Source organism: Bosea sp. 685, assembly GCF_031884435.1.
GTDB lineage: Bacteria > Pseudomonadota > Alphaproteobacteria > Rhizobiales > Beijerinckiaceae > Allobosea.
The window spans coordinates 4,795,877-4,852,814 of sequence record NZ_CP134779.1; the positions used below are offsets into that span (position 1 = coordinate 4,795,877).

Genomic DNA, 56,938 nt, shown 5'->3' on the forward strand with positions numbered 1-56,938 from the left:
AAGCGATTCCGCCGCGCGGTCGTTGCGCGTCGCGGTGCCGCCGACGAGCATGGCGCTCTCGCGCAGGGGCAGCAGGCTGGAGGAAACGCCATAGGCGAGGCCGCGCTTCTCGCGCACCTCGAGGAAGAGGCGGGAGGTGAAGGCCGAGCCACCGAGGATATGATTCAGCACGCTGCCCGCGATGAAATCGGGATCGTTGCGCATCAATCCCGGCCCGACGAAGCGCAGCACGGTCTGGGGCACGTCGAGATCGATGACATGGGTCTGGCCCAGCCCCTGGATCGGCAGCGGCGTGCCCGGCAGAGCACGCGGCCTGCCTTCCGGCAAGGCGCCGAAGATCTGGTCGAGACGCTGCGCCAGCTCGTCGGCGGTGATGTCACCGACCACGACGATCTTGAGGCCACCGCGGCTGAGCAGATCGCGGGTGAGCGTCTTGAGCCCTGCCGCCTGCAGTTTCGAGACGCTGTCGATATCGCCCTTCTCGGGCCGGCCATAGGGGTGGCCGGGATAGGCCGCCGCATAAAGCGCATTGCGGCAGAGCGTCTCGGGGTTCTGCGCCTGGCGCTGCAGTCCGGCAACGATCTGCGACTTCACCCGCGTGACCGCGTCGACATCGAAGCGCGGCGCGTTGAGCGCCAGCGCCAGCAATTCGAAAGCAGTATCGCGATGGCGCGACAGGGTCTGGAGCTGGCCGTGGAAATCGTCTCGGCGCGCATCGAAGCCGAGGCTGATGGCGTGGTCGGCCATCTTGCCCTGGAAGGCCTCGGCATCGAGATCGCCGGCGCCCTCATCGAGCAGGCCGGAGATCATATAAGCGCTGCCGGCCCCGTTCTCGGGGTCGCGGGTCGCGCCGCCGTCGAAGGCGAAGTCGATCGCGATCAGGGGCAGGCTATGCTCTTCGACCAGCCAGGCCTCGACGCCGGCAGTGGAGCGGACCTTCTGCACAGCGACGGAGGGGCCAGCGATCGCGGAATGGGCAACGGGGATGGGCGCGTTCATGTCGCTTCCTGAAAGCGGGACATGACGCCCCGCCCGGTTGAAAGGAGGGCAGACGGTCAGGCGACCGGCAGCAAAAGGCCGGTGACCGAGCGGTCGGGCCGGAGATAACGGCGCGCGGCCTCGACGACCGCCTCGCGCGGAACCGCCTCGATGCGCTCGGGCCAGGTCAACACATCCTCGACGGTCTCACCGACGGCAAGCGAGGCCCCGAAGATGCGGGCGAGCGAAGACTGGCTGTCGCGGGCGAAGATGGTCTCGGCAACGAGCCGGGTGCGGGCGCGCGTCAGTTCGATCTCGCTGGGCCCCTCCGCCAGGAAGGTCGCGAGTGCGGCATCGAGGCCGGCTTCGAGCACGGCCATCTCCACGCCCGGGCGCGGGCTGGTCGAGACCTGGAAAGCCGAGCGATCAACCATCGAGCCCATGAAATAGGCGCTGGCGCCGGCGGCGAGCTCCTGCTCGACGCAGAGGCTGCGATAGAGCCGCGACGTGGTGCCACCGCCAAGGATTTCCGCAGCGATCTCCAGAGCGAAGACCTCGGTCCGATCGCCGCTGAGATAGGTCGGTGTCAGCCAGCCCCGGCGCAACGAAGGCTGGTGCACGCGCGGATCGCTCAGCGTGACGCGCCGCGCCGCGCGCGGATCGGGCTCGGCTGGACGCTTGCGGGAAGGGGTCTCGCCGCGCGCAGCAATCTGGCCATAGGTTGCCTCGGCGAGCTCGCGCACTTCCTTCGCCTCGACATCGCCGGCAACGACCAGGATCGCATTCTCGGGCGTGTAGAAGCGCTGGTAGTAGGCGAAGGCGTCGTCGCGGTTCAGCTCCTCGATCTCGTGCTCCCAGCCGATGATCGGCGTGCCATAGGGATGATGCACGAACATCGCCGCGGAGAACTCCTCGCTGAGCTGAGCCGCCGGGTCGGAATCGACGCGCATGCGGCGCTCCTCGAGCACAACGTCGCGCTCTGGTCCGACAACGCTCTCGTCGAAGGCGAGCCCGGTCATCCGGTCGGCCTCGTAATCCATCATGGCGCGCAGGTGCTGCTTCGGCACGCGCTGGAAATAGGCGGTGTAGTCGTAGGAGGTGAAGGCGTTCTCCTGCCCGCCGAAGCCGGCGACGATCTTGGAGAATTCGCCTGCCGGCCAGCGGGCCGTGCCTTTGAACATCAGATGTTCGAGGAAATGGGCGATGCCGGACTTGCCCGCCGGATCATCGGCCGAACCGTTGCGGTACCAGACCATATGGGTGACGACCGGGGCGCGATGGTCGGGTACCACGACGACCTCCAGGCCGTTGCCGAGCCGAAACGACTCGACAGGCACGCTCATGCGGGTCGGTGGGATATGGATCGTCATCGCGGGACCGTGGTGGGTTGGCGGCGGGGCATGAAGAGCCTCTAACAAAACCTGGAGGGGCCTCGACGCCGGCAATTCGTTCGTTCCGCCAGAAGCGGCACGAAGCCGATGCCAATGGCATAGGCAAGCGACGCGACGCCGCGGACGATCGAATTCCCGGCGCCGAAAGTGGGCTTTGGAGGGGCGCCTGCTGCGTCGAAACGACTTGCCGATACCAAAGGGTATCGGCTGCGCGCTTCTCCTAGCATCCACCTCCTCCAAAACCCATCGAGACCCCTCCAGGTTTTGTTAGAGGCTCTCAACCCATATAGGCCGCCATCCCTCGGAGAACCAGACGCGACGCCCGTCTCAGTTGATCGCCGGCAGGGTCGGCATGGGCGTACCCTGAACGAATTCCTTCTGTCCCACGGCCTGCGTGTCCTCGCGCGGGGCATTCCTGCCAGGTCCGACAGGCGCCGTTCCGGCCGGGCGACGATAGCCGACCGGCGGCTCGTAGAGATATTTCCGGTCCGGCTCGCCACCATAGGTCAGGCTCGCCAAATCCTCGGCGTTCTTGCCCGCGGCGATGTCGCGACCGGTCCGGATCGGGCCGATGTTTTCCTCATAGGTCTTCGACTGCTGCGGCTGGAACGGCCGGCTGTCGCGGCCTGCGACACGGCCCTTTTGCAGCTCTTCCTGGCTTAGCAGCGGGCGCTGATTGTCCTTGTACTTCTCGCGTTCGGTGGCGGGCACCAGCGCGCGTGCATCCTCGGCGCGACGCTTGACGATTTCGGGATCATTCGGCCAGGCGGCATTGCGCGCGCTCGCCGGCTCCTGCGGCCGCGGCAGGGTCGAACCGGGAGGCACCACGAGCGGCGGCCGCTGCCGGTATTCGATGTCGCTATTGGCCTTGCCGCCGATGACGCCCTCCATCAGATTCTTGAAGAGCATGCCCTCCTGCGCGAAGGCGGGCGAGGCCGCAAGCAGCAGCCCACCGGCCAGGAGCCAATGCGTCACGCGGATGCGATGAGCCATCTCAAACCTCCCTCGGGATTTTTTCATCCCCACTTCAACCTCAGGCGCGCGGCAAAACGATGGCGAAGCGCGCATCATGCCGGCTTATCCGGGCTGGAACGGAAGGACTCATATAGCAGAGCGGCCACGCCGACAACGATCGCCGCATCGGCGATGTTGAAGATGTACCAGCTGAAGCTGCCGTGATGCAGGTGCACGAAATCGACGACAGCGCCATAGGCCGCGCGATCGAGGCCATTGCCCAGCGCTCCGCCGACGATCAGCGCCAGGCTGATAACGGTCAATCGCCGCGTCTCGCGCCACATCCAGCGCCCGAGCCAGATCGCGGCAACGAACGAGATCACCACCAGGAGCCAGCGGCCGAGGTCGCCATCCTGCTGGAACAGGCCATAGGAAATGCCGCGATTCCAGGCGAGCACGATCTCCATGAAGGGCGCGACCTCGAAGGGACCGTTCTCGGCCAGCCGAACCCCGAAGAGCAGCCAGAGCTTGAGCGCCTGATCAAGCCCAAAGACCAGAGCGACGATGAAGACGCCGAGGCGGCGCGCGGGCATCATCGCGCGCGCTGCCCAAGCTCGCGCAAAGCCTTGGCGTCGCGCGGCGTCACCTCCGGATAGGCCGGATCGGCCAGCGCGGGGTCGAAATACTTCCAGGAGCGGACGCATTTGACGCCCGGCGCCCGCACGGAGACGACCGCGACGCCCGGCACATCGGCCAGGCGGAAGGCGTCCTGCGGCCCCTCGCCCGCGCTGATCGCGATGCCCGAGGTGATGCTGATCTCGGCGAGATCGACGCCCGAAAGCGCGGCCCTCAGATCGGGATCGTCGATATAGACCTTGGGCGCGGCCTCCAGCGAAGAGCCGATGCGCTTGCCCGCCCGCTCCAGCTCCAGCGCGCCAGTAACGACGCGGCGGACGCGGCGGATCTTGCTCCAGCGCTCGGCAAGCTCGGGATCGAGCCAGCCTTCAGGCGCTTGCGCGAAGAGTTCGAGATGCACCGAGCCGTCCATCGCCTTCTGCTCGGGATAGCGCTCCAGCCAGGCCTCTTCCGCGGTGAAGACCAGGATCGGCGCGAGCCAGGTGGCCAGGCAACGGAAGAGATGATCGACCACCGTCAATGCGCTCTTGCGGACATGGCTCGACAAGGGGTCGCAATAGAGTGCGTCCTTGCGGATGTCGAAATAGAAGGCCGAAAGCTCGGTGTTCATGAACTGCGAGAGCAGGTTCACCACCTTCTTATAGTCGTAGGTGCGATAGGCCTCCTCGACCTGCGGCCCGAGCTCGGCGAGCCGATGCAGCATCAACCGCTCCAGCTCCGGCATGGTCTGCGGCTCGTTGACCCGGATATCCTCGCTGAAATGGGCAAGCGTGCCGAGCATCCAGCGCGTGGTGTTGCGCAGCTTGCGATAGGTCTCGACGAAGGTCTTGAGGATCTCCTTGCCGATGCGCAGATCGTCGGAATAATCGGCCGCCGCGACCCAGAGGCGCAGGATGTCGGCGCCCGAATCCTTGATGATGTCCTGCGGGGCGGTGACGTTGCCCTTCGACTTCGACATCTTCTCGCCCTTCTCGTCGAGGCAGAAGCCGTGGGTCAGGACGACGTCGAAGGGCGCCCGGCCGCGCGTGCCGCAGCTTTCGAGCAGGCTTGAATGGAACCAGCCGCGATGCTGGTCGGAGCCTTCGAGATACATCACCCGGTCATTGCCGCCATCGCCGCGCCGGCGGGCGCGCAGATCGGAGCGCTTCTCCAGCGTGAAGGCGTGGGTCGAGCCTGAATCGAACCAGACGTCGAGCACGTCGGTGACGCGCTCGTAAGCCGCCGGGTCATAGCCGAAGGGCTTCAGGAAGCGCGCGCCGTCCAGATCGGTAAACCAGGCGTCGGCGCCTTCCAGCTCGAAGGCATCGGCGATCGCGGCGTTGACCTTGGCGTCGACCAGGATTGCGCCCGTCTCCTTCTCGACGAAGACGGTGATCGGAACGCCCCAGGCGCGCTGGCGCGAGACTACCCAGTCGGGGCGGTTGGCGATCATGCCGTTGATGCGGTTCTCACCGGCGGCGGGCACCCATTGCGTGTCCTTGATCGCGCCGAGCGCAACCTCGCGCAAAGTGCGATTGCCCAGGCTCTCGACCGCCTTGTCCATGGCGATGAACCATTGCGGCGTGTTGCGGAAGATGACCGGCTTCTTCGAGCGCCAGCTATGCGGATACTGGTGCTTCAACCGACCGCGCGCGACGAGATGGCCGCTCGCGGCAAGGGCCTTGATCACGGCTTCGTTGGCGTCGCCCTTCTCGCCCTTGTCGGTGATGACCTGCTTGCCCTCAAAACCGGGCGCATCCTTGGTGAAGCGGCCATCGGCATCGACGGTGTAGGGGATGTGGGTGTCGATGCCGCGCTCGGCCAGCATTCGGCCATTGGCCATCCAGACGTCGAAGTCCTCGCGACCATGGCCGGGTGCGGTGTGGACGAAGCCCGTACCGGCATCGTCGGTGACATGGTCGCCGTCGAGCAGCGGTACGTCGAAATCATAGCCCTGGCCGCGCAGCGGGTGAGCGCAGGTCAGGCCGGCCAGCTCATGGGCAGATACATCCGAAACCAGCTCGAAAGCCTCCACCTTCGCCGCCTTGAAGACGCCTTCGGCGAGGTTCTTGGCGAGCACATAGCTCGCACCGACCTTGGCCCAATTGCCTTCGGGCGACGCAGTGATGCGGTAAAGCCCATAGGCGATCTTGTTGTGGAAGGAGATCGCGCGGTTGCCGGGGATCGTCCAGGGCGTGGTCGTCCAGATCAGGATCGAGGCATCAGCGAGACCGCCGGCAGGCGCGACGACCGGGAACGCCACGAACACCGTGTCGCTGACATGCTCCTCATACTCGACCTCGGCCTCCGCCAGCGCGGTCTTCTCGACCACCGACCACATCACCGGCTTGGAGCCGCGATAGAGCTGGCCGGTCTCGGCGAACTTCATGATCTCGCGGGAGATCTGTGCCTCGGCGGGATAGGCCATGGTGAGATAAGGGTCGGCCCAATCGCCCTCGACGCCCAGGCGCTTGAACTCCTCGCGCTGGATATCGACCCATTTCTCGGCGAAGGCGCGGCATTCCTTGCGGAATTCGACGACCGGCACATCGTCCTTGTTCAGGCCCTTGGCGCGATACTGCTCCTCGATCTTCCATTCGATCGGCAGGCCGTGGCAGTCCCAGCCCGGCACATAGTTCGAATCGAAGCCGAGCATCTGCTGCGAGCGTGCGACGAGATCCTTCAGCACCTTGTTGAGCACATGGCCGATATGGATGTTGCCATTGGCGTAGGGCGGGCCGTCATGCAGCACGAAGCGGTCGCGCCCCTTCGCGGTGGCGCGCAGCTTCTTATAGAGGTCGATCCTGGCCCAGCGGGCGAGCAGTTCCGGCTCGCGCTGCGGCAACCCCGCGCGCATCGGGAACTCGGTCTGGGGCAGGAACAGCGTCTGGGAGTAGTCGACGGTTTCGGTCTTGTCGGCGGCTTTGTCGGTCATGTCGGGTCCGGCTCGGGCAATGCGGACAAGCGGGCCATTCGAGGCTGGCGCGGCGCTGGTCCATCGTGAAACTGGGAAGCGATGGTCACCCCGGCTTGCGCAAGCGCCCGCGCGTCAGCGCAGGGCGGCAGCCGGGCCCGTAATTCGCCGGAGGTCTATGAGCGTGGCGCGATCAGCAAGCATCTGCGGCTTCTAGCAAACGCGGTCTACGGAAGGAAGGGCGGCGTTTTCGCCAAGATGTCGCGCGCCGCCACGCTATCGGCGTCCATCTGCACGATCAGCGCTTCGAGCGTATCGAACTTCGCCTCGCCGCGCAGCCAGGAGACGAGCGCGACATCGACCTGCTTGCCATAGATATCGCCGGAGAAATCGAAGACGAAGGTCTCCAATCGCGGCGCACCGTCGTCGAAGGTCGGGCGGCGGCCGAAGCTGGCGACGCCGTCATGCCAGACACCGTCGATCTTCATCCTGACCGCATAGATACCGTAACGCAGCTTGCAATCGCGGGCGAGGTGCATGTTGGCGGTCGGGTAGCCGAGATCGCGGCCGCGCTTGTCGCCATGGGCAACGACGCCGCGCACGAACCAGGGCCGCCCCAGGAAATCCGCCGCGCGGGCGACATCACCGGCCTCGAGCGCGATACGGATCAATGTCGAGGAGACCGGCTCGCCAGCCCAGGCATAGGGCGGCACGACCGCGACGGGCACGCCCTGCACGCCTGCGCGCGCCTGCAGCATCTCGGGCGAGCCGGCGCGGCCCTGGCCGAAATGGAAGTCATAGCCGCAGACGAGCCCGGTCGCCCCCAGCTTGCCGAGCAGCAGATCATCGACAAAGGCCTCGGCGCTGATCGTCGCGACGCCGCGGTCGAAAGGCAGGACGAAGGTCAATGGCAGGCCGGCCTGGCCGAGCAGCTCCAGCTTCACGGCCGGCGGCGTCAGCCGGAACACCGGCTGGTCGGGGCGGAAGACGCTGCGCGGATGCGGCTCGAAGGTCAGTGCGGCGGCCTTCGCCCCACGCTCGGCCGCCATCGCAACCGCGACGCGGGCAAGCTCGGCATGGCCGCGATGGACCCCATCAAAATTGCCGAGCGCCAGGACCGCGCCGCGCAAGGCGTCGGGAACCGGTTTCTCGATGTCGAGAACGAAAGCGGCATGCGCGTCGAAAGGATGCGCGTCGAAAGGCTGCAGGTCAGGAGGCTGCAGGTCAGGAGGCTGCGCGTCGGCAGGCGGCGCATCGGCGGGAAAGGTCATCGATCGCAAGCGTCCGGGCGCCCGAGGAGCCCGGGCGGAGCAGTGTTTGGCCTCAAGGCCGCAGAGGCGTCAAGGCCAAGAGCGAGACCGTCATTCTCGGGCGAAGCAAAGCGAAGACCCGAGAACCTCGTTCAAGAAGGGGCTTTCCTGCTTGAGATGGCCGGGTCAAGCCCGACCATGACGCTAAAGCATGCTCAGAGCTTCCGCGCAGGCGGCAGCGCGACCCAGGCCTCGCCCTCCAGCACGGCCTTGCCGTCGACCAGGCATTCGCAGAACAGCCGAGCCCGCCTGCGCTCGGCCACCAGCTCCACCACCTCGACGCGGGCCGTGACGACATCGCCGATCTTGACCGGCGCAAGGAAGGTCAGGGTCTGCGAGAGATAGACCGCGCCCGGCCCCGGCAGGCGTGTGCCGAGCAGCGCCGAGACGAGGCTTGCGGTCAGCATGCCATGGGCGATGCGCTGGCCGAACTTGGTGCTGGCGGCATAGCGGTCGCAGAGATGGATCGGGTTCGCATCGCCCGAGAGATCCGCGAAAAGCGAGATGTCGCGCTCCATCACGGTACGCATCAGGCTCTCATTCTGCCCGATCGACAGATCCTCGAAGGCATGAACCTGATAAAGAGAGCTGGTCATCGTCCTGGCGGTCCCGGTGCTCCAGGCCAGCAGCTCGGCGCGGCCCGTTCTATCTCGCATCTGCGAAAGCCTGTCACAGCCGCCCGGTTTCGACCATTGAACTTTGGTGATCGCCGGCCATTGCAGCCGGCGGAACGGCAAATGCCGTTGGGTCACTTCGGCATTGGATTAACCGCTTTGAAACGCCGCAGGCCTAAGACAGTCGATCCATGGCCGCCCGCTAGAGACGGCACGCGGCCTGGGTATCGCCCCGCCCTGCGAATTTGATGCTTGGAGCACCATAATGGCTCTCGACCCCTCCATGCCGATCCTGGTGGTCGATGATTATCAGACCATGGTCCGAATCATCCGCAATCTCCTGAAGCAGCTCGGCTTTGAGAATGTCGACGATGCGTCCGACGGCTCCGCGGCGATCGCCAAGATGCGCGACAAGAAATACGGGCTGGTGATCTCGGACTGGAACATGGAGCCGATGACCGGGTTCGAATTGCTGCGCCGCGTGCGCGAGGAAGATGCGCTGTCGCAGACGCCGTTCATCATCGTGACCGCCGAATCCAAGACCGAAAACGTCATCGCCGCCAAGAAGGCCGGCGTGAACAACTACATCGTCAAGCCGTTCAACGCTCAGACGCTGAAGACCAAGATCGAATCGGTCTGCGCCGCCTGAGCGCGCTCCACCCCTGAGCCCTCATCCTGAGGAGCCACGAAGTGGCGTCTCGAAGGATGCTCCAGGAGGTTCCGGAAACAACGGGAACACCCCTTCGGGACTAAGCCTGCGGCGCTCCTCAGGATGAGGGCTGCATAGAGGCCGCCTTCTGGCTCCGCCCTCTCACCACACCAGATGCGGCAATGCGTAGTCCGGCCGGTGGCTCTGCTCGGCGAACCAATCATGCCTGTGCTCCCAGGACGCTTCGAGCAGGTCCTGCGCATGGATCCCGGCCAGCACCATGACGCTCGTCGCGCCAAAGCCGTTGGCTCCGGCGATGTCGGTACGGATCGCATCGCCGATGCCGCAGATGCGTGATCGCTCGACGGCTGCGCCACGCTCCCGCTCCATGATCGCGACCGCCATCTCGTAGATCGGCTGGTGCGGCTTGCCGGCATAGATGACCTTGCCGCCGGCCTCTTCATAGGCGAGCGCGATCGAGCCCGCGCAAGGCACGATGCGCCCTCCCCGGTCGACCACCAGATCGGGATTGGCACAGATCAGGGTGAGGTCGCGCCGGGCGAAGTCGGCCAGCATGCCGGCATAGCTCCCGGCCGTCTCGGTCTCGTCGTCGAACAGGCCGGTGCAGAGCACGTAATTCGCCTCCGCCGGCCCGACGCGCGGAGCATCAAGCCCCGCGACCAGCGGCAGGTCGCGGTCGGGGCCGAGCATGAAGACAGGCTCGCCGGCGCGCTCCTGGATCAAGGCACGGCAGACATCGCCGGAGGTCACGATCGCGTCCCAGGCGTCCTTGGGCACGTTGAACCCGGCGAGCTGGCGCTCGATCTCGGCGCGCGGGCGCGGCGCATTGGTGACGAGGACGACGAAGACGCCGCGCTGCCTTGCAGCAACCAGCGCCTCGACGGCGCCGCGATGCGCCACGACGCCGTTATGAACCACGCCCCAGACATCGCAGAGGCAGAGATCGAACTGGTCGGCGATCTCGGAAAAGCCGGTCAGGGCCGTGGTGGCTTCGCTCTTCGGTGGTGGCAAGTCGTGGTCACTCCGGATGGCATCGGGCAGATTCTACCGCCCGAAGGAAAAGCATGATGCCGGAAAATGACAACCACTTCTCGGCGTTGAGCGCTCATGCGCCGATGAAACTTGCACCCATGAGACTTGCACCGATGAGACTTGCACCGATGAGGTTCGCAGGGCCAGGGCCCATGCCGGCGATCAGGCGCTGGCGCGGCGCAGCACGGAACGGAACGACTGACGCTCGGGTTTGGCTTCGTCCTGCGCCGGGCTTGCAGGCGGCGGATAGCCAAGCACCTCGGCGGTCGGGCGCGGCAGTGCGGCTTCGCTTGCGGCAGCGGGCGGTGCCGCCTCCGGCTCGGCGAAGACCTCTGGCTTCACCGGGCGCGGCGGCGAGAAGATCAGGCCCTGCGCATAGGTGATGCCGAGCTCGATCATGTCCGCGACGGTCGGGTTGTCGGCGATCTCGTCCGCGACCAGCGCGATCGAGGCCCGCGCCATCATCGAGGCCAAATCACCCGCCGCGATGTCGAGCGAACCCTCACCAGCCATCTCGGCCTGGAACAGCGTCGCGGGCGCCTTGACGAAGCGAATGCCGCGATCAAACAGCGCGATGGGATCGAGCCGCAGATCGGCGACCTGATCGAGCGCGAAACGCACGCCATTGGCCGACATCGCGCCGAGCAATCCCAGACTCGCCGGGTCCAGCGCGCGGAAGACGCGCTGCGGCATCTCCACCACGAGATGGCCATTGTGCTCGCGATATCGATCGAGAATGCGCGACAGCGTCGCCAGTGCCTTGGACGAACTCCAGGTCGCCTCGCTGAAATTGCAGGAGACGAAGAGCCCGCCCTCCTTCGTGCCGAGATGGCGCGCGATCGCCAAAGCACGCGTCAGCACCAGCGCATCGAGCGTCGGACCGAAGCCGCGCTGCTCGACGATCGACAGGAAATCCTCGGGCAGGAGCAGCGTGTTCTCGTCGACCCGCAGGCGCACCAACGCCTCATAGCCGCGTGTGCGCCGCTGCGGTAATTGCACGATCGGCTGCAGATGCACCTCGACCTTGCCCTCGGACAGGGCCGTGCTGATCACGGCGGCGCGCTTGTCGGCGGCGCGGCGTTCGGCGGCGCGCTCGGCCTCCTCGCGCTCGGCCGCGATCGCGTCGAGCCGCGCCTGACGCGCGGCCTCCGGATCGATCACCGGAACCGGCGCCGGCTTGGCGGGCGGCGGCGCCTGCCGCGCTTGCGCCACGGTCAATTGGGCATCGTGGTCGGCGAGCGTGGTCGCGACCTGATGGATGAGATCGCCGAGCAGACCGACCTCGGCCGTCAATTCATTGATCGCGGCGCGCGCCGGCGCCGCATCGGCCTCGCGCATCGGCATCTGCTCGACGCGCTGCGACAGGTTGTCCAGCCTGATCGCATTTGTCGCGAGCCTGACCTTGACCTCGCCGAGGCCGGCGAAGATCTGCTCGCGCTGCGCCAGCAGGCGGCGCTCATAGAGCCGGGCCGTGCCGATCAACCCGCCGCCGCAGATCAGCAATCCCGCAGCTGCGCCCAATCCGCCCGGCAGTAGCAACGTCGTGATCGCACCGGCCGAAACACCTGTGACGGCAGCGGCGAGAGGGTGCAATGCATTCAAGCGGACAGGGGCCAAGGCAGCATTCGCGCGTTGGGTTGATCGGGACGAATCGGCGAATCACGGGTGTTCCGCAACCTTAACCATAGGTCGGACCGCTTGCGAGCACCGGGTGGGGGCTTTGCGGCAGAAAATGCAGGAAAAACAGTGGATCGCGCCGCGAAGACAGATCAGGGTCGCTTGATCAGGTCCAAGGTCGTCGGTCCCAGATCGCTCATAATCCGCTCGACGACCGGGGGGCTGAAACCCCTGCGCTCGAGAAAGAGACGCGGATCGACCCGAAACAACGGGGACGCCTCGGCGAGGCCGGACACCGCGGCTACGAATCCAGCCTGGTCTCCGGCTCCGGCATAATGCAGCGCGCGTCCAAGCAGGCTCAGCGGCCCTTCATTCGCCAGGAGCCGGGCGGCATAGGTATCGGCCATCTTGTTGGCGCCGGTCAGACGTGCCCCCAGGAAGGCGAAGAAATCATACCAGGGCGGCCGACCGCTACTGAGCGAGACCGCCCGCTCCAGCAGGGGCAAGCCTTCGGCCGAGCGGTTGAGCTGGACGAAGCGCGCCCCGAGATCGGCCATGATGTCGGGATCGTATGGGTTGCGCGCCATCGCCTCGCGTCCGGCAGCCAGCGCCTCGTCGGGCTGACCGCGCGCGAAGAGCACGTCCATCATCGCCTGCTGGGCGCGGGCGCTGGACGGCGCCAGGCGAACCGCGTTCAGCGCCGCGCTCAGCGCCCGGTCGAGCGGCGGGCCGGGCTGCAAATTCAGGCCGGCGGTGTATTCGTCGAGGGTCAGCAAGGCGAGCTGCGACCAGGCCGCGTGGAAGTTCGGATCCTTCTCGAGCACGCCCTCAAGGCAGGTGCGCGCCGCCAGGTGATCCTCGGCCTTCATGGTCCGGCGGAAATCGAGCGCCTGGAAGATGCAGCGCATGGCGGGTGAAGTCGCGGCCTGCCGGAAATCGGCATGGATGACGCCGAACGGCTCGGCCAGACGGATCGCCATGCGCCGGGCGATTTCGGGCAGTTCCGGATCCTCTACGTTGAACCTGAACCTGCGATTGGTGGAGGCGGTCCAGACGATGCGCCCATCCTTGGCCGCGCGCAGTCTTGCGGCACTCTCGGTCACATCGCCGAAACGCGCCGCGCTCAGCTCGAAGACATAATCGGCATCGGCCGTCGTCGCACGCGGGTCGAGCGGGGCCTTCACTGTGACGAGATCGTCGAAGCCGGCGATCGCGTCTGCCAGGAGCGTCACGAACTGGCGAGCGATATCGCCCGCCGCCGGATCGGGCGGCAACTCGCCGATCATCAGGGAAAGGACGGGCAGGTGCACCGCGGCGGAGGACATCGTCGGCTTCACCGCCCGCTCGACCGGAACGCTCGGCTGCAAAACGCTCGGCTGCAAAGCCCGCGCACCGGGCGCCGGGGGCTCATCGTCCCTGATACGATACCAGGAGGCCAGCGACGCCAATCCGAGCAGGAGCGCCAGGCCCGCGCCCAGCAGCCAGCGGCGAGAGACGGCGGCATCGGGACGCCGGGGCGCTTCCTCCCGCGCCACGGCATCGCCCGCAGCCGCAGCAGCTGGCTCGGCTTCGACCCCGGCGCGCTCATCGACTTCGAATGCCGGCACATAGGCGCCGACCGGAATTGCGATGCGCACCGGGTCGTCGGCGCCCTCGCCGAGATAATATTGCCCAAGCGCCTTGCGCAGGCGGCCCGCCTCGACGCGCACGATCGGGTCCGATTGCGGATCGAAATCGGGCGGGCGGCCGAAAGCCTCCACCGCCACGGTGTACCCCTTCAGCTCGGCACTGCGCCCGTCGAGCGCGCGATCGACGATGAAGGTCAGGAAGGCGGAGAGCTGCGGCGCCCCCCGGAACAGGTCCGAAGCCAGGACGCGATCGAGCCCCGCGCGAATCACTGCGGTTCTCTGCTCGTCCAGCCTGACGCCGGCTTGACCGCTTGAGACCATCGGGGTCTGGCCCAGTTTGTCGCTCCCCTTGTTCAGATTAGCTCAGACCCGACGTTACGTCATCCGGCAAAGAATGACGGGCCGACTCTCGTGGCGCGCAGGGATGCCCCGATGCGACGGCGATTTACACCCCGGATCGTACTGTTAGGTTGAGAGACGCTTAACCCAACAAGGACGCCTTGATGACATCCGCCACGCAGCCGCTAGGCACGCCGAACAATCTCGAAGCCTTCTGGATGCCCTTCACGGCCAACCGCTCGTTCAAGCAAAATCCGCGCATGGTCGCGCGTGCCGAGGGGATGTTTTATTACACGCCGGAAGGAAAGCCGGTGATGGACGGAACGGCAGGGCTGTGGTGCTGCAATGCCGGCCACGCCCGCAAGCCGATCATCCAGGCTATCCAGGCCCAGGCCGAGGAGCTCGATTTCGCACCTTCCTTTCAGTTCGGTCACCCCAAGGTCTTTGCCGCCGCCGCCCGCATCGCTTCCCTGGCGCCGGGAGATCTCGACCATGTCTTCTTCGCCGGCTCCGGTTCGGAAGCCGCGGACACCGCGCTGAAGATCGCGCTCGCCTATTGGAACGTCACCGGAAAGGGCTCGAAGACCCGGCTGATCGGCCGTGAGCGTGGCTATCACGGCGTCGGCTTCGGCGGCATTTCGGTCGGCGGCATGGTCAACAACCGCAAATTCTTCGGCAGCCTGCTCGCCGGCACGGACCATTTGCCGCATACCTATGATCGCGAGAAGCAGGCCTTCAGCAAGGGCGAGCCGGATTACGGCGCCCATTTCGCCGATGATCTCGATCGCATCGTCGCGCTGCATGACGGCTCGACCATCGCCGCCGTGATCGTCGAGCCGATGGCCGGCTCGACCGGCGGGCTGCCGGCCCCGAAGGGCTATCTCAAGCGCTTGCGCGAACTCTGCGACAAGCATGGCATCCTGCTGATCTTCGACGAGGTCATCACCGGCTTCGGCCGCCTGGGTTATGCCTTCGCCGCCGAGCGTTACGGCGTCATCCCCGACATGATCACCTTCGCCAAGGGCGTGACCTCGGGGACCGTCCCGATGGGCGGCGTGATCGTGCGCAAGCACATCTACGACGCCTTCATGAACGGCCCCGACAACGCCATCGAGCTGTTCCACGGCTACACCTATTCCGGCCATCCGCTGGCCGCCGCCGCCTGCCTGGCGACGCTCGACCTCTATCGCGAGGAGGGTTTGTTCGAGCGCGCCCGCGAGATGGAGCCGGCCTGGGCCGACGCCATCATGAGCCTTAGGGGTGAACCCAACGTCGTCGACATCCGCACAGTCGGCATGGTCGGCGCCATCGATCTCGCGCCGCGGGCCGACGGCGTCGGCAAGCGCGCCTTCGAGGCGATGGACCGTCTCTTCCGCGAGGAAGGGCTGATGGTCCGCACGGCTGCCGACACGATCGCCTTCTCGCCGCCGCTGATCATCACCGAAAGCCAGGTCGGGGAGCTGGTCGACAAGCTGCGCCGGGGGATCCGGGCAGTGGCAGCCTGAGCGTTTCAACCTGTCCTCGCTTGCTTCGGCAGAGGGGACAGGTTGGATCAGTAGTGATAGCGGCACTGGACGATTTCCAGCCGGTCCTCGATCACGCGATAGACCAGCCGGTGCTCGTCCGTGATGCGGCGCGACCACCAGCCGGACTTGCCGTGCTTCAAGGGCTCGGGCTTGCCGCGCCCGGTAAAGGGCGTTCGAACGCACTCATCAATCAATTGGAGCGCCTTCAGCGCCGATTTCGGCTCGTCGGACGCCAGTGACACGAGCTCAGTCATGGCACGACGCGATATGACGACGTTCATTCGGCCGCGTCTTGCCGCCCGCCGCCGGCCTTTTCGACGAAGGCCTTCAGGTCGTCGGCCGATTTGAAGGTGATGCTCTCGCCCCGATCGAGCTCGGCGATCGACTCTTCGAGCGCCTTCGCATTGGCCGGGCTGGCGTGAAGATAACGCGTCTCCTCATAGGAGCCGAAATCCTCCAGCGACAGCAGCACTGCCGCCTTGCCGTTGGCCCGGGTGACGATGACCGGGTCATGGTCATCGGCCGCCTGATCCATGATCTTGGCGAGGTTGGCGCGCAGGTGGGAGTAGGTCACGACTTTCATGCCGCGACCTGTACCAGATTTTGGACAACCGGGAAAGCGAAGCGCTACGCCGCCTTCTGCGCCGTGCCGTAATAGCTCTCGCCCATCTTCGCCATGCGCTTGAGCTGCTTGTTCGGCTTGAAGCGCTCGCCATGCTTCTTCGCCAGGGCTTCGCAGAGCTTCACGAAGGCAGCTGCGCCCATATTGTCGATATAGCTCAGCGTCCCGCCCGAATAGGGCGCGAAGCCGAAGCCGATGATCGAGCCGACATCGGCCTCGCGCGGATCAGTGACGACGCCCTCTTCGTAGGTGCGCGCCGCCTCCAGAGCCTGCGTCACCAGAAGGCGGTGCTTGAGCTCCTGCATATCGACGCTCTCGGGGTCGAGATGCGTCGCAACCAGATCCGCCAGCCCCGGCCAGAGCCGCTTCGGCCCGGCTTCGGGATAATCGTAGAAGCCCTTCTTGTTCTTGCGGCCGAGACGGCCATGCGTCTCGACCATCTCGGTCAGCAGCTTCTCCTGCGCCGGATCGACCGCGCCCTCGCCAAGCTGCGCCTTGGTCGCCTTCAACACCTTGTAGGCGAGATCGACCGCGACCTCGTCATTCAGAGAGAGCGGGCCGACCGGCATCCCGGCCTGCTTGCCCGCCTGCTCGATCATCGCCGGCGGCACGCCTTCCATCAGCATCAGATGGCCCTCGCGGATGTAGTTGCCGACGCAGCGATTGGCGTAGAAGCCGCGCGTGTCGTTGACCACGATCGGCGTCTTCTTGATGGCGCGGACGAAGTCGAGCGCCATGGCAAGCGCCTTCTTGCCGGTCTTCTTGGCCATGATGATCTCGACCAGCAGCATCTTCTCGACCGGAGAGAAGAAGTGGATGCCGATGAAATTCTTCGGCCGCCCGCTGTGTTCGGCCAGCCCCGTGATCGGCAGGGTCGAGGTGTTGGAGCCGAAGATCGCCTTGGGGCCGATCGCGGCCTCGACCTTGGCGATGACCTCCGCCTTGACCTTGGGATCCTCGAACACGGCCTCGACGACCAGGTCGCAGCCCTTCAACGCGGCATAATCGGCGGTGGCGGTGATGCGCCCGAGCAGCGCGTCGCGATCGGCCGTCTTGGCGCGGCCCTTCATGATCTGGTCGGAGACCAGCTTGTGCGAATAGGCCTTGCCCTTGTCGGCCGTCTCCTGGTCGCGGTCGACCAGCACGACCTCGAGCCCGGCCTGCGCCGTGACATAGGCGATGCCGGCGCCCATGAAACCGGCGCCGACGACGCCGACCTTTTTGAGCCTGCTCGGCGGCACGTCGGCGGGGCGGCGCGCGCCCTTGTTGAGCTCCTGCATCGAGACGAAGAGCGAGCGGATCATCGAAGCCGCCTCCTTCGTCCGCAGGATTTTCGCGAAATAGCGGCTCTCGACCTTCAGCGCGAGATCGATCGGGAGCTGCAGCCCCTCATAGACCGCCGAGAGGATGGCGCGGGCGGCCGGGTAATTATCGTTGGTCTCGCGGCGATAGATCGCATTGGCCGGCGGCCAGATCTGCATGCCGGCCGGCGAATAGACCTTGTTGGAGGGCAGCTTGAATTTCGGATCGTCCCAGGGCGCCTTGGCCTGTGGATTGGCCTTGAGCCACTCCTTGGCGTTGGCGACGAGTTGGTCGCGCGGCACAACCGCATGGACGAGGCCGGTATTGCGCGCGGGCAAGGCTTTGATCTGCTCGCCCTTGAACATCATCTGCAGCGCGTCGCCGGTCTGCATCAGGCGCGAGACGCGTTGCGTGCCGCCGGCGCCGGGGAAGAGCCCGACCTTGATCTCGGGTAGGCCGACGCGGGTCGAGGCGTCGTCCGAGACGACGCGATACTGGCAGGCGAGCGACAGCTCGAAGGCGCCGCCCAGGCAGATTCCATGGATCGCCGCCGCGAAGGGTTTCCCGCAGGTCTCGAGCTTGCGATAGAGCAGCGAGAGCTTGCGGCTCTCGTCGAAGAAGCTCTGCATCGCGACCTGCTCGCCCTTCTCCTTCGCCAGCTTGACGAAGAGATCGCGCAGGCCCTGCAGCATGGTGAGGTCGGCGCCGCCGGAGAAGCTCTCCTTGCCGGAGGTGATGACACAGCCCTTGATCGCCTGGTCGCCTGCGACCTTGTCGATGATCTGGTCGAGCTCGCCCATCAATTCGGGCGTGATGACGTTCATCGAGCGGCCGGGCATGTCCCAGGTCGCGGTGGCGATGCCGTCGGAATCGGTTTCGAAGCGGAAATTGGTGAGGTTCATCGTTTCTCTCCCCTTCGCCGATCAGACGCGTTCGATGATGGTTGCGACGCCCATGCCGGCCGCCACGCACAAGGTCACCAGCGCGGTGTTCTTGTTGGTGCGCTCCAGCTCGTCGAGCACGGTGCCGAGGATCATCGCGCCGGTCGCCCCCAACGGGTGGCCCATCGCGATCGCGCCGCCATTGACGTTGAGGACGGCGTCATCGATGTCGAAGGCCTGCTGATAGCGCAGCACCACCGAGGAAAAGGCCTCGTTCAGCTCGAACAGGTCGATGTCCTTCACCGTCATGCCGGCCTTGCGCAGCACGAGCTCGGTGACATCGACCGGGCCGGTCAGCATCAAGGCGAGATCGGAGCCGATGGTGGCGAAGGCCTTGATGCGGGCGCGGGGCTTCAGGCCCGCCGCCTTGCCGCCCTTCTTCGAGCCGACCAGCACAGCGGCCGCGCCGTCGACGATGCCCGAGGAGTTGCCGGCATGGTGGACGTGGTTGACGAATTCGACATCGGGATGAGCCGCGGTCGCGACCGCATCGAACCCGCCCATCTCGCCCATCTGGACGAAGGAGGCTTTCAAGCCGGCCAGCGTCTGCATGTCGGTGTTGGGGCGGATGGTCTCGTCACGATCGAGCAGGATCAGGCCGTTGACGTCCTTGACCGGGATCACCGAATTCTTGAAACGCCCGGCCTCCCAGGCGGCGGCGGCGCGCTTGTGCGAGCGCACCGCAAAGGCATCGACATCATCGCGCGAGAAGCCATATTTCGTCGCGATCAGATCGGCCGAGACGCCCTGCGGCATGAAATAGGTGTCGATCGCGACGCTGGGATCGACCGCGATGCCAAAGCCCGAGGCGCCCATGCCGACGCGCGACATGCTCTCGACGCCGCCGCCGATCGCCATCTCCTTCTGGCCCGACATCACCTGCGCGGCGGCGAGGTTCACCGCGTCCAGCCCGGAGGCGCAGAAGCGGTTGATCTGCACGCCCGGCACTTCCTTGCCGTAGCCTGCCTTGAGCGCGATGGTGCGAGCGATGTCGGCGCCGGCCTCGCCGACGGGATCGACGCAGCCGAAGACGACATCCTCGACCAGCTTGGTGTCGAGGTTGTTGCGCTGCTTGATCGCGCGCAGCGTCTGCGTGCCGAGCTCGATCGCAGTGACCTCGTGCAGGGAGCCGTCGGCCTTGCCCTTGCCGCGCGGCGTGCGGACGTGGTCGTAGATGAATGCATCAGCCATCAAGGGCCTCCCGGCATTTTGTTGTTGGGCAGTCGGCAATGGGCAGTCGGCAGTCGGGTTGGCAGAGGTTACGACTGCCGACTGCCTACTGCCGGTCTATCAGAACTGCTCGGCGCTCAGCGCCATGGTGCTGTCGGCTCCCGAGGTGATCCGGGCCAGATGCGCCGCCGTTTCCGGCAGGCTGCGTTCCATGAAGAAGCGCGCCGTCACCAGCTTGGTGTTCATGCGCTCGGTCGCGCCATTGGCTCCCGCCTTGAGCTTGTCCTGCGCGACCTTGGCCATCTTCGCCCACATATAGCCGAGCGAGACGAGGCCGAGCAGGTGCATGTAGTCGGTCGCGCCGGCGCCGGCATTGTCGGGCTTGGCGAGCGCGTTGTTCATGAACCACATCGTCGCCTGCTGGAGATGGCCCAGCGAGAGCTGGAGCGGCCCGAGCAGAGGCTTCAGCCCTTCATCCTCGGCATTGTCCTTCAGGAAGCCCGCAACCTCGTTGAAGAAGGCCATGATGGCGCGGCCGCCATCGCGGCCGAGCTTGCGGCCGACGAGATCCATCGCCTGCACGCCATTGGCGCCTTCATAGATCATGGCGATGCGGGCATCGCGGACGAATTGCTCGACGCCGGTCTCGGCGATGTAGCCATGACCGCCGAACATCTGCTGCGCCTTCACCGCATTGTCGAAGCCGGTATCGGTCAGCACGCCCTTGAGCACGGGCGTCATCAGGCCAAGCTGGTCATCGGCCGCCTGGCGCTCGGCGGCGTCACTGGAGCGATGGGAGATATCGGACTTGATCGCATTCCAGATCACGAAAGCGCGGGCCGCCTCGTTGAAGGCCTTGATCGACATCAAGGTGCGGCGCACATCGGGATGCACGATGATCGGATCAGCCGCCTTGTCGGGGCTTTTCGCGCCGGTCAGCGCGCGTCCCTGGATGCGGTCCCGGGCGTAGACGACGGCGTTCTGATAGGCGACCTCGGATTGCGCCAGCCCCTGGATCGCGACGCCGAGGCGCGCCTCATTCATCATCACGAACATGGCGTTGAGGCCCTTGTTCTCGGCGCCAATGAGCCAGCCCTTCGCCCCGTCATAGTTCATGACGCAGGTCGAATTGCCGTGAATGCCCATTTTGTGCTCGATCGAGCCGCAGGAGACGTGGTTGTTCGCGCCGACGGAGCCATCCTCGCCGATTGCGTTACGCGGCACGACGAAGAGCGAGATGCCCTTCACGCCGGCCGGGGCGCCCTCGATGCGGGCCAGCACGAGATGGATGATGTTCTCGGTGATGTCCTGCTCGCCGGCCGAGATGAAGATCTTGGTGCCGGTGATGGCGTAGGAGCCGTCGCCATTGGGTACGGCCTTGGTCTTGATCAGGCCGAGATCGGTGCCGCAATGCGGCTCGGTCAGGTTCATGGTGCCAGACCACTCGCCCTCGATCATCTTCGGCAGATAGGTGCGCTTCTGCTCGTCGGAACCATGGACGTAGAGCGCGGCGATCGCGCCCATGGTCAGGCCGGGATACATCGCGAAAGCCATGTTCGCCGAGGAGGCGAACTCGTTCATGACGGCACCCAGCGTGTAGGGCAGGCCCTGGCCGCCATATTCGGGATCCATGGCAAGGCCGATCCAGCCGGATCCGGCATAGGCCTCATAGGCCGCCTTGAAGCCCTTGGGCGTCGTCACGGAGCCGTCAGCGTTGCGCGTGCAGCCTTCCTGATCGCCGGAGTGATTCAAAGGCTGGAGTATCTCCTCGCAGACCTTCGCGCCCTCCGCCAGCACCGCCTCGACCACATCGGGCGTCGCGTCGGCAAAGCCCGGCAGGTTGTTGTAGCGCTCGATATTGAAGACGTCGTTCAGCAGGAAAAGCGTGTCTTCGACGGGTGCCTTGTAGACCGGCATGTTCATCCTCCCTCTCGTCGCGACTGCGGCCCACCAGATCACCGCGGGAGCCACATCAGAATAGTTCATATATAAACTATCGAGGCAAGCTTGGCAAGGCGAGTCTGGAAAAGAGGCAATTGCCTCATGCGCAATCGGACCACCCTTCGGCGCGGTGCGCAACAGCCGCAAGGCAGCAAAAAGCCCCGGGCGGCTGCCCGGGGCTTTTCGTGGAGAGACGGAATTTCTTGAAAGCTGGCTGCTGCGAAAAATCGGCCCCCACTTCTCGCATGCGGCCCTTCAAAGGCGCCTCGTATCCTGATCGAAGGCGCTCAGGCCTTGCGGAAGCGAGCCTGCGTCGCTTCCAGCTCGGCGATCGCTTCCTCGATCTCCTTGCGTTGGCTGCGCAGCAGGTCGAGCTGCTCCGCGACCTGCTCATGGCTGAGCTGCAGGCCACCAACGGACGCCGAACCCTCAGTGGCCTCGCCCTTCTTCTCTTCATTGGCGAGCATCGCGCGGATCTCGACCAGCGTGAAACCGAGCTGCTTGCCCTTCAGGATCAGGGCCAGGCGAGCGCGGTCGCGGCTCGAATAGATCCGGGTCATACCGGAGCGGGCCGGAGCGAGCAGGCCACGCGACTCATAGAAGCGCAGCGTGCGCAAGGTCACATCGAAATCACGGGCGAGATCGCTGATGGTGAAGCCACCGGCGGCTTCGGTCTCGGTGGCGGCAGGGTTGGGCGAGCGGCCTTCATGAGTCGAGGCAGCCGCCAAAGCAAAGCTTGGGCGCGACATAAGGGTGCATTCCTTGCGGGTTGGGTCTCGGGAACGCCGACCATGCAGGCGGCGATCATCCGTTCGACAACGCATAGCCGGCTGCTTCCCCTTGCGTCAGGTAATGTGACACTTCCGTGAGGTAAGTTACCGTTATACGCGCCCTGCTCGGGACCGCCCTCCGCGCCCGTTCGTAAAAAATTAACTCCCGCCCCCACAATCTTAACTGACTGTTTACCACGGTCGCCAAAAGTCTGCTCTGCGGATCGGCGTCCCGTCAGCAGCAACGTAATCTTCACGGATCGCCACATTCGCAAGGAAAGCAGCGGTGTCAGGGGCCCGCACCTTTCCGATGAGGACGAGCCCCGTAGGCGAGCGACAACATGGCCACTAGCTTGCCCTGGAGCGTCAAGGGCGTTGATCCGCGCACCCGCGACGCCGCGAAAGCCGCAGCTCGCCGCGCCGGCATGACGCTTGGCGAATGGCTCGACAACAAGATTCGCGAAGAAGCCGCCGAGACGGAGCCTGAGCAGGCCGCCCCCGAGCAGCTCGACATCGCAGCGCTTTCGGAGCGTCTCGCCAGGCTGTCACAGGGACAGATGGACACCTCGCCACACGCGGCCGCCAGTGCCGCCCAGCAGGGTGGCGCCAATGAGCTCTCGCGCGGCGAGATCGACGCCGTGATCAATCAGGCGGCCGCCGTCGAGCGCCTGACCCGCGAATCCAGCGCCAAGACGGCCGGTGCGCTCGACTCGATCACCCGCTGGATCGAGAAGACCGAAAGCCGCATCACCTCCAGCGAGCGCGCCGCCGCCGAGCGCCAGGAGCGCGCGACCAGCGTCATCGCCGATGCGATCAAGACCATGGGCGAGCGCCTCGTCGAGATGGAGCGCAAGGCCAGCGACGCACAGCAGGCCCAAGCCCAGCCCAAGCCAATGCCTGCCCCGCGCCTCGCCTTCAGCCGCGACGGCCTGGCCGAGGCCGTGAACGACATTCGCACCCGCCAGCGCGTGCTCGACGTCGACGGGCAGGCCCAGCCGTCGCGGCGCGCGGCTCCGGAGAGCCGGATCGCGGCCCTGCGCCAGGATCTGCGCGAGCTGAGCAACCGGATCGTGCCCGCCTCGCCGGAGGCGGAGGCAGAGGCGCCGCCTCGGCGCATGCGGGCCACGCCGGCCCAGCATCCGACCCCTGCTTCAACCCCGATCCAGGGCAACCCGATCGAGGCGATGCTGGCCGATCTCGGCGCGCGGCTCGACAAGCTCGACAGGCGCGACCGCCTGGACCCGATCATCAAGCCGCTGGCGCGGATCGAGTCGGACGTCTCGCGCCTGTCGCAGGAGCGTTCGGCCGAGGGCTATCAGCGCTTCGAGCTCGAAATCGCCCATCTCGCCGCCAAGGTCGATGCGCTCGTCGCGCGCGGCGGCGACCGCAGCGTCATCGCCCCGGTCCTGCGCGATATCGCCGAATTGCGCGACATGGTGCAGGCACCGGCCGCCGACCCCCGCATGGACACGCTTTCGCGGCAGATCTCGTCGCTATCCACGGAACTGGCGCAATTGCGCGAAGCGCAGCCGGACGGGCGCGATATCCGCAGCCTCTCGCAGGCGATCGAGGATGTGCGCGACGCCATCCTGTCCGACCGCGCCCATGACCGCCAGGCCGATCCCGCGCAACTGACCTCGCTGTCGCGGCAGATCGAGAATCTGGCCGACAAGATCGAGACCTTGCCGGCGATGCGGCCCGAGGTGATCAACGCCCAGGCAGAACAGCTCGCGGCGCGGCTCAACGAAATGGACGCCTCGGGACGCGGTGTCTCGCATGTCCTGTCCGATCGCATCGAGGCGCTGGTTATCCGGCTGGAGGATATGGCCGGCCGACAGCCCGACCAGCTCGAGAGTCGCATCGACGCCCTGCAGGAGAGCATCGAGACCCTGGCCGAGCAGGGCCCGGTCGCCGTGACGCGGCAGATCGAGGCCCTGGCCGGCCGCATCGAGAGCCTGGCTGCGGCGAGCAACCTGTCCCAGATCATCAGCGAGGGCAAAGGCCCGCAAATCGCCCGCGTTGATCTGCGCCCGATCGAGGACATGCTGCGCGGCCTTGCCGAGAAGATCGACGAGGCTGGTCGCCCCGGCGCGGAAACCGACGCCTTCGACGCGCTGGAGCAGCAGATCTCCGGCCTCGCCCAGCGGCTCGACAGCGCCGCCGCGACGCGCTCCGCCGAGACCGGCATCGAGCGGACATTGCAGGATCTCGTCGTCCATCTGCAGACGCTGCGGCAGGACACCACCGCCGCGGCCGAGCACGCGGCGCGCGCCGCCATGGCCGATATGGGGAGCAAAAGCGGGCCGGCCAGCGGCATCGCCGAAATCAGCAACCTCCTCTCGGGCCTGCGCGACACCCATGTCTCCTCCGGCCGCGAGACGCAGGACGCGATCGGCGCCGTCCACCAGACGCTTGAAACCGTGATCTCGCGGCTCGCCAGCATCGAGGCCGAACTTGCCGCCGAGCGGCAAGGCCCGGCCCCACGCCCGGTGATGCCGCCCCGCCATGCCGAACAAGCGCAGTCGGCCGCCCGTGCGCCGGAGCCGGCCGCAAGCCTCAGCATCGCCCAAGAAGACCGCATCGCCGCAGACCGCATCGCCACTGAGCGCCCGCGCGCGGGCCAGCCCGAGGCATCCTCACCGGTCGCGGCCTCGCTTGATCTGCCGCTGGAGCCCGGCTCGGGCCGCCCGCGCGTCAGCACCACCACCACGCCGCAGGACGCGCAATCGGTCCGCCAGAGCCTGATCGCCGCAGCAAGGCGCTCCGCCAAGGCCGCGACCGAAGCCACCACGACGCCGACCGCGACGAGCGAGCCCGCCAAGGGCAGCGGCCGCCTGAAGGAGATTATGGAGAAGCGCCGCAAGCCGCTTCTGCTCGGCCTCGCCGCGCTCGTACTCGCCATGGGCACCGCCCATGTCGTGACCGGCGCGCTGCAAGGCGGCGGCACGGGCAAGCCGGTCAGCGCCGAGGCAGTCGACATCCCAGCAGTGCCGGCTGCTCCGATTCCCGCCCCGGTGACGCCGACGCCGGCGCCCGCCAAGGACCAGACCTCCGCCCTCCCCCCGTGACCGCTCCGACGATCAGCGCGGCGCCCTCCTTCGTGAGCCCCGCCCAGGCCGCCATCACCATCCCGGAAAGCGCAGCTCCGGCCACGGAACCGCTTCCGGCCGCTTTGGCGCCTCCCGTCCAGACCCCCGTCCTGACGGTCACGGGCATCGACGACCTTCCGACCGGGCTCGGCAGCGTGGGCCTGCGCAAGGCAGCGCTCGCGGGCGATGCACGCGCGGTCTACGAGGTCGCCAGTCGCGCGGTCGACGGTCCGGGCTCCGCCCGCGACCCCAAGCTGGCGCTGCGCCTGTTCGAGCGCGCCGCAGTGGCCGGGCTCGCCCCAGCCCAGTTCCGCCTCGGCAATATGTTCGAGAAGGGCATCGGCACCACGCGCGACGCCTCCCTGGCGCGGGTCTGGTACACGCGCGCCGCCGAGCGCGGCAACGCCAAGGCCATGCACAACCTCGCCGTGCTGCATGCCGAAGGCGCCGCCGGCAAGCCCGACTACGCCACCGCGACGGAGTGGTTCCGCAAGGCTGCGGAACTGGGCGTGCGCGACAGCCAGTACAATCTCGCCATCCTGCTCGGGCGCGGCCTCGGTGCGCCGACCGATCTCGGCCAATCCTATCTCTGGTTCTCCATCGCCGCCGCCCAGGGCGACGAAGACGCCAGCCGCAAGCGCGACGAGGTCGCCCAGCGCCTGAGCCCCGGCGATCTCGCCACCGCCAAGGCCGCCGCCGAGAGCTGGAAGCCGAAGGCGCTCGAAGCCACCGCCAACGACGTGCCCCCACCCAGCAAGGGCTGGGACGAGGCGCCGAGCGCGACCACCAAAAAGCCCGCCAAGCCGGCGCACAGCTGAACTGACGACATGACAGGCGCGAAAGCGCCTGTTTTCGCTTGCAACGTCACGGTTTCGACGCGTTGGCGCGCCATGACAGGATGAGGCCTCCAGTCACCGGCCGGGACAAAACTCCCTTTTTCGCAACGATAAGGATTTGTCTAACCCGATTGGTGCAATCTGGGACGATCCGGCGCCGGGCTTCAGCAAAAGCGCGCCGGGACGCGAGGACCAAGGGTGCAGATCTACCTTCCGATCGCCGAACTCCCGATCAGCATCCTGATGGTGCTGGGCCTCAGCGGCGCGGTCGGCTTCATCTCCGGCCTGTTCGGCGTCGGCGGCGGCTTCCTGCTGACGCCGCTCTTGATCTTCCTCGACATTCCGCCCGCGGTCGCGGTCGCGACCGTCGCCGCGCAGGTCGCCGGCTCCTCGACCACCGGCGTCCTGACCTATTGGCGAAGGCGCGCGCTCGACTTCAAGCTCGGCGGCGTCCTCGTCGCCGGCGGCATATTGGGCACCGTGCTCGGCGTGCTGTTCTTCAACCTGATGCGCAGGCTCGGCCAGCTCGAGCTCGTCATCACCCTGTCCTATGTGACCCTGTTCACGATCATCGGCGGCCTGATGCTCTACGACGCCCTGCGGGCGATGTGGCGCGTGCGGTCGGGCAAGCCGGCGCGGTTGCGGCGGCGGGCCGGGACGCATCCCTGGTGGATGGGCCTGCCGCTGCGGATGCGCTTCTACCGCTCCCAGCTCTACGCCAGCGTGATCCCGATCGCGCTGCTGGCGATCGTGATCGGCTTCATCGGCGCGGTGCTGGGCGTCGGCGGCGGCTTCATCCTGGTGCCGGCGCTGATCTATTTCTTCCGCATCCCGACCGCTGTCGTCGTCGGCACCTCGCTGTTCCAGATCCTGGTGACGATGACCGGCGCGACCATCCTGCACGCGCTGACCAACCAGTCGGTCGACCTGATCCTGGCGGTTCTCCTGCTGCTGGGCGGCGTCGTCGGCGCGCAGTTCGGCGGGCGCGCGGCGCGCAACCTCAATGTCGAATCCTTCCGCATGTTGCTGGCGCTGCTGATCCTCTCCGTCGGCCTGCGCTTCGCCATCGAATTGTTCATCGCGCCGACCGAGCCCTTCTCCGTGATCGTGACGGAGGGCATACGATGAGACGCTCCCTCGCCATCCTGCTGCTGGCGACACTGTCCGCGCTCACGGCCGCCTCGGCGCGCGCCGAGACATTGATCGCGGCGATGTCGAGCCATCAGATCCAGATCAACTCCAACTATACCGGCGACCAGCTCACAGTCTTCGGGCTGGTCGAGCGCGACGGGCGCACCGCCGCGCGCGGCGATCCCTACGACATCATCGTCACCGTGCGCGGCCCGCGGCGCATGCTCCTGGTGCGTGAAAAGGAGCGGCTCGGGCCGATCTGGATCAACCGCACCCAGCGGCGCTTTCCCGACAACTCGATCTTCCTGACGGTGGCGAGCAATCGGCCGCTCAACGAGATCATGAGCGAGGAGACCGCGCGGCGCGAGCGGATAGGCCTTGAAAACGCCCAGCGCCTGCCCGATCCCGGGCTCGATTTCGGCCGGACGACAGCGCGCTTCAAGGACGGCATGATCCGCATCCTCGAGGAGAAGGGGCTCTATTCCCAGGAGGCGCGCGGCGTCACCTTCCTTTCCAACACGCTGTTCAGCGCGCCGATCCCGGTGCCGGCCACGGCGCCGACCGGCTCCTACGAGATCGACATCGTGCTCTATGCCGGCGGCGTGCCGCTGGCCCGGCAATCGACCAATTTCGAGGTGGTCAAATCCGGCATCGAACAGCGCCTGGCCACGGGCGCCTATGAGCATTCCCTGCTCTACGGCCTCGCGACCGTCGCGCTTGCGCTGTTCTTCGGGTGGCTGTCCAGCGTCGTCTTCCGCAAGGATTGAGCTCTGGAGCAGTTTCCGATCCCAGCGGATCGTTCAATTGCTCCAGCCTTTTGGTTTAACGCGTTTTCTTCACGCGAACCGGTGTCCGCTTCGCTCGAAAACGCTCTGACCTTCAGCCGATCAGCAGGCCATAGGCGAAGAAGGGCGCGATCGTCCCCTCCTCGATCCGTGTCAGGCCCTCCGTGAGCTCGACCAGCCCGTCTGTGCGGGTCAATGAGGTCAGGACGCCGGCCCCGTCCTGCGGGTGCTTGCGCGCGACCATGACGCCGTCGGCGGCCGGCGTCAGCGAGACCCGGACATATTCGCGCCGGCCCGCCTTCTTGACGTAGGGAAAGCCGAGCCGCACCGGCAGCGGCGTCGGCGCGACATAAGCGGCGCCCGCAAGCCGCGCGAGCAGCGGCCGCGCGACGAAGGCGAAGGTGACGAAGACCGCGACCGGATTGCCGGGCAAGCCGATGAAGGGCGTGGCCCCGACGAGCCCCATCGCGACGGGACGGCCGGGCTTGATGCCGATGCGCCAGAACGCCAGCGAGCCGGCGCGCTCGACCGCCGCCTTGACGTGGTCCTCCTCGCCGGTCGAGACGCCGCCCGAGGTCAGGATCAGATCGCAGGACGCCGTCGCCTCGGAGAGGCGCCGCGCCAGGCTGACAGGCTCGTCGCGCAGAATGCCGAGATCGACGACCTCGGCGCCGGCGCGCGCGACCATGGCGCGCAGCAAGCTGCGATTGGCGTCGTAGATCGCCGCGGGCGCAAGCGCTTCGCCCGGCTCGGTCAATTCGTCGCCGGTCGAGAAGATCGCGACGCGCGGCCGGCGATGAACGCTCACTTCGATCAGCCCGAGCGCCGCCAAGAGCGCGAGATCCTGCGGCCGCAGGCGCTGGCCAGCCTTCAGGGCGGTCTCGCCGCGCGCGATATCCTCCCCCGCCGGGCGGGCATTGGCGCCGATCTTCAGCCCGGCGGGCAGCCTGACGAAGCCGTCGTCGAGCCCGACATCCTCCTGCATGAAGACCGTATCGGCATCTGGCGGCATCGGCGCGCCGGTGAAAACCCGCACCGCGACGCCCGCCGTCGCGGTGCGGGACGCATCCGCCCCCGCCGCGACGCGGCCCGACAAGCGCAAGCGGCTCTCGCCAGCGGAGGCCAGATCGGCGAAGCGCACGGCATAGCCATCGACCGCCGAATTGGCGAAGGGCGGCAGGTCGAGCCTCGCCACGACATCCCGCGCCAGCACCCGGCCATCGGCCTCAGTGAGCGCGACATTCTGCAGTCCCGCCAATGGCGCGACCAGGGAGCCGGCGCGCTCCGCCGCCTGCTCGACGCTCATCAACGCGCCGAAGGCTTCCTCATCCTTGCTGAGCTGGGCCATGACGTCCTCACTCTTCCCCGTGTCGCCCTTGCCCGTGTCGCTGCTGCCTGTGCCGCCGCGCCAGCACGGCAGCAAGCGGCTCGGCCGCCGCCAATGCGATATCGGCAACCGCCGCAATGTCGTCGAGAGCGACGACCGGGCGCCCCGCCTCGGGAAAGGCGCTGTCGCTCACGACGGCCACGATGCTCGGATCATCGGGATGCAAGGCCGGCTTGCCATTGGCCAGGCGGTGGATTTCGATCTTGGCGTGCGGGTCGCGCTTGAAGCCCTCGATGATGACGAGATCGACCGGTGACAGCCGCTCGAGCAATTCGCCGAGTTTCGCCTCCGGCTCGCCGCGCAACTCCCGCATCAGCGCCCAGCGCCGCTCCGAAGAGATCAGGACCTCGCGCGCGCCGGCCTGGCGATGCGCGTAGGAATCCTTGCCGGGCGTGTCGAGATCGAAGGCATGATGGGCGTGCTTGAGCGTCGAGACGCCGACGCCGCGACGGCCGAGCTCCGGGATCAATCGCGTCAGCAGCGTCGTCTTGCCCGCCCCGCTCCATCCCGCCAGACCGATCACGCGCATCGAGGGCCATGTCTCCAAACAAAAACCGGTCTCCAAACAAAAACCGGGCGCGAAAGCGCCCGGCTGTCATCTTTCAGATTGCCTCTCGCGGTCAAGCAATCCGTCTTGGTCAGGACAGGCTTGGCGAGAACAGGCTTGGCGAGAACGAGCTCACTCCGCCGGCTGCAGCGTCGGGCCGTCCGGCACATGGCCTTTCTGCATCTCCTCGGCGACCCAGAGCGAATGGTGCTCCTTGGCCCAGTTGAGATCGACCTCGCCGGAGCCCATCGCGTCGAAGGCGCCCTCCATGCCGATCGTGCCGATATAGATATGCGCCAGGATCGCCGCGACCATCAGCACGGCGACGATGCCATGCACCACGTTCCAGAACTGCATGGTCAGCACGCCGCCGGAGAAGAACGGGAACAGCAGGTTGAGGCCAGAGAGCGAGAGGGCCGTGCCGCCGACCACCACTGTCCAGAACACGATCTTCTGGCCGCCATTGAAGCGCTTGGCCGGCGGGTGGCCCTTGCCGACGATGCCGCCGCCGGCGGCGAACCAACGGACATCGACCATGCCGGGGATGTTGTCCTTGATCCAGACGACGAACATCAGCGCGATGCCGAGCATGAACGGCCAGGCGAGGTAGTTATGCGCCCATTTCGCCACGACCGAGATATTGGTGAAGGTCTGCGGCCCGACCAATGGCAGCAGCACGAGCTTGCCGAAGGTGACGTTGAGCCCCGACAGCGCCAGCACGATGAAGCATGCGGCCGTCAGCCAGTGCATGAAGCGCTCAAAACCGTTGAAGCGCGTCAGCGTGCGGCCCGACAGGCCGGACTCGACCCGGATGCGGCCCCGCACGAGGTAGAACACCGCCAGCAGAAGCAGCGTGCCGAGCACCGCGACGGCGCCGATCTTGACCATGGCGCCCTGATGAAAGGCGCGCCATTCGCGCCCGGCGGGCCGCTCCAGCGTCGCGGCCTTGCCATCGGGAATGGTGATACGGCCCTTGAGCTCAGCCGAAGGATTGGCCTTCAGCGCGTCGAGGAACTGCTGTTCCTTGACCGAGTCAGCAGTCGGGTTGACCTGCTGCGCAAAAGCCGGAACCGCCAGCGCGACAGCGAAGGTCAACAGCAGGCCGGTGACCAGGAGACGAAGGTGAGCGCCGAGACGCATTGCGAAATTCCTCTCGCGAGATGAACCGGACATCCTGCTCGGGGGAACGCGCCCGACCTTGCGGCCGAGACGCGCCCCTCCCCCCGAGCTAGATGGCGATCGTTTCCTTGTAGGCGGTCTGCCAACCCCAGGCGCCGGAGCCATAGCCGCGCTTGACCACCCGCTCCTTGTAGATCTGGGCAATGATCTCGCCGTCGCCGGCGAGCAGCGATTTGGTCGAGCACATCTCGGCGCAGAGCGGCAGCTTGCCCTCGGCCAGGCGGTTCGAACCATATTTCTGGAACTCGGCCGGGGAGAGATCGACCTCCGGGCCGCCCGAGCAATAGGTGCATTTGTCCATCTTGCCGCGCGAACCGAAATTGCCGACCTTGGGATATTGCGGCGCCCCGAACGGACAGGCGTAGAAGCAATAGCCGCAGCCGATGCAGAGGTCCTTGTTGTGCAGCACGACGCCGTCGGCGGTGTTGTAGAAGCAGTCGACCGGGCAGACCGCCATGCAAGGCGCGTCCGTACAATGCATGCAGGCCATCGAGATCGAGCGCTCGCCCGGCTTGCCGTCATTGATGGTGACGACGCGGCGCCGGTTGATGCCCCAGGGCACCTCGTTCTCGTTCTTGCAGGCGGTGACGCAGGCATTGCATTCGATGCAGCGGTCGGCGTCGCAGAGGAATTTCATCCGGGCCATGATTCAGTTCCTCTTCACGCTGCGGCGATCTGGCAGAGCGTGACCTTGCCTTCATGCATGGCGGTCACCGGGTCGTAGCCATAGGTCGTGAGGGTGTTGACGGACTCGCCGAGCACGATCGGATCCAGCCCCTTGGGGTAGTTCCCACGCTGGTCGACGCCCTGGTAGAAGCCACCGAAATGGAAGGGCATGAAGGCGACGCCCTTGCCAACGCGCTCCGTCACCAGCGCCTTGACCTTGGCCTTGGAGTTGTTCTCCGGCCCCGAGACCCAGACGAAGGCGCCGTCCTTGATGCCGCGCTCGGTCGCGTCCTGCGGGTTGATCTCGACGAACATGTCCTGCTGCAATTCGGCGAGCCATTTGTTCGAGCGCGTTTCCTCGCCGCCGCCCTCATATTCGACGAGCCGGCCCGAGGTCAGGACGATCGGGAAGGATTTCGCGACGCCGCGCTCCACCGCCGCCTTCTGCATGGTGGTGTGGAGGTTGGGGATGCGCAAAGTCCGCTCGTCGGGACGCGCCGGCCATTTCGCCACGAGGTCGACACGCGGCGAGTAGATCGGCTCGCGATGGGTCGGGACCGGATCGGGCAGGTTCCAGGCATTGGCGCGGGCCTTGCCGTTGCCATAGGGCACACAGCCATGGCTGAGCGCGACGCGCTGGATGCCGCCCGACAGGTCGTTAGCCCAGTTCACCGTGTCGATCGCGTTGCCGCCGATCCAGGTAATGGTCGCGATCTCGGCCGGCGTCAGATCCTGATCCCAGCCGAGCTTTTTCAACATGCCCATGGTGAATTCGGGATAGCCGTCCTTGATCTCCGAATTCAGCGAGTAGGAGCCGTTCTCGGCCAGCAGCGTGACATTGACCTTGCTGCCGTCAGGCCTGGTCTCCTCACGCGTCAGGCCAAAGCGCGGGCGGAAGGTGCCACCGCCATTATTGGCCTCGAGCGCCGTGTTGTAGAGGATATGCGTGCCGGGATGCTTCAAGTCCGGCGTGCCCCAGCACGGCCAGGGCAAGCCGTAGAAGTCGTTTTCAACAGGCGAGCCCTTGGCGCCGCGCAGCGAGACCAGATCGAACTTGTCCTGGTGCTGCATGTGCAGCTTGAGGCGCTCGGGCGACTGCCCGGTATAGCCGGTGGACCAGCCGCCCTTGTTGATCTCGCGCAGGATCGATTCCGCCGAGGGCTCCAGGCCGTATTTGCCCTGCACCAGCTCGAGGGTCTTGAACATCGGCTCGGCGAAGCCGAGCTTCTGCGCCAGCTTGTAGATGACCCAGTAGTCATTGGCCGATTCGAAGATCGGATCGACGACCTTCTCGCCCCATTGCACCGAGCGGTTGGAGCAGGTGCGCGAGCCCGCGCATTCGAACTGCGTACCGATCGGCAGCAGATAGGTGCCGTTCTTGCGCTGACCGAGCGAGACGAAATTGGTCGGGTGCGGGTCGGCCACGACCAGCAATTCGAGCGTTTCCAGCCCCTTCACGGCGTCGGGCATGCGCGGGATGGTGTTGCCGCCATGGCCCATGACGATCATGGCCTTGAGGTTATCTTTCTGATCGACCTGCTCGGCGGGCATGTTGGCGGCGTCGAACCAGCGCGTCGAGGTGTGGCCCGAGGTCTCCATATTGGCCTTGGCCGTGCGGGCCGGGCGGCCGCCCTTGGCGGGCACCTCGTCGAAGCGCGTGACGAAATAGTCGTAATCGACGCCCCAGACGCGGGCCCAATGGCGCCAGGCGCCTTCGACCAGCCCGTAATAGCAAGGCAGATTCGAGATATCGAGGCCGAAATCGGTCGCGCCCTGCACGTTGCAATGGCCGCGGAAGATGTTGGCGCCGTTGCCGATGCCGCCGACATTGCCCGTGGCGAGCAGGAGGTTGCAGATCGCCCGGACGTTGGCCGTGCCAACCGAGTGCTGGGTCACACCCATGCACCAGATGAAGGTCGCCGGCTTGACCTTGGCGAAGGTCTCGGCGGCCCGCTTCAATTGCGCCTCGGGAACGCCGGTGATGTCCTCGACGGTCTTGGGGTCGTATTTCTCGACCTCCTTGCGGACATCGTCCATGCCGTAGACGCGGGCGGCGAGGAAGTCCTTATCCTCCCAGCCATTTTTGAAGATGTGCCACATCATGCCCCAGACCACCGCGATGTCGGTGCCGGAGCGGATGCGGATATAATCGGTCGCGTGGGCCGCCGTGCGGGTCAGGCGCGGATCGAAGACGATGACATTGGCCCGGTTGATCTCCTTGCCGCTCAGGATGTGCTGCATCGAGACCGGATGGGCCTCGGCCGCATTCGAGCCCATGAACATGATCGTCTTGGAGTTGCGGATGTCGTTGTAGGAGTTCGTCATCGCGCCGTAGCCCCAGGTGTTCGCGACACCTGCGACCGTGGTGGAGTGGCAGATGCGCGCCTGGTGGTCGACATTGTTGGTGCCCCAGAAGGCGGCGAACTTCCGGAACAGATAGGCGCCCTCATTGGAGAACTTGGCCGAGCCGAGCAGATAGACGGAATCGGCACCGGACTTGGCCCGGATCTGCATCATCTTGTCGCCGATCTCGCTGATCGCGACATCCCAGCTGATGCGCTGCCACTGCCCGTCGACCAGCTTCATCGGATACTTGATGCGGCGGTCGCCATGGGTCAGCTCGCGCACCGAGGCGCCCTTGGCGCAATGGCTGCCCCGGTTGATCGGGCTTTCCCAGGCCGGCTCCTGACCCACCCAGACGCCGTTGGCGACCTCGGCCTTGACGGTGCAGCCGACGGAGCAATGGGTGCAGATGTTCTTGACGATCTTGGTGCCGCTCGCCGGACCCAGCCCCTCCGCCGCATCCGCCTTGCGGACGGAGCCGATCTGGAGCGCGCCTGCGGCCGCGACGCCGCCGGCGACGAGGCCCGAACGCCGCAGGAAGGTGCGCCGGTCCATCACGCCCGAGGACAGGCCGGCCATGGCGGCCCGGAGCTTGCCGCGCTGAACATCGGCAGATTTGCGCTTGATGAGCATGGCGTTGCGCCCTCAGTAGCGGTTGACGCGATAGTAGTTCTTGACGTGCTCCGACTCTTGGTAGCGCGCCCTGGTCTCTTCCTTGCCTGGATCGACGGCTGCCGCCGGCGTCACCATGGCGGGCGTCACGGCCACCGCCGCGCCGGCACTGAGCGCCTTGAAGAAGCTGCGGCGGTCGAAGGCCGGCGTCACAGTCTCTTTGGGCTTTTGCTCTTTGGGCTTTTGCGACATCGTGGTCTCCTCCGCGCCGGGCAGGCTGGCGGACGTCATGACGGCAGCCTTGCGGCTTCCGTCTCGATGGACAGGAACAGGCTGCCGACGCGGCCGACGGCCCGGTAGAATTTCGAAGCCTTCGCAACCGCCAGATCGGCGAAGAGGCGCTCGCCCCAGGGCTCGATATGGCGCGCATAAAAGGCGCCCGCATCGACGCCCTCGCCCGCGAAGGCGCCGCGGATCAGATTCGCCATGATGTCCATCAGGATGGCGATATGGTCTTCCGGCTCGCCGGCGCGCTCGGCCCGGGCGATGCCGAGCTTGCCCATATCCTCGCGCACCAGCGCCAGCGGGCGCTCATGCAGGAAACCCGTCAGGTAATAGGAGGCGTAGGGCAGGATCTCGCCACGGCCGACGCCGATGAAGAGCTCGAAGAATTCGTCGCGCGCCGCTTCCGGCGTGAGCTCGGCGGCGGCCTCGGCCAAGGCGAAATGGGCCATGCCGAGCGGCGAGGCATCGCCCCGCAGGCCTTGCAGAACGGCCAGCGTCTCGGCCGTCGGTGCCCGCCAGAGCAAGGCTCCGATCAACTGGTATTCCTGGGCGCGCGCCTCGTCGATCTCATCGATCGCGGCCGACGAACCACCGTTCATCGAAGCGGGCTGGTGCGGCGCGGTCTCGATGGGATAGAGATCAGGTCGCAGGTCGGAGCGTGGCACGCCGGTATTGGCTTCGACGGAGAGCACGCGGTCGGCGGGAACACGCTTCCAGCTCGAAATCGCAGGCTGCGACACGCCCAGGCTGCGCGCCAATGCGCGCACCCCGCCGGCGGCACCGATCGCTCTTTCGAGTGCCGAATCACGCATCGCTTGCAGCGTTCCTCATCATCTCGCGGCGTTACTTCGCCGCTGAATCTTTAAGCGTGGTGATAATGAAGGCTTATCACCCTAGAATACAAGAATTCTAATCTGGACTTAGATTGGAATGGCTCCCCCGCCACGCTTGCGATGGGGAGTCTTCCGCTGCTCCGGCTCGGGATTATTTTGCGCCGCAGCGTAGACCCGATCCGGCGCGACCCGGCCTGTTTCGGCCTCTTCCGCCGGGTTCGTGCCTGCCTCGCTCACCCTGACATGCCCGACCGCAGCCGGCGCAGGCCGCTCATCTTGCAGCGCGGCGTCATGATTACGACTTCCGTCATGCGACGAAAGTTTATGCGACATGCAGTCTCCCGCGCCCTCATCCAGTCCAAAAAGAGCCGGATCGGGCTCCGGGGCATCGCCGAAGATGCCGCGCACCATCGCCTCGACATCGTCCGATTCCGTCAACGGGCCGTAGCCCGGCGCGCCGCCCGGCGTGTTCCAGTCGAGCGCATAGTCGCGGGCCGGATTCTCGAAATCGCGGATCGTCGGATCGCTCTCCCAGGCCCGCCGCATCGCCGCGAGCTTCCAGCTTTCGGGCACGTTCTGCTTGAGCCAATGGGCGACGTCGAAATCCTTGTCGATCAGATCGAGCGAGGGCGGCTCGACCATGTCCGGCTCGGATGCGGCGGCCTGCGGCTCAATTTCCCTCGGCAAGGCTTCCTTCGCCGGTAAGGCTTCCTCCGCCGGCAGCGCTTCGCTCACAGGCGATGGCGGGAGAGTCTCGCCTTGCTCCGCCACGGCGCGCTTGCGCCGCGACCAGCGCGTCAGGAAGCCTTCGTCGTCGGGATCGCCTGCGCGCGGGCTCATCTCTCGCCCTCATCCCGGCGCAGGCCCGGCTCCGGACGCGGGCCGCCGCCCTTGCGCGGATCATGCTCGCTGCGCTTGCGCTTGATGAATTCGCGCTCGACATGATGCGCCTCGAAGAAGGCGAGCACCTGTTCGGCGATCAGGGCCGGCATCGGCAGGGCCTCGACGATGTCCCCGACATTCTCGGCATAGACCTCGCCCTCGAAGGGGTCGGCGGTGACGCCGACGAAATCCAGCTCGGGCTCGATCCCGGTCGGCCGGATCGCGACCCAGAGCTTGGCGCGGCCGGCCTGGAAGTTCTCGCGGAAATGCGCCGTGTCGACCGAATGCAGCGTCAGCGTCGCCGGGCCGAGATAGACGCTGCGCCGGCCAGGCTCGCTGGCAAGCTCGGTCCAGGGCGCAAGCGCCGGCGGCTCGGGCAGCACGGCAAGCGGGCTCCAGGCATGGTCGACCCAGGGCGAATCGATCGCGCGCCGCTCGACCACGATCCCGACCTCGATGTGCGCTTGCGTCATGTCGCGCTCCTCAATTCGTCATCGCGTTTGCTTGCAGGGGCAGGCCTGCCACGAGATTCTGCGGCTTCAGGCGCAGGACCTTGTCGGCCGACATCGCCATGATGAGATAGATGGGCCTGGCCTGCGCCGCCGCCAACACCGGCACATCGGGCGGCAGCGTCATCCTGTAGAGCGCCAGCACGCGCGACAGCTCCTCCTCACTGACGCTCCTGCCCTGCCAGAGCGCGTTGCCGATCGCCGTGGCCTGCGCATCGAGCCCGACGAACCAGCGCCAATCGGCATCCCTGAGGTTCTCGATCGGCTCGATTGCGACATCGAAGCCGTGCAGGGCGCACACCCAATGGCGCAGCGCCGCCGCCAGCGCCGCCCGCCCCGATGGCGAACCGCCGAGATCGAGCACCATGTCGAAACCGTCCGAGCGCTGCCAATAGCGGTCGGCATTGGCGGCTTTGAGGATGTCGAGCGAGGTCACGGCCGGGCCGCCCAGCATGGCGAGCAAAGGCGAGGCATGACGATCGGCCTCATGGCCCTCGATGATCTCGGCATCGGCCAGAAGGATCGTGTTCTCGTGGTGGGTAACGCGCTGCGGCCGGAACAGGCACTCGGCGGCCCGCACCACATAGGGGTCGTCGACCTCATCGAGCGCGCCGCGCAGGATGACATGGACGAGCTGGTCGAGGAACAAAGGCGGCACGCCCGCGACGCCCTCGCGGATGATCCGCGCATAGGCCGCCTCCAGCGTCGGCGCGGCAAGCAACCGGTCGCGCCAGCCGACCAGGAAGCGCCAGTTCTCGCGAGCATCCTCATCTGCGATCGCAGCGATCTCGGCCGCCGCCACCTCGGCCTGGGGCGCCGCCATCAGCTTGGCGTGCAGCGCGCGCTCGGCCGCGCAGGCCTCGTCGGGCGGCAGCACTTCGGGCCGCGCCAGATAGGCCTTGAGGAAATCATCGGTGACGACGAGCCCGCCACCGGCAGTGCGGTCCAGCAGGACATGACCGGAAGTCGCCCAGAAATGCATCATGATGCGTCCGTCTTCTTTCGCGATACCGGCTTCTTGCCCAATACCGGCTTCTTGCCCAGCGCCAGCAGATCGACCTCATCCCGCGGCCCGTCCTCGTCCTCGACCTCCATAAATTCGAAGGCCCGGAACGCGAAGGCGCGCAAACCCGTGCCGTCCTGCTCGGCGCGCGGGGTGAGCGTGCGGAAACGCTCGCGGATTTCGCCATCCTCCAGTGTCCGGTGCAAGGCGATCAGCGTTTGCGCCGGATGGTCGCAGAGCGAGGCGGCAAAGGCGATCTCCTCGGCCGCAGCCATGCGCGCCGTGGCAAGATCGGGCGCACCGAGTTTTGCGACGAGATGGCCGGCAAGCTGCGCGGTCGCGGCCTCGCGCTCCTCCTCCGTCGCCTCGGTCACGACGGCCAGCGTGCTCCAGCCGAAGCTCGCAACGCCGAGGAAGCCGGAGCGGAAAGCGGTGCGCCCCTTGGCGTCGAGCGCCGCGATCTCGGCGGGGTCGAACAGGAAGGAGCCGGTCACCAGCCACTCGCCGGGCTCGGCGGCGCGGCGGAAGACGAATGTATCCGACGGGTCGAGCCTGATGGCGCGTGGCAGTTTGAGTGCACTCACAGCTTGGGCCCGCCGCTGTCACGGTCGAGCCAGTCGGCCCGGTCCAGCGCCTCGACCAGGCTCCGGCGCTCGGCGCCGCTCTGCGAGGTCGCGATGAGATCGCCATTCGCCTCGATGCCGTGGCGGGTGCCGACGACCTTATCGAGCCGGTCGAGCCAGCGGCGGGCCACGGCCTTGGGCCCATCGCTTTGCCAATGCGTGACACCGAGCATGAGATGACGCGCGAAGGATTCGATCAGATCGACCGCATCGACCTCCTCGAAACCTTCCTCCGTCATGCCGACGCCGGTCTGCCCCAGCGCGAAGGGCGCCATGGTGGTGGCGCGCAGCATCGCGCCGAAGACGAGCCAATCGGGTACATCGCCCTCGCCGCAGCCTCGCGGCCAGGCGAGCCGGCCGCCGCCGATCAGGCCATGGTCGTAGATCAGCGCATCAGGCCAGCGGAACAGGACCGGCCGCTCCGGCGGGCAATGCACGGCAAGCGCGTCGGCAAGCGCATTCATCGCGAGGTAGTGGGCGAGCCGTGCCTCGCCGAGCACGGCGTCGGGCTCCAGCACCACGGCGAATTCGACGATATCGAAGCGGCGCACCCAGACCAGCGTCGCAGCCCCTGCCTCGGCGGCGATCGCCTGGGCATGGGCGAAGGCGTCGCCGGCTTCGCGCAGGGTCACGAGCGAGAAACCCGGCGGCAGGACAGGCTCCCGCCTGAGATCGTCAGGGCGCGGGATATTCACCGGCATCGACCTCTTGCTCCCCGGTGGCGCGACGAATTGCTCATCGCCGGTTTCTTTTGAACCTTTCCAATTCCATATAAGCCTCGATTGTCGCAAGAGAGACGAAAAGACGCTCCCGGCAGATCGGCCAAGGACGTGAACGCCAAGGAAGTGAACGTAATGACCGGCACCGCACGCACGCTGATGGTCTGCTCCTGCGAAGACACGATGCCGCTCGATGGCGAGGCGCTGGCGCGTGGCTGCAAGGGCAGCGAGATCAGGACGGCGCGGCATCTCTGCCGCACGCAGACGGAGATCTTCACCAAGCTGCTCGGCGAGCGCGACGCCATTACCGTCGGCTGCACGCAGGAGGCCCCGCTTTTTGAAGAAATCGCCGCGGATCTCGACTACTCCGGCGATCTCGTCTTCGCCAATATCCGTGAGACCGGCGGCTGGGCGCGCGAGGCGAAGTCGGCCGGCCCCAAGATGGCAGCTCTGCTGGCGGCCGCAGCCGAGCCGATGCCGCCGGCGAGCTTCACCACCTTGGAAAGCAAGGGCGTGGCGCTGATCTATGGCCATGACGAGGTCGCGCTCTCGGTCGGGCAGAGCCTGGCAGAGCATCTCGACGTCACCATCCTGCTCTCGCGGCCCGGCGAGATCACGCCGCCGCGCCTCTCCGACATCCCGGTGCTGAAGGGCACGATCGTCGCCGCGACCGGCTGGCTTGGCGCCTTCGATCTGACGGTCAATGATTACGCCGCGCCCTCCCCGTCCTCGCGAAGCAAGCTCGTCTTCGGCGAAGCGCGCAATGGCGCGAACTCGCAATGCGACATCGTCATTGACGTCTCCGGCGGTGCGCCGCTCTTCCCGGCCGGCGATTTGCGCGCCGGCTATCTGCGCGCCGACCCACGCGACAAGGCAGCGATCGAGCGCCTGATCGGACAGGCCAGCCACCTCGTCGGCGAGTTCGACAAGCCGGCTTACGTCCGGCTGAACCAGGATCTTTGCGCCCATTCGCGCTCGTCCAAGACCGGCTGCACGCGCTGCCTCGAGCTCTGCCCGACCGGTGCGATCACGCCAGCGGGCGACCATGTCGCGATCTCGGCCGAGATCTGCGCCGGCTGCGGCGCCTGCGCCGCCGTCTGCCCAACCGGCGCCGTGACCTACGCCCTGCCGCCGACCGACGCGCTGCTGCGCCGCCTGCGCACCTTGCTGACCACCTATACTGAGGCCGGCGGCCGCGAGGCCGTGCTGCTGCTGCATGATGGCGAGCATGGCGAGGCGCTGATCGACGCGCTCGCCCGCTTTGGTGATGGCCTGCCGGCGCGCGTGCTGCCGCTGCGCGTCAACGAGATCACACAGATCGGGCTTGAGACCCATGCGGCGGCGCTGGCTTTCGGAGCGTCCGCCATCCGCGTGCTCGGCCGCGCCAAACCGAAGCACGACCTCTCCGGCCTGACCCGCAATCTCGATTACGCCAACGCGCTCGCAGGCGCGCTCGGCTATGGCGAGAGCCGCGCCGGGCTGATCGAGACCGACGACCCCGAGCAATTGGCGCAGGCGCTGGCGCGGATCGCACCCGGCGCCATCAGCGCGACGCCGGCCCGCTTCCGCCCGATGGGCGATGGCCGGCCGCTGCTGCGCCAGACGGTCGGGGAACTGCATGCCGCCGCTCCGACGCCCGTCGCGGCTGTGGCGATGCCGCCGCTCGCCCCTTTTGGGACGATCCATGTCGACAGCGAGGGCTGCACGCTCTGCCTGGCTTGCGTCTCCGCCTGCCCGGTGCAAGCGCTCTCGGACAATCCCGATCGCCCGACGCTCGCCTTCCAGGAAGACCTTTGCGTGCAATGCGGCCTCTGCGCCGCGACCTGCCCGGAAAAGGTGATCACTCTGGAGCCGCGCATCGATTTCGACGCCTGGGCCGGCGGCAAGCGCGTGCTGAAGCAGGAAGAGCCCTTCCACTGCATCAACTGCGCCAAACCCTTCGGCGTCAGGAGCACGATCGAGAAGATCGCGGCCAAGCTGGAGAACAAGCACTGGATGTTCTCGGGCGACGCCGCCAAGCGCATCTCGGTGATCAGGATGTGCGAGGATTGCCGCGTCGAGGTCGTGGTCAATGAGAGCTTCGACCCACATCTCTCGCCGCAGCGCCCGCCCGTGCGCACCACGGATGATTATCTGCGCGAACGCGCCGAGCGGGGCGAGGATCCGTTGCAGTAGGAACGGTCTGTCATTCCGGGGCGCGGCGACGCCGCGAACCCGGAACCCACGACCGGGTATGCCCTGCCTCCGCTGTTGTGTGCCGCTCGCCCTGTCGTGGGTTCCGGGTTCATCGCTACGCGATGCCCCGGAATGACAAACGGCTCACCGCGTCACCTTCTCCAGCCAATCCACCAGAGCCTGCCGGTCCTCGGCCGATCCGATCGTCTGCTCCGGCATCTTGGTTCCCGGCGTGTAGGCATTCGGCCCGAGCTCGAAGAGTTTCGCCACCGTCTCCTTGCTCCAGACGATCTCCAGCGTCTTGAAGGCGTCGGAATAGGCGTAGCCGGGCGCGGTCGCGATCTTGCGTCCGAAGAGGCCATGCAGCGTCGGCCCCGCCCGGTTGCCATCCGCCGGGGTGAGGCTGTGGCAGGCGGCGCAGGCGCGAAAGACCTGCGCGCCGCGCTCGCCCTGGAAGGCCGCCAGCACGTCCTCGCCGGCGCGCGGAACGACTGTGCCGATATGTTCGCCGGTGACCGCGTTCCAGCGCCGGACCAGCCGGTCCGCGCCACCCGAGAGCAATTCCTTGCCACCAGGCAGGAAGGCCAGCGACCAAACGGGCAAGCCTGGCCCGAGCAGCGTCGCCCGGACCCTGCGCGTCTTGCGGTCGATCAGCACGACCTGCCCGCGCAGGCCGCCCGCCGCGATCGTCGTGCCATCGGCTGAGAGCGCCAGCGCGATCAACGGCGTCTGACCGATCTCGATCTCGGCGCGCGCCTCTCCCTCGGGGCCGAACAGCCTGAGCCTGCCATCGGCGGCGGCGACCGCGATCTCGCCATCGGGCGCGACCACGACGCCGTTGAGCGGCGCCGGCAGCGTGACGATCCTGGCCGGCCCGCCGCCCGCCGGCCAGATCCGCAAGGTCGCATCGTAGCCGGAGCTGACGATGGCTCCGCCTGGCGCGAAGGCGACGCCGTTCACCGGCCCCTTATGCCCCTCCAGCACGCGTACGGAACCATCGGCGAGCGAGACCACGCGCAGCGTCTCGTCCCAGGAGGCGGAGGCGATGCTCCCGCCATCGGGCGAGACCGCGAGCGCCGAGACCGGCCCCTTATGCCCTTCGATCACCCATGTCGGCGCGTTCGCCTCGCCTTGCCAGAGCGCGATGCGGCCATCCTCCCCGCCCGTGGCGAAGCCGAGGCCATTCACGGTCGCAGCCGCATTGACCGCACCCTGGTGGAAGCGCAGCACCTTTTCGGCGCTGCCCGTGCTCAATCGCCAGAGGATCGCCGACTGGTCGAAGGAGCCCGTCAGCGCGAACTGCCCGTCAGTCGAGATCGCGATCGCGCGCACCGGCCCGCCATGGCCACGCAGCTCCTGGGCGGGGGCGGGCGCGGCAAGCATTGCCAGGAATGAAGTGAGGAGGAGCGCGCGAATCCTTCTCCCCTCGGGGGAGAAGGTGGCAGCGCGAAGCGCTGACGGATGAGGGAAGTCCAGACGCTGCGCCATCCTTCCCTCATCCGTCTGCTGCGCAGACACCTTCTCCCCCGAGGGGAGAAGGATCAAGCGCGCGGTTGCCCCGGCGCGGAAAGCCATCATATGAAGCACACCAGACTCGAACCGATGCGGCCCATGACCCCGATCCCGCTCAATCTGCGCGGCCTGAAGTGCCCCCTGCCCGCGCTCAGGGTGCGCAAGGCGCTGAAGGGCGCTGAAGCCGGCGCGCTCTTCGTGGTCGAATGCACCGACCCGATGGCGGCGATCGACATTCCCAATCTGATGCGCGAGACCGGCGACGCGATCGAACGCAGCGCGAGCGAGGGTGACCTCCTCGTCTTTCATATTCGCAAGGCGGCGGCCTGACGCCGCCCCCGATTGGAGTTGCCGAATTGGCCCTGACCCAAGCCGACATCCTGCGCGCGCTCGAACTGGTGAAGCTGCCGGCGAGCGGGCAATCACTCGCGGCGTCCGGCCGCGTCAACAACATCCTGATCGACGGCGGCAAGGTGATCTTCGCCATCGGCATCGACGCGACCGAGGCCGATGCGATGGAGCCGGTGCGCAAACAGGCGGAAAGCGCCGTCTCCGGCCTGCCGGGCGTGACGCAGGTGCTGGTCGGCCTCACCGCCGACAAGGCGCCCTCCTCGGCCGCGGCCCAGGCGCGCAGCCAAGCGCATCGCCCCGCACCCGGCCCGGGCGGCCCGCCTCCCAAGGCCGCCGGCGTTCCCGGCGTGAAGCAGATCATCGCGGTCGCCAGCGGCAAGGGCGGCGTCGGCAAATCCACCACCACCGCCAATCTCGCCGTGGCGCTCAGCGTGCTGGGCCTCAAAGTCGGCGTGCTCGACGCCGACATCTACGGCCCCTCCGTACCGAAAATCTTCGGCATCACCGGCAAGCCGAAGCTGATTTCGGGCCGGACGCTCGCGCCGATGGAGGCCTATGGTCTCAAGATCATGTCGATCGGCTTCCTGATCGACGAGGAGACGCCAATGATCTGGCGCGGGCCGATGGTGATCTCGGCCATCACCCAGATGCTGCGCGAGGTTGCCTGGGGCGAGCTCGACGTGCTCGTGGTCGACATGCCGCCGGGCACCGGCGACGCCCAGCTCACCATGGCGCAGCAGACGCCGCTGGCGGGCGCCGTCATCGTCTCGACTCCGCAGGATCTGGCGCTGCTCGATGCGCGCCGCGGCGTCGCAATGTTCCGCAAGGTCGAAGTGCCGATCCTCGGCGTGGTCGAGAATATGAGCTATTTCATCTGCCCGGAATGCGGCCACCGCTCCGACATCTTCGCCCATGGCGGGGCGCGGCACGAAGCGGAACGCCTCGGCGTGCCCTTCCTCGGCGAGGTGCCGCTGGCCATGTCGATCCGCGAGACCTCCGATGGTGGCCGCCCGATCGTCGCCAGCGACCCCGACAGCGCCCATGCCAAGGCCTATCTCGCCATCGCGCGGCAAGTGCAGGCGGGGCTTAGCGGCACGGTCAGGACGGCGCCCCGCATCATCATCGAGTAAGTGCACGGTCCGGATTCGTCGCGCCTCTTGACATGACCATTCGCATGTTCTTCTTTTGTTCTCTATGAACCGAAGGAGCGGCCCATGTCCGTGAGCCATGCACGCCATATTGGGATCGGCATCGATCGTCCGGCGGACGAGGTCTATGCCTTCCTGGCCGAACCGCTGAACTTTCCGAAATGGGCCGAGGGGCTCGGGCATAGTTTCAACCATGTCGAGGGCATGACCTGGGTCGCCGAAACGCCGATGGGCCGGATGCGGATCCTGTTCAGCGAGCCCAACCGCTATGGCGTGCTCGATCACGCCGTCATTCCCGACAATGGCAAGGCCATGCATAATCCGATGCGCGTCATGGCCAATGGCGAGGGCAGCGAGGTCGTGTTCACGCTGTTCCAGCGCGACATGTCCGACGACGAAATGGCGCGCGACGCCGGCATGGTGGCGCGCGACCTGGCGGCTTTGAAAGCGCTGCTGGAGGGTTAGAGCGTTTTCGAGCGAAGTGGACACCGGTTCGCGTGAAGAAAACGCGTTAAAACAAGGAGCTAGAGTATTCCCGCGATTCGGAGAAACGCGGGAATACTCTAGAGCCTGACGCTGCCGGTCGAATAGGCTGTTTCCACCGGCTTCTGGAAGAAGTCGTTCAGCACGAGGCTCGCCCCGAAGGCGGCGACCACTGCGAAGATGACGGCGGCGACGAATGATTTCACGATCTTCCCCAGGGCTCGGCAGCGATAAGCCGCTCTTATCACAAGAGATAGCGAGGCACGGCACACGTATCAAGCCGACGGCAGCCGTCATTGCGAGGAGCGTGAGCGATGAAGCCTCAACCGCCATTTGGCGAAAGGCTCGCGAAAAGCCGCTCGGCCTCGGTCAGATCCTCCGGCCGGTTGGCGTTGAAGAACGGATCGACGGGATCGACCGGCCACTCCGCGCTGGCGCAGCCATGGCGCGCCGTCCAGCGGTCGATCTTGCGCTCGTCCTCGACGGTCAGCGCATGGCGCAGCTCCTCGCGCAGTGCCAGTGGCCAGAGCCCGATGACGGGATGCGTCCAGCCGCCCGATGCCGCACAGGCGAGCGGAACATTCAGCTCCGCGCGGGCTAGGTGCAGACGGGCGACGAGATCGCGCGGGATGAAGGGCGTGTCGGCGGCAACACTGACCATCCAGCTCGATCCAGGCCGGTGCTGTGCCATCCAGTCGAGCCCGGCGAGGATGCCGGCAAGCGGGCCGGCGAAATCCGGCACGCTGTCGGCGACGACAGGCAGGCCATAATCGGAAAAGCGCGCGGGATCGCCATTGGCGTTGATCAGCAGGCTCTCAGATTGCGGGCCGAGCCGCTCGACGACATGAGCGAGGATGGTCCTGCCCGCGATCGTCCGCAGCGGCTTGTCGCCGCCACCCATGCGGCGCGCAAGGCCGCCGGCAAGAAGGAGGCCGAGAGTGGATTGGCTCATGTCAGGCCTTGCAAACGCCGCATCTCGCGCGCGACCGCGTCAGCATTGGCGATGCCGACAAAGCCATCGCGCACCGTCTTGCTGCTATCTCCCCAATTTATCTGCCTGTCAAAGAACAGAACGTCTCCCAGCCCGCCCGGCTCGCTGCGCAAGTCGATCGATCCGATATTCCGGATTGCAATGCTCTTTGTTGCCGATTTCGTCGCGATTACCGCGCGCTTGTCTGTTACGAGGTAGCGGACCGACGGCGCCTCGAAATATAAGCGAAACGGCTGGCTGAAAGCCCAGAGGCTAAAGCCTAGGCCTACCAGCCCGACCAGCCAAAGATATCCGCCTTGATTCAAGGCGAGAACCACCCACACGATCATAAAAACGACTGCGAACAAAGAGATGGCAATACCGCTGGCATCGGGATGCTGAGCGAAATACCGCGGATTGGGACTGTCCCACCAAATCAAAATTTCATTTGGATCGAGAATATGGTCGGGCCGCGAAACGCCCGCTCCCGGAGGCACGTCGCTCATTCTTCGCTCCCCGCCCCCTTGCGCCGGCTCTTGCCGCCCTCCTCCTCGACGCTCTCGGGATCCTGATCGAAGACGATGTTGCCCTCGCCGGCCAGCGCGACGAAGCGCTTGCCGCGCGCCCGGCCGATCAGGGTCAGCCCCGCCTTGCGCGCGAGCTCGACGCCCCATTCGGTGAAGCCAGAGCGCGAGACCAGCACGGGGATGCCCATGCGCACGGTCTTGATCACCATCTCCGAGGTCAGCCGGCCCGTGGTGTAGAAGATCATCCTGCCGGGATCGACATCGTGGCGGAACATCCAGCCGGCGACCTTGTCGACGGCGTTATGGCGGCCAACATCTTCCATATAGACCAAGGGCTTGTCGCCCTCGCAGAGCACGCAGCCATGGATCGCGCCGGCCTCGAGATAGAGCGAGGGCGTGGTGTTGATCTTAGCGGTCAGCGCGTAGAGCCAGCTCGTGCGCAATTCCGCCTTCGGCAGCTTGATCTCGTCGATCGCTTCCATCAGGTCGCCGAAAGCGGTGCCCTGGGCGCAGCCGGAGGTCAGCGTCTTCTTCTTCAGCTTCGCCTCGAAATTGGTGCGCTCCGGCGTGCGGACCACCACGACTTCGAGCTCCTCGTCATAATCGACCGCCTCGACGACATCGCCGCGCTTCAGCATGTTCTGGTTCAGGAGATAGCCGAGCGCGAGATAGTCGGGATGATCGCCGATCGTCATCATGGTGACGATCTCCTGGGCGTTCAGATAGAGCGTCAGCGCCCGCTCGGTAACGACGCGGGTTTCAACCACAGCCCCCGTCTGGTCGATGCCGGAGACGGTCGCGCCCAGGCGCGGCGCGGCCGGGTCCGGGCGCACCAGATAATCGTCGAGAAAGCTCATATCCTGCGCCACGGCGCTTGCTCCGGCGGGTTCGTCAGGCGGCGATGCGCGCTTGCGCGGCGGCCCAGGCCTCGACGGCCGCCTCCTCGGGCGCGAGCTCGACCCAATCCTCGCCGGCGAAATCGCGCCAGGCCGGCAGGAAATCGCGGCGGACGGCGATGAGCAGCGGCAGGCCGGCAAGCAAGGCGGCGGCGATCTCCTGCCGCAAGCCCTGGCCGAGCATTTCCTGCCGGCCGAATTTGTTGACGATCACCAGCTCAGCCCCGCCAGCCAGCGCCGACGCCATCGCGCCGCCGGCAGCCGCGAGCCCGGTCGCATCGAGCCTGCAACCGGCCGAGCCCGCGCCGCGATCCTCGCTGATCGGAAAATGCCGGCCGCTCGCCAGATCCTCCAGCATCATCGCCGCGCAGCCGCTCTCGCAGTCATCAATGTTGAGCTGCACGACGCCGCCGAGCCTGACGCCGCGATCCTTCAGGCGCCGCGCGAGGCCGGCCATGAAGCCGTCGATCGGGAAGCCCTGGGAATAGGGAATGGCCGCAAGCAAGGTCATGCCGATTCATCCCACGAAAGGCCGGTCCAAGGCCAGCGTGCTTTCGTCGCAGGAGCGATCAGGCCAGCGGAGCCGGCTTTCGCGATTCGCGCCGAGATGCCGGCCGAGATGCCGGCATAGTGTTGCGCCGCACCTACAGCCGCATGCCTGGCTGCCGGCTAGGGTACGGACAGGTTGATGTCCGGCGCTTTTTCCGGATGAGGCTGGCTGCTGGTTTATCGTCATGATCCGCCGAAATGCTCAAGGACCGCGCGACCCCGCCGCAGATGCCGCCGTGCTGCTGCGCCGGATCGGCTTCGCGACGCTGGCGCTCGTGCTGCCGCTCGCCTCGCTGGTGTCGCGCCGCGCCGCAGTCGTGCTCGTGCCGATCGGCGTCGTCCTGCTCGTGATCTCCTCGCTGATCGAGGAGCCAGGCTGGTTCACCGGCACGCTCAAGCGCGCCCTGCTGAGCCGGCCCGGCATGATTCTGGTCGGCCTCGTCGCCTGGTCGGTGCTCTCGCTGATCTGGAGCCCCTATACCTCCTCGGCGACGGAGAAGGCCGGCAATCTCGTGCTCGCGGTCGCGCTCGGCTTCTGCGGCACCTCCGCGCTGCCCGAGCGCATGCGCGCCTCCAATCTCAATCTCGCGGCACTCGGCACGGGTCTGGCTGCCATCTTCGCGCTCGCGCTCATCGTCGTGGCGGCGCTGCGGCGCTCCGATGCGGAGATCGGCAGCGTCGAGCGCGGCATCAGCGTCGTGCTGATCATGGCCTGGCCGGCGCTGGCCTGGCTTTTGTCGCGCGCACGGGGCTTGAGCGCGCTCGGGCTTGCCCTCGTCGTCGGCCTGCTCGCGCTGACGCGCTTTGAGGATGGCGAGGCGGTTGCGATGATCTGCGGCGCGGTCGCCTTCGGCGCCGTCAGCGCCAATCGCGAGAAGGCCGTCCCGATCATCGCCGCGCTGATCGGCGGCGTCATGCTGCTCGCGCCGATCCTGCCCTTCCTGCTGATCCCGATCGTCTCGCGCTTTCCCGAGAGCACCAGCGACTTCGTGCAGGCGCTCGGTGTCTGGGCCGATGTCGTCGGCCGCGAGCCGGTCCAGTTGATCACCGGCCACGGGCTCGACACGGTTCTGCGCGGCCGCATAACCGGCGCCCTGCCGATGACGACGCCGACGACGCTGCTCTTCGAGACCTGGTACGAGCTCGGTATCGTCGGAGCTGCGGCAGCGGCCACATGCCTGTATTTCGCCATCCGTGCCGCCCGCCACATGCCCGTCGCGCTGGCGGCAGGCGGGGTCGCGGCCTATACGACCGCCTTCGCACTGACCGCGCTCGGCTTTGCCACGCTGCAGCCCTGGTGGCTAATGACGCTGGCGGCAGTGGTCTTGCTGTTCGCGGCGATCGCGCGCGGACAATACCGCACCGAGCGGCCGGTCGCGCCCTTGCCGGCCGACGTGCAGAACCGGCGCAAGAACGACAGGCCCCTGGCGCCCTCCCCCGAGAACTGAGCCGGCTTCAGTCGTCATTGCGAGCGCAGCGGAAGATCCAGGTTCAAGCCGCAGCAATGCTTCCCTGATTGACCGCGTGGCAGGCCACCCCGTCGATCACCGGCGGGCTCTCGATGCGGCAGCGCTCGAAGACCAGGGGGCAGCGCGGGTGGAAGGTGCAGCCCGAGGGCGGGCTGATCGGATTCGGGATCTCACCCTTCACGCCCTCACGCGCCTTGCCGACCATGGCAAGGTCGGGCACCGCGTCGAGCAGCATGCGCGTATAGGGATGGCGCGGATGCGAGAAGAGCTGCTTGCCCTCCGAGACCTCGACGAGGCGGCCGAGATACATCACGCCGATGCGCGTCGCCATGTGCCTGACGACCGCGAGGTTGTGCGAGATGAACAGATAGGTCAGCCCGAATCTCTGCTGCAGATCGCGCATCAGGTTGAGGATTTGGGCCTGGACGGAGACGTCGAGTGCCGATGTCGGCTCGTCGCAGACGATGAATTCGGCATTGGAGGCAAGCGCGCGGGCAATCGCGATGCGCTGGCGCTGGCCGCCGGAGAATTCATGCGGGAATTTCCCGGCATCGTCAGGATGCAGGCCGACCAGCGTCAGCAACTCGCCGACGCGGCCGGTGATATCCGCCTCGCCATGGACGATGCCGAAGGCACGGATCGGCTCGGCGATGATCCGCCCGACGCGCCAGCGCGGATTGAGGCTGGCATAGGGGTCCTGGAAGATCATCTGGATGCGCCGGCGCAGGCGCTGGCGCTCCTGCGCCACATTGACGTCGTTCATCGAGATGCCGGCGATCGAGACCGTGCCGTCCGAGGGCGGCAGCAGGCCGACGACCATGCGCGCGACGGTCGACTTGCCCGAGCCGGACTCGCCGACCAAGGCAAAGGTCTCGCCCCGGCGAATGTCGAAGGAGACGCCGTCGACGGCCTTGAGATATTGGCGCGGCGCGCGCTCCAGCACGCGGTTGAGCCAAGGCTTCGAGACGTCGAAGATACGGCGCAGGTCGCGAACCTGGACGAAGGGGCGCTCAGCGGGACCTTGGCTCATGCTGCGATCCCCGCCTCGTCCCGCGAGGATTGCGGCTGGTCGTAGAGATGGCAGGCGACCTGGCGATCGCCGAGCTGGACCAGCTCCGGCCGCTCGACATGGCAGCGCGCGAACGCCTTCTCGCAGCGCGGATTGAAGGCGCAGCCCGGCGGGATCGCTTGGAGACGCGGCATCGCACCCGGGATCTGCACCAGGCGCTCGGCATCGCCCTCGAGCGAGGGTATCGCGCCCATCAGCCCCTTGGCATAGGGGTGCAGCGGCTGCTTGACGACGTCGCGCACCGGGCCGATCTCGACGATGCGCCCGGCATACATCACCGCGACCCGGTCGGCGGTCTCGGCGATGACGCCCATATCGTGGGTGACGAGCATCACCGAGGTGCCGCGCTCCTGACAGAGCCGCTTGATCAGCGCGATGATCTGCGCCTGCACGGAGACGTCGAGCGCCGTCGTCGGCTCGTCGGCGATGATGAATTCGGGTTCAGCGCACAGCGCCAGCGCGATCACCACGCGCTGGCGCATGCCGCCGGAGAACTCATGCGGATAGCCGTCGATGCGGCGCTCGGGCGCGGGAATGCCGACCTCGTCGAGCAAGGCGATGGCGCGTTTGCGCGCATCCGCCGCGTTGAGATCGGTATGTGTGCGGATCGTCTCGACCAATTGCGTGCTGATGCGGTAGAGCGGGTTCAGGCTCGTCAGCGGATCCTGGAAGATCATGCCGATGCGCTTGCCCCGGACCTTGCGCATAGCGTCGGGCGGCAGATTGTCGATGCGCTCGCCCGATAGCACGACCTCGCCGCCGGCGATTCGGCCGGGAGGGTCGATCAGGCCGATGATGGCCGAGCCGGTGACCGATTTGCCGGCGCCGGATTCGCCGACGACGCCAAGCACCTCGCCGCGCGCGATGTCGAAGGAGATGGCGTCGAGCGCACGCAGCGTGCCGCGCCGGGTGACGAATTCGACCGTAAGGTCACGGACAGACAGCACGGGGACGGTCATCTGGCCTCCGGACGCGAGCGGCTGCATGGGGCCATGATCACCTCAGCCTTGGATTGAGGGCGTCGCGCAGCCAGTCGCCGAGCAGGTTGACCGCCAGCACCAGCGCCGCCAGCGTCACGCTGGGAAAGGTCACGATCCACCAATCCCCCGAGAACAGATATTTGTTGCCGATCGAGATCAGCGTGCCGAGCGAGGGCTGCGTCGCCGGCAAGCCGACGCCGAGGAAGGACAAGGTCGCCTCGGTGATCACGGCGAGCGCGAGGTTGATCGTCAGGATGACCAGCACCGGCCCGATGACGTTGGGCAGGACATGGCGCAGCATGATCAAGGGCGCCGGCAACCCCACGAGACGGGCCGCCATGACATAGTCCTTGTTGCGCTCGATCAGTGTCGAGCCGCGAATGGTGCGGGCGTATTGCACCCAGAAACTCAACCCGATCGAGATCACCAGCACATAGATCGCGGTGTCCTCGCGCGAGGCCTTCGGGAAGACGCCGCGCACGACGCCGTCGATCAGAAGCGCGATCAGGATCGCCGGGAAGGTGAGCTGGACATCGGCGATGCGCATGATGAGCGCGTCGGTGCGGCCGCCGAGATAGCCCGCGAGCAGCCCCAGCGAGATGCCGATCGAGGCCGCCAGGAGGCAGCCGAGCCCGCCGACGACCAGCGAGACGCGCATGCCGTAGAGGATCGCGGAATAGAGATCGCGGCCCTGGTCGTCGGTGCCGAGAATGAAGCGCGCCTCGCCGCCATCCTGCCAGGCGGGCGGGATCATCGAATCCGCCAGGAAGACGGTCGCAGGGTCGAACGGATTGGTCGGCGCGAGCCAGGGCGAGAAGGCCGCGCCGAGGAAAAGCAGCAGCACGACGAGACCCGCGACCATCGTCACCTTCGATTTCAGGAAGCTCGCCAGGATGTCGCTGTCGCGGAAACGGCGCCAGCGTGAGGGGGCATTTTCGGGCGAGGCCGCGCTCATGGCATCGCCCTGCGAACGCCCACACCGTCATGCTCGCCCCTGTGGCGAGCATCCACGTCTTGAACACCGTCTTCCAGACCGGCGCGGGGAACCCCTCTCCCGGATGGGAGAGGGGCAGGGGTGAGGGTGTGCCGCCGATTGTGAAGGCGCAACCGAGCCGCTGCGACCTTCTTCGGTGAGGGCGGGCCCTCATCCCTGCCCTTCTCCCACATGGGAGAAGGGTTCCCCGCGCCCTTCCTCCGGGCCTTCGCGTCACAGCTGCGGCACAAATCCGGCCGCGAAGGAGAAAGCTCTATCGTCACCGCAAACATGCTCCCCTCTCCCCTCAATGCGCGCCGACCGTGGCGCGCAGGCGCGGATCGACCAGCGCGTAGAGCAGGTCGACCGCGAGGTTGATGCTGACGAACAGAAAGGAGATCAGCATCAGATAGGCCGCCATGATCGGGATATCGACGTTCTGCACCGAGCGTAGGAAGAGCTGGCCCATGCCCGGCCACTGGAACACGGTCTCGGTGATGATGGCGAAAGCAATGATCGAGCCGAGCTGCAGGCCGGCAATGGTGATGACCGGCACCAGCGTGTTCTTCAGGGCATGGCCGAAATGGATGGCGCGGGTCTTCAAGCCCCGCGCCCGGGCGAATTTGATGTAGTCGGCGCGCAGCACCTCGAGCATCTCGGCCCGGACGAGCCGCATGATCAGCGTCATCTGGAACAGGCCGAGCGTGATCGAGGGCAGGATCAGCGCCTTCAGTCCCGAGCCGGTCAAGAGCCCGGTCGTCCACCAGGAGCCGATCTTGACGACCTCGCCGCGCCCGAAGGAAGGCAGCCAGCCCAGCGTGACCGAGAACAGATAGATCAGCAGGATGCCGATCAGGAAGGTCGGCAGGCTGATGCCGACAAGCGAGATCGCCTGGAAGAGCTTGGCGAGCGGGCTTTCGCGCCTCAACGCCGTATAGACGCCCATCGGAATGCCGACCGCGAGCGAGAACAGCGCGGAGCAGAAGGCAAGCTCCAGCGTCGCCGGGGCGCGTTCGCCCAGAAGCGAGATCACCGGCAGGCGGAACTGATAGGACACGCCGAATTCGAGCCGCGCCGCATTGTAGATGTAGCGGCCGAACTGGACGAGGAAGGGGTCGTCGAGCCCAAGCGAGCGCCTGATCTCGGCGACCTGGGCCTGCGGCGTGTCGATCGAGACGATCTGGTTCACCGGGTCGCCGACGAAGCGGAACATCGCAAAGGCAATCAGCGCCACGCTCAGCATGACGATGAGCGACTGGAAGAGCCGGCGCAGGATGAAAGCGAGCATGAACGCCTTGAACGTCTAAGGTTTGATGGTTCGCAACCGAACCTCCGCGTCATCCCGGACGGAGCGAAGCAGAGATCCGGGATCCATCGAAGGGCGTCTGAGCTCTAGGATGGATCCCGGATCAGCGCCGCTGCGCGGCTTGTCCGGGATGACGATCGCGTGGGGCAACCGAACGGGCGAGACACGCAGCTCGAACACAGCGCTCCCGTTCACTCCTTGATGGCGTATTGGAAGTTCACCGCATTGTCGGCGCGCTGCGGCAGCTTGACCTTCTTCGACACGCCCCAGGCCAGCGCCTGCTGGTGCAGCGGGATGTAGCCGAAATCGTCGATCGAGAGCTGGAAGGCCTCACGGATCATCGCGTCGCGCTTGGCCTTGTCCGCCTCGACGAGGATCTGGTCGGTCAGCGCGTCCAGCTTCTTGTTGCAGTAGCCGCCGACATTGGATTCGCCACGCGAGGAGGCGGGGTTGTCGCGGCAGCCCATGATGTCGAAGAGCACGTTGTGGGCGTCGCTGGTGCCGGGCGTCCAGCCGAGCAGATAGAACGAGGTCTTGTAGCCGCCGGGCTTCAGCACCTTGCCAAAATACTGGCCCTTGGGCTGGGCGTTGAGGTTCACCTTGACGCCGATGCGGGCGAGCATGCCGACGACAGCCTGGCAGATCGCGCCGTCATTGACGTAGCGATCATTGGGGCAGTCCATGCCGAGCTCGAAACCGTCGGGATAGCCGGCATCGACCAGCAGCTTCTTGGCGGCGGCGCTGTCGAATTTGGCGCGGGTGAAGCCGGTGCTGGGGAAGAGTTCCGGCGCGATCATCAAGGGCGATGGCGTCGAGAGACCGCGCATGACGCGGCTCTTGATCGTCTCGATGTCGATCGCCTGATAGAAGGCCTGGCGGACCCGGATGTCCTTGAAGGGGTTCTTGCCCTTGACGCTGGACTCCAGCAGTTCGTCACGGACTTGATCCATGCCGAGGAAGATCGTGCGCAGTTCCGGCCCTGTCAGCACCTGGGCGTTGGCGGAGGCGTTGACGCGCTGGATATCCTGGATCGGCACCGGCTCGATCACGTCGACCTCGCCCGACAGCAGCGCCGCGACGCGCGTGGCGTCCGAGGCGATCGGCGTGAAGATGATCTCCTTGAGATTGTGCTCCGGGTTCTTGTTCCACCAGTTCTCGTTGACCTTGTAGACGGTCTTGACGCCCGGCTGATGGCTCTCGACCTTGAAGGCGCCGGTGCCATTGGCGTTGAGCGAGGCGAAGGTCGGGGTGGTGGCGTTGGCCGGCGTCGGTTGGGTCGAGTTGTTCGCCTCGGCCCATTTCTTCGACATGATGTACCAAGTGTCCCACTGGTAATGCAGGATCGGATTGGGCGAAGGCAATTGGAAGTCCACGGTGTAGTCGTCGATCTTGACGACCTTGGCGCCGGTGGGGACGCGGGTCTGGACGTTGGAGCCCGGCGCGCGCGAACGATCGGCCGAGAACACCACGTCGTCGGCGGTGAAATCCTCGCCGCCATGGAACTTCACGCCCTTGCGCAGGAAGAAGCGCCAGGTCAAGCCATCGGCAGAGACCTCCCATTTCTCGGCGAGGCCGGGCAGGATCTCGAGGTTCTTGCCACGCCGGATCAGCCCCTCATAGGGGTGGCCGAGATGGGCATGCGTCGTCGTCTCGTTGACGGTGTAGGGATCGAGCGATTTGAGCTCGCCCTGGTTGGCGTAGCGCAAGGTTTGGGCTTGCGCCGAGCCGCAGATCAGCGCCAAGGCGGCGACAGCGGCAAGGCAATGCGTCTTGAACGACATGATCGGTTGCTCCCCTTTTGGTTGAGAACTCCGAATGGAACCGGAGCTCCAAGACGCCCACCCCTCCCGGGAGCGGTTTTTCGACCGTCCACATGCGTTGGCGGACAATCGAAGAAGACGACAGCTTAGAGAGGCTCTAGCGGCGGCGTCCAGCCTGACGCCGCCTTTTCGTTCCATATTGAACTTTTATCCGAGCGCCCCGGCCACCATCCTTGCGTCACCAGCGATGCAATCGCCGTGCCTTTTACCAGCGCGACTTCAATCAGCGCGAGAGATCGGCGATCAGGCCGCGCACGAAGGCCGTGCCGGCCTCAAGCTGGGCTATCGTGATGAACTCGTCGGGCTGATGCGCCTGGGCGATGTCGCCGGGGCCGCAGACCACGGTCGACCAGCCCTCGCCCTGGAACAGGCCGCCCTCGGTGCCATAGGCCACGACATGGCTGCCATTATCGCCGGTCAGGCGGCGCGACAGCGCCTCGGCCGCGCCGTCCTTCTCCGGGCCGAGCGGCGGCGTGGCGGAGGTGATCTCGACGGTGATGCCCGTCTCGGGCGCGATCGCCTTCATCTCGGCTTCGATCTCGGCGACCCTGGCCTTGTAGCGCCCGACGAAATCGACGCCCTCATCGCCGGGAACGACCCGGACCTCATGGCTGAACACGCAATGCTCGGCGGTGATGTTGACCGCCGTGCCGCCCTGGACGACGCCGACATGCAAGGTGCTGTAGGGCGGTTCGAAGGGGTTTTCATTGCTCGCCCGCGCCTTGTTCTCCGCCATGGTCTGGTTGTGCCACTCGATCAGCTTGCCCGCGATCATCACGGCGGGCACGCCGACATCGACGCGGCTGGAGTGGACGGCGTGGCCCTTCACCGTGGTGCGCATCCGGGTGCCGCCCTTGTGGCCGGTGACGACCTGCATCATCGAGGGCTCGCCGACGATCACCGCCGCGGGCTTGATGCCGGCCGCTGCCATCGCCTTGACCAGGATG

At 66.5% G+C, this 56,938-nt stretch carries 51 protein-coding genes (2 of these 51 cut by a window edge); 11 read left to right on the plus strand and 40 right to left on the minus strand.

Annotated features, from left to right (window positions below):
- From RMR04_RS23675 to RMR04_RS23705, 7 genes are all read right to left on the minus strand, one after another.
- Window positions 1–999 carry the 5' portion of a M16 family metallopeptidase gene (locus RMR04_RS23675; RefSeq protein ID WP_311910940.1) on the minus strand. The gene continues 297 nt to the left of window position 1, outside the view, so 999 of the gene's 1,296 nt are visible here — the first part of the coding sequence; its start codon is at window positions 997–999; its stop codon lies off the left edge, out of view.
- Window positions 1,000–1,055: 56 nt separating this feature from the next.
- Entirely contained in the window at window positions 1,056–2,348 is a 1,293-nt protein-coding gene (locus RMR04_RS23680) for a M16 family metallopeptidase (RefSeq protein WP_311910941.1), read from the minus strand.
- 348 nt (window positions 2,349–2,696) lie between these two features.
- Window positions 2,697–3,362: a hypothetical protein gene (locus RMR04_RS23685; protein ID WP_311910942.1), complete on the minus strand. Its 666-nt coding sequence runs from the start codon at window positions 3,360–3,362 to the stop codon at window positions 2,697–2,699.
- A 74-nt stretch (window positions 3,363–3,436) separates the two neighbouring features.
- A complete protein-coding gene (lspA, locus tag RMR04_RS23690; RefSeq protein ID WP_311910943.1) occupies window positions 3,437–3,916 on the minus strand; it encodes a signal peptidase II in 480 nt (159 codons plus the stop codon).
- Window positions 3,916–6,873 (minus strand): isoleucine--tRNA ligase, encoded by a 2,958-nt coding sequence (gene ileS, locus RMR04_RS23695; protein WP_311910944.1) that lies wholly within the window; start codon window positions 6,871–6,873, stop codon window positions 3,916–3,918. Before ileS ends, lspA begins: the two co-directional genes overlap by 1 nt.
- Before the next feature lie 206 nt (window positions 6,874–7,079).
- Entirely contained in the window at window positions 7,080–8,123 is a 1,044-nt protein-coding gene (locus RMR04_RS23700) for a bifunctional riboflavin kinase/FAD synthetase (protein ID WP_311910945.1), read from the minus strand.
- Between the two features lie 194 nt (window positions 8,124–8,317).
- Entirely contained in the window at window positions 8,318–8,758 is a 441-nt protein-coding gene (locus RMR04_RS23705; RefSeq protein ID WP_311910946.1) for a MaoC family dehydratase, read from the minus strand.
- A gap of 283 nt (window positions 8,759–9,041) precedes the next feature.
- On the opposite strand from RMR04_RS23705, the gene RMR04_RS23710 reads away from it, so the two are divergent.
- Complete coding sequence (locus RMR04_RS23710; RefSeq protein ID WP_092169732.1) at window positions 9,042–9,425, plus strand: response regulator; 384 nt, start codon at window positions 9,042–9,044, stop codon at window positions 9,423–9,425.
- 162 nt (window positions 9,426–9,587) lie between these two features.
- On the opposite strand, the gene RMR04_RS23715 is transcribed toward RMR04_RS23710, so the two are convergent.
- The 3 genes from RMR04_RS23715 to RMR04_RS23725 form a co-directional block, all read right to left on the minus strand.
- Window positions 9,588–10,457: a TIGR01459 family HAD-type hydrolase gene (locus RMR04_RS23715; RefSeq protein ID WP_311910947.1), complete on the minus strand. Its 870-nt coding sequence runs from the start codon at window positions 10,455–10,457 to the stop codon at window positions 9,588–9,590.
- A gap of 183 nt (window positions 10,458–10,640) precedes the next feature.
- Complete coding sequence (locus RMR04_RS23720) at window positions 10,641–12,080, minus strand: EAL domain-containing protein (protein WP_311910948.1); 1,440 nt, start codon at window positions 12,078–12,080, stop codon at window positions 10,641–10,643.
- Window positions 12,081–12,247: 167 nt separating this feature from the next.
- Window positions 12,248–13,993, minus strand: coding sequence for a tetratricopeptide repeat protein (locus tag RMR04_RS23725; RefSeq protein ID WP_311910949.1), 1,746 nt, complete (start codon window positions 13,991–13,993; stop codon window positions 12,248–12,250).
- Window positions 13,994–14,226: 233 nt separating this feature from the next.
- Between RMR04_RS23725 and RMR04_RS23730 the strand changes: the two genes are divergently transcribed.
- Window positions 14,227–15,567: an omega-aminotransferase AptA gene (locus RMR04_RS23730; protein WP_311910950.1), complete on the plus strand. Its 1,341-nt coding sequence runs from the start codon at window positions 14,227–14,229 to the stop codon at window positions 15,565–15,567.
- Window positions 15,568–15,614: 47 nt separating this feature from the next.
- Here the strand turns inward: RMR04_RS23730 and RMR04_RS23735 are convergent, their stop codons facing one another.
- The 6 genes from RMR04_RS23735 to RMR04_RS23760 form a co-directional block, all read right to left on the minus strand.
- On the minus strand, window positions 15,615–15,869 hold the full coding sequence (locus RMR04_RS23735; RefSeq protein ID WP_410492150.1) for a Txe/YoeB family addiction module toxin: 255 nt from the start codon (window positions 15,867–15,869) through the stop codon (window positions 15,615–15,617).
- Complete coding sequence (locus RMR04_RS23740; RefSeq protein WP_311910951.1) at window positions 15,866–16,171, minus strand: type II toxin-antitoxin system Phd/YefM family antitoxin; 306 nt, start codon at window positions 16,169–16,171, stop codon at window positions 15,866–15,868. The genes RMR04_RS23735 and RMR04_RS23740 overlap by 4 nt, the downstream gene beginning before the upstream one ends.
- 44 nt (window positions 16,172–16,215) lie before the next feature.
- A complete protein-coding gene (locus RMR04_RS23745; RefSeq protein WP_311910952.1) occupies window positions 16,216–18,414 on the minus strand; it encodes a 3-hydroxyacyl-CoA dehydrogenase NAD-binding domain-containing protein in 2,199 nt (732 codons plus the stop codon).
- Between the two features lie 21 nt (window positions 18,415–18,435).
- Window positions 18,436–19,644 (minus strand): acetyl-CoA C-acetyltransferase, encoded by a 1,209-nt coding sequence (locus RMR04_RS23750; RefSeq protein ID WP_069690079.1) that lies wholly within the window; start codon window positions 19,642–19,644, stop codon window positions 18,436–18,438.
- A 99-nt stretch (window positions 19,645–19,743) separates the two neighbouring features.
- The gene (locus tag RMR04_RS23755) at window positions 19,744–21,540 is read right to left on the minus strand and encodes an acyl-CoA dehydrogenase C-terminal domain-containing protein (protein WP_311915923.1); all 1,797 of its coding nucleotides are present in this window, start codon (window positions 21,538–21,540) and stop codon (window positions 19,744–19,746) included.
- 311 nt (window positions 21,541–21,851) lie between these two features.
- Entirely contained in the window at window positions 21,852–22,313 is a 462-nt protein-coding gene (locus RMR04_RS23760) for a MerR family transcriptional regulator (RefSeq protein ID WP_311910953.1), read from the minus strand.
- Window positions 22,314–22,675: 362 nt separating this feature from the next.
- On the opposite strand from RMR04_RS23760, the gene RMR04_RS23765 reads away from it, so the two are divergent.
- From RMR04_RS23765 to RMR04_RS23780, 4 genes are all read left to right on the plus strand, one after another.
- A complete protein-coding gene (locus RMR04_RS23765; protein ID WP_311910954.1) occupies window positions 22,676–25,402 on the plus strand; it encodes a hypothetical protein in 2,727 nt (908 codons plus the stop codon).
- Window positions 25,399–26,241 carry a tetratricopeptide repeat protein gene (locus tag RMR04_RS23770; RefSeq protein WP_311910955.1) on the plus strand — a complete coding sequence of 281 codons (843 nt, stop codon included), beginning with the start codon at window positions 25,399–25,401 and terminating at the stop codon, window positions 26,239–26,241. The genes RMR04_RS23765 and RMR04_RS23770 overlap by 4 nt, the downstream gene beginning before the upstream one ends.
- 216 nt (window positions 26,242–26,457) lie before the next feature.
- A complete protein-coding gene (locus tag RMR04_RS23775; RefSeq protein WP_311910956.1) occupies window positions 26,458–27,387 on the plus strand; it encodes a sulfite exporter TauE/SafE family protein in 930 nt (309 codons plus the stop codon).
- Window positions 27,384–28,157, plus strand: coding sequence for a TIGR02186 family protein (locus RMR04_RS23780; RefSeq protein WP_311910957.1), 774 nt, complete (start codon window positions 27,384–27,386; stop codon window positions 28,155–28,157). Before RMR04_RS23775 ends, RMR04_RS23780 begins: the two co-directional genes overlap by 4 nt.
- A 112-nt stretch (window positions 28,158–28,269) precedes the next feature.
- On the opposite strand, the gene glp is transcribed toward RMR04_RS23780, so the two are convergent.
- The 12 genes from glp to RMR04_RS23840 form a co-directional block, all read right to left on the minus strand.
- Complete coding sequence (glp, locus tag RMR04_RS23785) at window positions 28,270–29,523, minus strand: molybdopterin molybdotransferase MoeA (protein ID WP_311910958.1); 1,254 nt, start codon at window positions 29,521–29,523, stop codon at window positions 28,270–28,272.
- 7 nt (window positions 29,524–29,530) lie between these two features.
- Window positions 29,531–30,091, minus strand: a complete 561-nt coding sequence (gene mobB, locus RMR04_RS23790; RefSeq protein WP_311910959.1) for a molybdopterin-guanine dinucleotide biosynthesis protein B — start codon at window positions 30,089–30,091, stop codon at window positions 29,531–29,533.
- A gap of 150 nt (window positions 30,092–30,241) precedes the next feature.
- The gene (locus tag RMR04_RS23795; protein ID WP_311910960.1) at window positions 30,242–31,249 is read right to left on the minus strand and encodes a formate dehydrogenase subunit gamma; all 1,008 of its coding nucleotides are present in this window, start codon (window positions 31,247–31,249) and stop codon (window positions 30,242–30,244) included.
- Window positions 31,250–31,337: 88 nt separating this feature from the next.
- Window positions 31,338–31,934: a formate dehydrogenase FDH3 subunit beta gene (gene fdh3B, locus RMR04_RS23800; RefSeq protein ID WP_069690071.1), complete on the minus strand. Its 597-nt coding sequence runs from the start codon at window positions 31,932–31,934 to the stop codon at window positions 31,338–31,340.
- A 14-nt stretch (window positions 31,935–31,948) separates the two neighbouring features.
- The gene (locus RMR04_RS23805; protein ID WP_311910961.1) at window positions 31,949–34,930 is read right to left on the minus strand and encodes a formate dehydrogenase subunit alpha; all 2,982 of its coding nucleotides are present in this window, start codon (window positions 34,928–34,930) and stop codon (window positions 31,949–31,951) included.
- Window positions 34,931–34,942: 12 nt separating this feature from the next.
- On the minus strand, window positions 34,943–35,200 hold the full coding sequence (locus RMR04_RS23810; protein ID WP_410492151.1) for a formate dehydrogenase: 258 nt from the start codon (window positions 35,198–35,200) through the stop codon (window positions 34,943–34,945).
- Window positions 35,197–36,006: a Cro/CI family transcriptional regulator gene (locus RMR04_RS23815; protein ID WP_311910962.1), complete on the minus strand. Its 810-nt coding sequence runs from the start codon at window positions 36,004–36,006 to the stop codon at window positions 35,197–35,199. Before RMR04_RS23815 ends, RMR04_RS23810 begins: the two co-directional genes overlap by 4 nt.
- A gap of 108 nt (window positions 36,007–36,114) precedes the next feature.
- Window positions 36,115–36,867: a DUF3306 domain-containing protein gene (locus tag RMR04_RS23820; protein ID WP_311910963.1), complete on the minus strand. Its 753-nt coding sequence runs from the start codon at window positions 36,865–36,867 to the stop codon at window positions 36,115–36,117.
- Window positions 36,864–37,382, minus strand: coding sequence for a DUF3305 domain-containing protein (locus RMR04_RS23825; protein ID WP_311910964.1), 519 nt, complete (start codon window positions 37,380–37,382; stop codon window positions 36,864–36,866). The genes RMR04_RS23820 and RMR04_RS23825 overlap by 4 nt, the downstream gene beginning before the upstream one ends.
- Window positions 37,383–37,392: 10 nt before the next feature.
- Window positions 37,393–38,403 (minus strand): DUF6352 family protein, encoded by a 1,011-nt coding sequence (locus tag RMR04_RS23830; protein WP_311910965.1) that lies wholly within the window; start codon window positions 38,401–38,403, stop codon window positions 37,393–37,395.
- Entirely contained in the window at window positions 38,400–39,005 is a 606-nt protein-coding gene (locus RMR04_RS23835) for a DUF6505 family protein (RefSeq protein WP_311910966.1), read from the minus strand. The genes RMR04_RS23830 and RMR04_RS23835 overlap by 4 nt, the downstream gene beginning before the upstream one ends.
- A complete protein-coding gene (locus tag RMR04_RS23840; protein ID WP_311910967.1) occupies window positions 39,002–39,745 on the minus strand; it encodes a biotin/lipoate--protein ligase family protein in 744 nt (247 codons plus the stop codon). Before RMR04_RS23840 ends, RMR04_RS23835 begins: the two co-directional genes overlap by 4 nt.
- Window positions 39,746–39,898: 153 nt before the next feature.
- Here RMR04_RS23840 and RMR04_RS23845 point away from each other — a divergent pair, with 153 nt between their 5' ends.
- Entirely contained in the window at window positions 39,899–41,938 is a 2,040-nt protein-coding gene (locus tag RMR04_RS23845) for a 4Fe-4S binding protein (RefSeq protein WP_311910968.1), read from the plus strand.
- A 144-nt stretch (window positions 41,939–42,082) separates the two neighbouring features.
- Here the strand turns inward: RMR04_RS23845 and RMR04_RS23850 are convergent, their stop codons facing one another.
- Window positions 42,083–43,321 (minus strand): c-type cytochrome, encoded by a 1,239-nt coding sequence (locus RMR04_RS23850; RefSeq protein ID WP_311910969.1) that lies wholly within the window; start codon window positions 43,319–43,321, stop codon window positions 42,083–42,085.
- 195 nt (window positions 43,322–43,516) lie between these two features.
- Between RMR04_RS23850 and RMR04_RS23855 the strand changes: the two genes are divergently transcribed.
- The 3 genes from RMR04_RS23855 to RMR04_RS23865 all read left to right on the plus strand — a co-directional run bounded on the left by RMR04_RS23855 (window position 43,517) and on the right by RMR04_RS23865 (window position 45,414).
- The gene (locus RMR04_RS23855; RefSeq protein ID WP_311910970.1) at window positions 43,517–43,780 is read left to right on the plus strand and encodes a sulfurtransferase TusA family protein; all 264 of its coding nucleotides are present in this window, start codon (window positions 43,517–43,519) and stop codon (window positions 43,778–43,780) included.
- Between the two features lie 26 nt (window positions 43,781–43,806).
- Window positions 43,807–44,931, plus strand: a complete 1,125-nt coding sequence (locus RMR04_RS23860; RefSeq protein ID WP_311910971.1) for an Mrp/NBP35 family ATP-binding protein — start codon at window positions 43,807–43,809, stop codon at window positions 44,929–44,931.
- Between the two features lie 84 nt (window positions 44,932–45,015).
- Window positions 45,016–45,414, plus strand: coding sequence for an SRPBCC family protein (locus tag RMR04_RS23865; RefSeq protein WP_311910972.1), 399 nt, complete (start codon window positions 45,016–45,018; stop codon window positions 45,412–45,414).
- A 98-nt stretch (window positions 45,415–45,512) separates the two neighbouring features.
- On the opposite strand, the gene RMR04_RS23870 is transcribed toward RMR04_RS23865, so the two are convergent.
- The 5 genes from RMR04_RS23870 to RMR04_RS23890 form a co-directional block, all read right to left on the minus strand.
- Entirely contained in the window at window positions 45,513–45,638 is a 126-nt protein-coding gene (locus RMR04_RS23870) for a hypothetical protein (RefSeq protein ID WP_310152123.1), read from the minus strand.
- Window positions 45,639–45,754: 116 nt separating this feature from the next.
- Window positions 45,755–46,384 carry a molybdenum cofactor guanylyltransferase MobA gene (gene mobA, locus RMR04_RS23875; protein WP_311910973.1) on the minus strand — a complete coding sequence of 210 codons (630 nt, stop codon included), beginning with the start codon at window positions 46,382–46,384 and terminating at the stop codon, window positions 45,755–45,757.
- Window positions 46,381–46,908 carry a hypothetical protein gene (locus RMR04_RS23880; RefSeq protein WP_311910974.1) on the minus strand — a complete coding sequence of 176 codons (528 nt, stop codon included), beginning with the start codon at window positions 46,906–46,908 and terminating at the stop codon, window positions 46,381–46,383. Before RMR04_RS23880 ends, mobA begins: the two co-directional genes overlap by 4 nt.
- Complete coding sequence (locus RMR04_RS23885) at window positions 46,905–47,786, minus strand: formate dehydrogenase accessory sulfurtransferase FdhD (protein WP_311915925.1); 882 nt, start codon at window positions 47,784–47,786, stop codon at window positions 46,905–46,907. Before RMR04_RS23885 ends, RMR04_RS23880 begins: the two co-directional genes overlap by 4 nt.
- Before the next feature lie 34 nt (window positions 47,787–47,820).
- Window positions 47,821–48,336 (minus strand): DUF2478 domain-containing protein, encoded by a 516-nt coding sequence (locus tag RMR04_RS23890; protein WP_311910975.1) that lies wholly within the window; start codon window positions 48,334–48,336, stop codon window positions 47,821–47,823.
- A 223-nt stretch (window positions 48,337–48,559) separates the two neighbouring features.
- On the opposite strand from RMR04_RS23890, the gene RMR04_RS23895 reads away from it, so the two are divergent.
- On the plus strand, window positions 48,560–49,822 hold the full coding sequence (locus RMR04_RS23895) for a peptide ABC transporter permease (protein WP_311910976.1): 1,263 nt from the start codon (window positions 48,560–48,562) through the stop codon (window positions 49,820–49,822).
- Window positions 49,823–49,865: 43 nt separating this feature from the next.
- Here the strand turns inward: RMR04_RS23895 and RMR04_RS23900 are convergent, their stop codons facing one another.
- The 6 genes from RMR04_RS23900 to argE all read right to left on the minus strand — a co-directional run.
- The gene (locus RMR04_RS23900; RefSeq protein ID WP_311910977.1) at window positions 49,866–50,873 is read right to left on the minus strand and encodes an ABC transporter ATP-binding protein; all 1,008 of its coding nucleotides are present in this window, start codon (window positions 50,871–50,873) and stop codon (window positions 49,866–49,868) included.
- Window positions 50,870–51,871: an ABC transporter ATP-binding protein gene (locus RMR04_RS23905; RefSeq protein WP_311910978.1), complete on the minus strand. Its 1,002-nt coding sequence runs from the start codon at window positions 51,869–51,871 to the stop codon at window positions 50,870–50,872. The genes RMR04_RS23900 and RMR04_RS23905 overlap by 4 nt, the downstream gene beginning before the upstream one ends.
- 37 nt (window positions 51,872–51,908) lie before the next feature.
- Window positions 51,909–52,847, minus strand: coding sequence for an ABC transporter permease (locus RMR04_RS23910; protein ID WP_311910979.1), 939 nt, complete (start codon window positions 52,845–52,847; stop codon window positions 51,909–51,911).
- A gap of 325 nt (window positions 52,848–53,172) precedes the next feature.
- Window positions 53,173–54,153 (minus strand): ABC transporter permease, encoded by a 981-nt coding sequence (locus tag RMR04_RS23915; RefSeq protein ID WP_311910980.1) that lies wholly within the window; start codon window positions 54,151–54,153, stop codon window positions 53,173–53,175.
- A gap of 209 nt (window positions 54,154–54,362) precedes the next feature.
- On the minus strand, window positions 54,363–55,952 hold the full coding sequence (locus RMR04_RS23920) for an ABC transporter substrate-binding protein (protein ID WP_311910981.1): 1,590 nt from the start codon (window positions 55,950–55,952) through the stop codon (window positions 54,363–54,365).
- Window positions 55,953–56,214: 262 nt separating this feature from the next.
- Window positions 56,215–56,938, minus strand: the 3' portion of a protein-coding gene (argE, locus tag RMR04_RS23925) for an acetylornithine deacetylase (RefSeq protein WP_311910982.1). The gene runs 428 nt beyond the window's last position; 724 of the gene's 1,152 nt are visible here — the last part of the coding sequence; its start codon lies beyond the right edge, outside the window — the gene reads right to left on this strand; its stop codon occupies window positions 56,215–56,217.

What these genes read in the sequence shown, in the direction of transcription:
- ileS (WP_311910944.1), bottom strand. Translation starts at nt 6,873, where the DNA reads ATGACCGACAAAGCCGCCGACAAGACCGAAACCGTCGACTACTCCCAG.
- RMR04_RS23920 (WP_311910981.1), bottom strand. Translation starts at nt 55,952, where the DNA reads ATGTCGTTCAAGACGCATTGCCTTGCCGCTGTCGCCGCCTTGGCGCTG.
- RMR04_RS23895 (WP_311910976.1), top strand. Translation starts at nt 48,560, where the DNA reads ATGATCCGCCGAAATGCTCAAGGACCGCGCGACCCCGCCGCAGATGCC.
- RMR04_RS23705 (WP_311910946.1), bottom strand. Translation starts at nt 8,758, where the DNA reads ATGACCAGCTCTCTTTATCAGGTTCATGCCTTCGAGGATCTGTCGATC.
- RMR04_RS23915 (WP_311910980.1), bottom strand. Translation starts at nt 54,153, where the DNA reads ATGCTCGCTTTCATCCTGCGCCGGCTCTTCCAGTCGCTCATCGTCATG.
- RMR04_RS23905 (WP_311910978.1), bottom strand. Translation starts at nt 51,871, where the DNA reads ATGACCGTCCCCGTGCTGTCTGTCCGTGACCTTACGGTCGAATTCGTC.
- RMR04_RS23780 (WP_311910957.1), top strand. Translation starts at nt 27,384, where the DNA reads ATGAGACGCTCCCTCGCCATCCTGCTGCTGGCGACACTGTCCGCGCTC.
- RMR04_RS23795 (WP_311910960.1), bottom strand. Translation starts at nt 31,249, where the DNA reads ATGCGTCTCGGCGCTCACCTTCGTCTCCTGGTCACCGGCCTGCTGTTG.
- RMR04_RS23910 (WP_311910979.1), bottom strand. Translation starts at nt 52,847, where the DNA reads ATGAGCGCGGCCTCGCCCGAAAATGCCCCCTCACGCTGGCGCCGTTTC.
- RMR04_RS23760 (WP_311910953.1), bottom strand. Translation starts at nt 22,313, where the DNA reads ATGTCGCGCCCAAGCTTTGCTTTGGCGGCTGCCTCGACTCATGAAGGC.
- RMR04_RS23885 (WP_311915925.1), bottom strand. Translation starts at nt 47,786, where the DNA reads ATGAGCTTTCTCGACGATTATCTGGTGCGCCCGGACCCGGCCGCGCCG.
- RMR04_RS23825 (WP_311910964.1), bottom strand. Translation starts at nt 37,382, where the DNA reads ATGACGCAAGCGCACATCGAGGTCGGGATCGTGGTCGAGCGGCGCGCG.
- RMR04_RS23845 (WP_311910968.1), top strand. Translation starts at nt 39,899, where the DNA reads ATGACCGGCACCGCACGCACGCTGATGGTCTGCTCCTGCGAAGACACG.
- RMR04_RS23735 (WP_410492150.1), bottom strand. Translation starts at nt 15,869, where the DNA reads ATGAACGTCGTCATATCGCGTCGTGCCATGACTGAGCTCGTGTCACTG.
- mobB (WP_311910959.1), bottom strand. Translation starts at nt 30,091, where the DNA reads ATGCGCGTGATCGGTCTGGCGGGATGGAGCGGGGCGGGCAAGACGACG.
- RMR04_RS23680 (WP_311910941.1), bottom strand. Translation starts at nt 2,348, where the DNA reads ATGACGATCCATATCCCACCGACCCGCATGAGCGTGCCTGTCGAGTCG.
- RMR04_RS23755 (WP_311915923.1), bottom strand. Translation starts at nt 21,540, where the DNA reads ATGCCGGTCTACAAGGCACCCGTCGAAGACACGCTTTTCCTGCTGAAC.
- RMR04_RS23840 (WP_311910967.1), bottom strand. Translation starts at nt 39,745, where the DNA reads ATGCCGGTGAATATCCCGCGCCCTGACGATCTCAGGCGGGAGCCTGTC.
- RMR04_RS23740 (WP_311910951.1), bottom strand. Translation starts at nt 16,171, where the DNA reads ATGAAAGTCGTGACCTACTCCCACCTGCGCGCCAACCTCGCCAAGATC.
- lspA (WP_311910943.1), bottom strand. Translation starts at nt 3,916, where the DNA reads ATGCCCGCGCGCCGCCTCGGCGTCTTCATCGTCGCTCTGGTCTTTGGG.
- RMR04_RS23700 (WP_311910945.1), bottom strand. Translation starts at nt 8,123, where the DNA reads ATGACCTTTCCCGCCGATGCGCCGCCTGCCGACGCGCAGCCTCCTGAC.
- RMR04_RS23710 (WP_092169732.1), top strand. Translation starts at nt 9,042, where the DNA reads ATGGCTCTCGACCCCTCCATGCCGATCCTGGTGGTCGATGATTATCAG.
- fdh3B (WP_069690071.1), bottom strand. Translation starts at nt 31,934, where the DNA reads ATGGCCCGGATGAAATTCCTCTGCGACGCCGACCGCTGCATCGAATGC.
- RMR04_RS23745 (WP_311910952.1), bottom strand. Translation starts at nt 18,414, where the DNA reads ATGAACCTCACCAATTTCCGCTTCGAAACCGATTCCGACGGCATCGCC.
- RMR04_RS23830 (WP_311910965.1), bottom strand. Translation starts at nt 38,403, where the DNA reads ATGATGCATTTCTGGGCGACTTCCGGTCATGTCCTGCTGGACCGCACT.
- RMR04_RS23730 (WP_311910950.1), top strand. Translation starts at nt 14,227, where the DNA reads ATGACATCCGCCACGCAGCCGCTAGGCACGCCGAACAATCTCGAAGCC.
- RMR04_RS23810 (WP_410492151.1), bottom strand. Translation starts at nt 35,200, where the DNA reads ATGACGTCCGCCAGCCTGCCCGGCGCGGAGGAGACCACGATGTCGCAA.
- RMR04_RS23685 (WP_311910942.1), bottom strand. Translation starts at nt 3,362, where the DNA reads ATGGCTCATCGCATCCGCGTGACGCATTGGCTCCTGGCCGGTGGGCTG.
- RMR04_RS23805 (WP_311910961.1), bottom strand. Translation starts at nt 34,930, where the DNA reads ATGCTCATCAAGCGCAAATCTGCCGATGTTCAGCGCGGCAAGCTCCGG.
- RMR04_RS23900 (WP_311910977.1), bottom strand. Translation starts at nt 50,873, where the DNA reads ATGAGCCAAGGTCCCGCTGAGCGCCCCTTCGTCCAGGTTCGCGACCTG.
- RMR04_RS23855 (WP_311910970.1), top strand. Translation starts at nt 43,517, where the DNA reads ATGAAGCACACCAGACTCGAACCGATGCGGCCCATGACCCCGATCCCG.
- RMR04_RS23865 (WP_311910972.1), top strand. Translation starts at nt 45,016, where the DNA reads ATGTCCGTGAGCCATGCACGCCATATTGGGATCGGCATCGATCGTCCG.
- RMR04_RS23750 (WP_069690079.1), bottom strand. Translation starts at nt 19,644, where the DNA reads ATGGCTGATGCATTCATCTACGACCACGTCCGCACGCCGCGCGGCAAG.
- RMR04_RS23815 (WP_311910962.1), bottom strand. Translation starts at nt 36,006, where the DNA reads ATGCGTGATTCGGCACTCGAAAGAGCGATCGGTGCCGCCGGCGGGGTG.
- glp (WP_311910958.1), bottom strand. Translation starts at nt 29,523, where the DNA reads ATGGCCCAGCTCAGCAAGGATGAGGAAGCCTTCGGCGCGTTGATGAGC.
- RMR04_RS23880 (WP_311910974.1), bottom strand. Translation starts at nt 46,908, where the DNA reads ATGAGCGACGTGCCTCCGGGAGCGGGCGTTTCGCGGCCCGACCATATT.
- mobA (WP_311910973.1), bottom strand. Translation starts at nt 46,384, where the DNA reads ATGAGCCAATCCACTCTCGGCCTCCTTCTTGCCGGCGGCCTTGCGCGC.
- RMR04_RS23765 (WP_311910954.1), top strand. Translation starts at nt 22,676, where the DNA reads ATGGCCACTAGCTTGCCCTGGAGCGTCAAGGGCGTTGATCCGCGCACC.
- RMR04_RS23890 (WP_311910975.1), bottom strand. Translation starts at nt 48,336, where the DNA reads ATGACCTTGCTTGCGGCCATTCCCTATTCCCAGGGCTTCCCGATCGAC.
- RMR04_RS23850 (WP_311910969.1), bottom strand. Translation starts at nt 43,321, where the DNA reads ATGCTTGCCGCGCCCGCCCCCGCCCAGGAGCTGCGTGGCCATGGCGGG.
- RMR04_RS23820 (WP_311910963.1), bottom strand. Translation starts at nt 36,867, where the DNA reads ATGAGCCCGCGCGCAGGCGATCCCGACGACGAAGGCTTCCTGACGCGC.